This window comes from Salipiger marinus, from assembly GCF_035481585.1.
In the GTDB taxonomy this organism is placed as follows: Bacteria; Pseudomonadota; Alphaproteobacteria; order Rhodobacterales; family Rhodobacteraceae; genus Salipiger; species Salipiger marinus.
On record NZ_JAYKSL010000004.1, the window covers coordinates 172,667 to 227,349 of the forward strand.

The following is a 54,683-nucleotide window of genomic DNA, read 5'->3' on the forward strand; positions in this document are numbered from 1 at the left end:
GGGTGCGGGGGCAGCGCCCCCGCGCGATGTCTCAGGCGAAAGGCTCCTCATGTCCGTCCACTACCCCACACTGGCGCAGACCATCGCCGCGCTGACCGAAGGCGAAACCGACAGCGTCGCGCTGATGGCGACGCTCGCCTGCGAAATCCATCACGCCGATGACCGCTTCGACTGGACCGGCTTCTACCGCGTCACCGAACCCGGCCTGCTGAAGATCGGCCCCTATCAGGGCGGGCATGGCTGTCTGGTCATCCCGTTCGAGCGTGGCGTCTGCGGCGCCTGCGCGCGCAGCGGCACGGCGCAGCTGGTGCCCGATGTCGACGCCTTTCCCGGCCATATCGCCTGCGCCAGCTCGACCCGGTCCGAACTGGTGCTGCCGGTGCGCGATGCCACGGGCGCGCTGATCGCGGTGCTGGATCTGGACAGCGACCAGCCAGACGCCTTCACCGAAGACGACGCGCGCGCGCTGCAGGCGATCCTCGACGCCACCTTCGCGCGCTGACGGAAGGGCAGCGCAGATGGCCCGACCACCTTGCACCGCCGCGCGCCCGATGGCAGGGACGGCGCCATGAGCGCCGCCTATTCCCCGCCTTCGGGCGACATCCCCATCCTGCATGCCGATCATGAAATCCTCGTGGTCGACAAACCTGCGGGCCTGCTGTCGGTGCCGGGCAAGGGCCCGGATCTGGCCGACTGCCTGATCGCGCGGCTCCGCACCGCCTTTCCCACCGTGCTGCTGGTGCACCGGCTGGACCGCGACACCTCGGGCGTGATGGTCTTTGCCCTGACCCCGCATGCGCAGCGCCATCTGGGGCTGCAGTTCGAACACCGCCGCACCAAGAAGACCTATCTCGCCCGCGTCGCCGGACGGCTGGAGCCCAAGACCGGGCAGGTCGATCTGCCGCTGATCGTGGACTGGCCCAACCGCCCGCTGCAGAAGGTCGATCACGAGACGGGCCGCCCCGCCCAGACCGACTGGCGGGTCATCAAGGCCAGCGATGCCGAAACCCGCGTGCATCTGATGCCGCTGACCGGGCGCAGCCACCAGCTTCGCGTGCATATGCTGGCGCTGGGGCATCCGATCCTTGGCGATCCGTTCTACGCCCCCGACACCGCCGCCGAGCATCCACGCCTGATGCTGCATGCCGAAGAGCTGCGCCTGCGTCATCCCGATGGCGGGCTTGGCCACAAATTCCGCGCCGCAGCGCCGTTCTGACCGCCGCACGGCGCCTCTTGCGCAGCATCTTCCCTGCGCGTAAACCGCGCGCGGACTCTGACGACCCCCGGGGAAAGACCCATGCCCGTTCTCGTGATGAAATTCGGCGGCACTTCTGTCGCCACGCTGGACCGTATCCGCCGGGCTGCCAAGCGCGTCGGCGTCGAAGTGGCCAAGGGCTATGACGTGATCGTCATCGTCTCTGCCATGTCGGGCGAGACCAACAAGCTGGTGGGCTATGTCGAGGAAACCTCGCCGCTGTTCGACGCCCGCGAATATGACGCCGTGGTCAGCTCCGGCGAAAACGTCACCGCCGGTCTGATGGCGCTGACCCTGCAGGAAATGGACATCCCCGCCCGCAGCTGGCAGGGCTGGCAGGTGCCGGTGAAGACCACCTCCGCCCACAGCTCCGCGCGGATCGAGGAAATTCCCTCCGACAACATCCTGCGCAAGTTCGCCGAAGGCATGAAAGTGGCCGTGGTCGCGGGCTTTCAGGGCGTCAGCCCCGAGGGCCGCATCACCACGCTGGGCCGGGGCGGGTCGGACACCACCGCCGTGGCCTTTGCCGCCGCCTTCGACGCCGAACGCTGCGACATCTATACCGATGTGGACGGCGTCTACACGACCGATCCGCGGATCTGCGAAAAGGCCCGCAAGCTGGACCGAATCAGCTTCGAAGAGATGCTGGAACTGGCCTCGCTCGGGGCCAAGGTGCTGCAGACGCGGTCGGTGGAACTGGCAATGCGCTACAAGGTGAAGCTGCGCGTGCTGTCGAGCTTCGAGGAAATGTCCGACGAGGGCGGAACGCTCGTCTGCGACGAGGAGGATATCATGGAATCCAAGGTTGTGGCCGGTGTGGCCTTTTCGCGCGACGAGGCCAAGATGACCCTCGTCACCATCGAGGACCGCCCCGGCATCGCCGCGGCGATCTTCGGCACGCTGGCCGATGCGGGCGTGAATGTCGACATGATCGTGCAGAACGTGTCGGAACTGAACTACAAGGGCCATGTGGGCGGGGTGACCGACATGACTTTCTCCTGCCCGGTCAATCAGGTGGCCCGCGCCGAAAAGGCGCTGGACGATGCCAAGGCGGCGGGGATCCTGAACTTCGACAAGCTCGAATCCGAACGCGACGTGGCCAAGGTGTCGGTGGTGGGCATCGGCATGCGCTCTGCCGCCGGGGTCGCCGCGAAGATGTTCAAGGTGCTCTCGGACGAGAACATCAACATTCAGGTCATCACCACGTCCGAGATCAAGATCTCTGTCCTGATCGAACGGAAATACATGGAACTGGCCGTGCAGGCGCTGCACGATGCCTTCGATCTGGACAAGGCCGCCTGAGGCCGGACGCAAACAGGCGGTATCCGCCCCCGGATGCCGCCTGCCGGGGTCACAAGGCCTTTCCCTCCCCAGTCCCGCTCGCCTATAGCTGGTAGCTGGAGCAAGAAGGAGCGAGGGCGCCATGGCCGACGGTCTCGAGAGTGAAAGCCGCAAGCTGCTGGGGCGGCTGCGCGACACCATGGCCGAGGATGCCGCCGGGCAGGCGCGCCTCGACAAGATCACCCATCTGACCGCCGATTCCATGGGCACCGAGGTCTGCTCCATCTATCTCTTCCGCGACGAGGAGACGCTGGAGCTTTGCGCGACCGAGGGTCTCAAGAAAGAGGCCGTGCACCAGACCCGGATGCGGCTTGGTGAAGGGCTGGTGGGCCGGGTGGCCCGCACCGGCAAGGTGGTGAACACCGCCGATGCCCCCTCCGCCCGCGGCTTCCGCTACATGCCCGAGACCGGCGAAGAGATTTATTCCTCCTTCCTTGGCGTGCCGATCCAGCGGCTTGGCGAAAAGCTGGGCGTGCTGGTGGTGCAGACCAAGGTGAAGCGCGAATTCACCTCTGACGAGGTCTATGCGCTGGAAGTGGTCGCCATGGTGCTGGCCGAAATGACCGAACTGGGCGCCTTTGTCGGCGAGGGTGCGGCGCTGACCGCGCGCCACACCCAGCCCGCCATGCTGCGCGGCGGCACCGGTCAGGAAGGCACCGCCGAGGGCCATATCTGGCTGCACGAGCCGCGCGTGGTGGTCACCAACCTTGTGGCCGATGATCCGGTGCGCGAACTCGAACGGCTGGGCGCCGCCATCGAACGGCTGCGGGTCGGCGTCGACGAAATGCTGGCCGGGGCCAGCGCCGATGCCGAACAGCTGGAGGTGCTGGAAGCCTACCGCATGTTCGCCAATTCCAAGGGCTGGCGGCGGCGCATGGAAGAGGACATCGCGCGTGGCCTGTCCGCCGAGGCGGCGGTGGAAAAGGAACAGTCGCAGGCCCGCGCCCGCATGGCGCAGGTGTCGGACAATTACCTGCGCGAGCGACTGCACGATCTTGATGACCTGTCGAACCGGCTGCTGCGCATCCTGACCGGGCAAGGCTCTGAAACCGGCGCCACCCTGCCCGCCGATCCCATCCTTGTGGCGCGCAACATCGGCCCCGGCGAATTGCTGGATTACGGGCGGCAGCTGCGCGGCATCATTCTGGAGGAAGGCTCGGTCGGCAGCCATGCCGCCATCGTCGCCCGCGCGCTGGCCATTCCGCTGGTCATCAACGTGGCCCGCATCACCACCGAGGCGCTGAACGGCGACCATGTCATTGTGGATGGCGATCAGGGCGTGGTGCATCTGCGCCCCGATGACACCATCGTGTCGGCCTTCCGCGACAAGATCGCGATGCAGGCGCAGGCGCAGGAACGCTATGCCTCGATCCGGGGCAAGCCCGCCATCACCACCTGCGGCAAGCGGGTGGAGCTGCACATGAACGCGGGCCTGCTGGCCGACCTGCCCTCGCTGACCAATTCCGGCGCCGAGGGCGTGGGCCTGTTCCGCACCGAGCTGCAGTTCCTTGTCCGCAACAAGATGCCGCGCCGCACCGAACTGGTCGCGGTCTACAAGCGGGTGCTGGCGGCGGCGGGCGAGCGCCCGGTGGTGTTCCGCACGCTGGACATCGGATCGGACAAGGTGCTGCCCTATATGAAGCCCACCGACGAGCCCAACCCGGCGCTTGGCTGGCGGGCGATCCGGGTGGGGCTGGACCGTCCGGGCGTGATGCGGATGCAGCTACAGGCGCTGCTGCGCGCCACCGAAGGCCGCCCGCTGACGCTGATGTTCCCCTTTGTCGCGCAGTATGACGAATTCCGCGCCGCCCGCGCCGAGGTCGACAAGGCCGTGGCGATCGAACGCAAGCTGGGCCATGTGGTGCCGGAAAAGATCACCGTGGGCACCATGCTGGAAACCCCCAGCCTTGCCTATGCCTCGAAGAAGTTCTTCGAGGATGTGGAGTTCATCTCCATCGGCGGCAATGACCTGAAGCAGTTCTTCTTTGCCGCCGACCGCGAAAACGAACGGGTGCGGCGGCGCTATGACACGCTGAATGTCAGCTTCCTGACCTTCCTTGAAGAGATCGTGAAACGCTGCGAATCGACCGGCACGCCGCTGTCCTTCTGTGGCGAGGATGCGGGCCGCCCGATCGAGGCGGTCTGTCTGGCCGCCATCGGGCTGCGGCGGCTGTCGATGCGCCCGGCCTCCATCGGGCCGGTGAAAAGCCTGCTGATGCGCACCAATCTGGATGCGCTTTATCAGGTGATCTGCGACGCGCGCGAACGGGGCGACCAGTCGGTGCGCGAACATGTGATGGAGTTCATGCGCTGGCAGGGCTGAGCCCTGCCGCGCCTGCTGTCCTAAAATCGCCCGGCCCGCCAGAGCCCCCCGGCAGCACCGGGCGAAGAGTTTCTTATGCGTGCCCCGGCCTTCTGGCGCGTGACACTGCCTGCACGTTTTGCGCAGGGCTGTCGGCCTTGTTCCCCCTGACCCAGACGCGTGGCGCGATGTCTCGCACGGCGCTGGCGGGACCGGACCGCTGCGGCAGGCTTTTGCCCCTCCGCCGCCCCTGTCTAGGGCGTTAACCCAAAGATCCGGTTAACGCTGCAGCAGCCGCTGACGCAGCTGCGCCACCAGTTCCTCGCGCGGGCGACCGCTGTCCTGCGACAGGCGGCGCAGGCCGAACTGCACATGCGCCATCTGCTGGTAATAGCTGGTATAGGCGTAATTGGTCGCGGCCCCCGCCGCCGCCCCCAGCAGGGGGATGGTCTGCGCCGCCAGCTTCTGGCCCAGCGTCGTGGCCAGCTTCGGCGCCACCTTGCCGATCACCCCGTGCACGGTGGCCCCGGTCAGCGTGACCCGCGCCGACAGGAAGCCCAGATCGGATCCGTCATCCCCCGACAGTGGCCCCGCCGAGGCGAAGACCGCCAGACAGTCGCGCCGCACCTCCGGATCGTCGGGATCAAAGCCGTATTCCACCGCGATGCCCTGAATCGTGCGCAGCAGCACCGTCACGGTGACCGGCAGTTCGGCCAGCGCCGTGGGCAGGCCGCCCGCACCGCCCGCCGCCCCCATGGCGGTGGCGAGCGCGGTGTTCAGCCAGCCCTTCTGGTCCGGCACCCAGCCGCGCGACCCCGCCGCCGCGTTCATCGCCGTATCCAGCGCGCGCGAGGTCGCGGTTTCCAGCCGCTCCTTCACCTTGTCGGGCAGCCGTTCCAGCAGGTTTTCCGCCTGCCCGCCCAGAATGTTGAGCAGCTGCATCCCGACTCCACCCGCAGCCCGGTGCCGCCGGGCCAGCGCCGAAAGCTCGGCGTCGATGCTGAGGGGAACCAGATCCGTTCCGGTCATGGGCGATCCTCCTTGGTGCCTCATAGGAAGATCGTCGCGCGGGCGGCGATTTCAAGCGTGCCGCGTCACCTGCCCCGCAACACCCGCCCATGCATTGGGCCGCAGCGCCAGCCCCAGAACCCGCTCGGGATTGGTGGGGGGCGGCATCTCCACCCCGGTCAGCCGCGAAAAGCCGAATCGCGAATAATAGGGCTCGTCGCCCACCAGCATGACCCGGCCCCATTCCAGCAGGCGCGCGCGTTCCAGCGTGTCGCGGATCAGCGCCGCCCCCAGCCCTTCGCCCTGCGCGGTAGGATGCACCGCGACCGGCCCCAGCAGCAGCGCCTGCGCCCGCCCGATGCGCACCGGCCAGTAGCGGATGGCGCCGCCCAGAAAGCCACCCTCGTCGCGCGCCACGCGGCACAACTCTGCCACCGGCGCCACGCCATCGCGCAGCCGGTAGGAGGACAGCAGCGTGCGGCCCGGAGCAAAGCTCAGGTCATACAGATTCTCGACCTCGGGCCTGTCGGCCCTGCCTTCCTGATGAAGCGTGAACAGCGGCGGATCTCCCCGTGCATTCTGGCGGGGATGCCCCTATCACGGGGGCCACATCCGCGCAAACAGCTGAGAGGGCACAGATGTTCTATCGTCCCGCCGAAGGCCATGGCCTGCCGCATAACCCGTTCAACGCCATCGTGACCCCCCGCCCCATCGGCTGGATTTCCACGCGCGGCACGCTCGGCGACAATCTTGCGCCCTATTCCTTCTTCAACGCGGTGGCCTATGTGCCGCCGCAGGTGATGTTCGCCTCCACCTCCGCCAAGCCCGACCGCGACGGCACCAAGGATTCGGTGGCGCAGCTGCGCGAGGCGGGGGTGTTCTGCGTCAACATCGTCGAACATGCGGCGCGCGACGCGATGAACCGCAGCGCCGCCACCCTGCCCGCCGGCGAGGATGAATTTCTGGCCGCCGGTGTGGAAAAGGCGGAATGCCTGACCATCGACTGCCCGCGCGTGACCTCGGCCCCCGCCGCGCTCGAATGCCGGGTGACGCAGATCGTGCAGCTGCCGGGAGAGGCGAATTTTGTCACCTTCGGCGAGGTGACCGGCGTGCATCTGCGTGACGACTGCCTGAGCGACGGCATGTTCGACGTGACCCGGTTTCAGCCGCTGGCCCGGCTCGGCTATCGCGATTACGCCGTGGTGCGCGAGGTCTTCTCCCTCAAACGTCCCGGCGAATAACCGCGTTCAGCGGCGGCGATACCGGAAGACCCCGGTGCCCTTGGCCACCACCTCGCCGGTCTCGTCGCTGATCTGGGCTTCGGCAAAAAACGTGCTCTTGCCGCCACCGGTCTTCGTGCCTTCGGCAATCAGCCGCTGGCCGCGCGGGCGCGACAGATACTGCACGTTCAACGACAGGGTCAGCGCCATCTGCCGGACCTCCGGATCGCCGGTCCAGCAGCCCGAATAGCCCATGACCGTGTCCAGCAGGGTTGCATGCACGCCGCCATGCAGGTTGTCATGGCGGTTCATGTGTTCGGGCCGCAGCGCCAGTTCGAACCGGGCATAGCCCTCGCGCCAGTCCACCATTTCCATGCCCATATGCGCCGAAAAGGCGTAAGGGGGCTCAAAGAACCGCTCGTCCATGGGTCACCTCTCTTCCTGACCCCGCCTTGTCCGGTTTCTGCGACGCAGCGTCAAGGCTCAGGCGGCATCTCCGTCCGGCGTCATGGCCAGTTCCAGCGGCGCGGGCGCACCCCCCAGATCATCGACGCGCAGCGGTCCGCTGGGCTTTGACAGCCGGTTGCGCACCACCCAGTAAAGCCGGTCCGAGGCGCGGGTGATCGCCACATAGGCCAGACGTTTCCACAGCGGCTGCCCGGCCTCCACCCGCCCCATGCGCGCGGCGGCGTAAAGGTCGGGGGCAAAGACCTGCACCTGCTCCCACTGGCTGCCCTGCGCCTTGTGGATGGTCACCGCCGCCCCGTGCAGAAAGGTGGCGCCCATACGCGCGGCGAAGGGGATGAAGGGCTCTTCCTCGTCCGGCTTCTCGATCTTCACGATCGAGGCGGCAGACAGCTGCGGCTCCGGCGCGCCCATCACATGCAGCCGCGAAAAGCCCGGCTTGCGCCCCGGCCCCAGATAGACCACCTGCGCGCCCTTGATCAGGCCCCGCGCCTCCAGATCCAGCCGTTTCTTGCGATGCTTGAGCGGCAGCTCGATCCCGTCGCAGACCAGCGGCTCGCCCGCCAGCAATTCGGTCTCCGGCGCGCCATGCACGGCGCGGAACGCCGCGATCAGCCGGATCCGCGTGGCATTGCGCCAGACCAGCACCGGCGAGCGCGCCATCAGATCGACCTCCACCCGCTCGGCCCAGACCACCCGGTCATCCCGCGCCGCCGCCTCCTCCACCAGACGCTCGAACCGGGCAAAATCCACCTCCGGATCAGCCAGCGCATGGGCCAGATCCAGAATGGGGCTCGACGCCTCCTGCCGGTGGATGCGGCTCAGCTCCATTCTCTGCGCCTCGGGGACGGACTCGAACACCATCTTGCCCGACTGGTTCACCGGCGCCAGCTGGGCCGGATCGCCGAACAGCACCAGATTGGGAAAAATCTCGCGCAGATCCTCGAACTGCCGCTCGTCCAGCATCGAGGCCTCGTCGACAAAGCCGATATCCAGCGGCTCCTCGCGGCGCTTCCAGCCGGTGATGAAATCCGACCCGCGCAGGCCAGCGGCGGCCAGTGCCGCGGGCACGGATTTATGGCCCTGATACGCGGCAAAGGCACGGTCCAGCGCCTCGTCGCCCAGCCCCGCGACGGTGGGCCGCTCGCCATTGCCCATCAGCCATTCGGCGATGCGCTCATATTCGGGATCATAGACCGGCGTATAAAGAATGCGGTGAATGGTCGTGGCGGGCACGCCGCGCATCCGCAGCACCGAGGCCGCCTTGTTGGTGGGCGCGAGCACGGCGAGCCGCCGCGTCTCGCGCCGCCGCCGCGCCTCGTAATCGCCGGAAACGATCTCGCAGCCCGCCGCCTCCAGCGCCTTGCACAGTTCCGACAACAGCAGCGTCTTGCCCGACCCGGCCTTGCCCATTAGTGCCATCACCTGCGACCGGCCTTCCTGCGCGGGCTGGGTGGTGCCCTCGTCGGGGTCCACCCCGGCCTCGCGCAGCATCGCGGCCACACGGTCCCAGGCTTCGGCCTGATCTTCGGAAAAGCGGAGGGCGGCTGCGGTCTCGGTCATGCCGCGACCCTACAACCCCCGCACCGCCAGCACCAGAGAGTGCGGCACGGCCCTTTCATCTTGCCCCTAAACTCCGGGGGTGAATTGGCGCAGCCAAGAGGGGGCAGAGCCCCCTCCCCTGTTTCCGTCCAGCGGCCCCCTCAGGCCGCGCGCACCGCCGCCGCGGGGGCCACGGGGGCCGCTCCGAAGGCCGCCTCGAACCAGCGGCGCGACTGCGCGGGCTCGATCCCGGCGCTTGCGGCCACCCGCGCCTGCGCCTCGGGGGAATAGCCCCAGAGCCCGACGCTGATCCGCCCCCGCCCCTCGCCCTGATGCCCCAGCACCTCGGGCGAGGCGCCGATGCGGCCATAGATCCGCACCATGCGCGCATCAAAGACCCCGACAAAATGCTCCACCCCCAGCCCGCGCATCACCTCGCCCCCGGCCAGCATCAGCGCAGCCGCCACGCCCGGCCCCGCATCGCGGGCAAGGCAGAACCGGGTGCATTCCCAGATCAGCGGGCTGGCGATCCGCACGCCCTCGGTCAGGTGCAGGAAATGCTCGTTGACCATGGTCCGCCCGGTGGTGGGCAGGAACCGCATCGACCCGCCATGACGCCCGCAGGGCTTCTGCCAGAGGACGTAAAGCGGGTTAAGCGCGTCATACTGGTCGCGCTCGAACCCCTGCGCATCCACCGTCACCTCCCAGCCCAGCCTCGTGTGGAACTGGTCGGCGCGGTCGCGGAACATGCTGTCCGCCAGCAGGGGCTGCGTGGCAAGCTGGTCGCCGTAAAGATACCGGATCATGGCTGTCTCCCATCAAGATGATGAAAGACAGCCTGCAAACCTCCGGTGAACGAGATCTGAGCGGAGCGCGCGCCCGTCTCACCGCAATCCTGCCGCAGCGTGCGCCCGTCTTACCGGAAGGTTAACGCAAAGGGGGCGGCTCAGACCACGATCAGCCCGCGCGACAGGGCGCGAGCCACCGCATGGACCGTGTTCATCGCCCCCAGCTTGAACCGCGCGCTTTCCACATAGACCCGCAGCGTGTGTTCGGAGATGGCGAGCGTCTCGGCCACTTGCGCGCGGGAATAGCCCACCGCCAGCAGGGTCAGCGCCTCGATCTCGCGCGGGGACAGCGGCTGCGCCGCTTCGGGCCTGCGCCCCGGCTCCAGATCCAGCGCCTTTTCGTTGAAGGTATGCGCCATCAGGATCATGTCCCGGCGGTGCAGCGCGGTGAACTGCGCCCAGTCCTCGTCCGGGCAGCTGTGACTGACCGTGAACAGCGCGAACTGCCCGTTCGGGCCGCGGATCGGGATGGAAAAGCCCTGATTGCCGACGCCATGCGCAATCGCGTCCTTCTGAAAGGCCCGCGCCGCCTTGGAGGACCAGTCGAGCCGCTTCCAGTCCACCGGGTGGAAGCGCTGGAAACAGCCCTGCACCACCGGATCGATGCGCAGATAGCCCTTTTCGATGTAGCGCTGCACCCAGTCCGGGCTGTAGGTGCCGCAGCCATACTGTTCGCCGCTGGCGCTGACCCAGTGATAGACAAGGTGATCGACGCCGTAATGCGCCCTCAGCCCTTCGCTGACCGCCTGCAGATCCTCCAGAGAGCGTGCCGCCTCAAGCTGCTCCAGGAACCCGCCCGCTGCGGGAAGTTGCGCCGCAAAGCCCAATCGCGCCCCTCGTCGATGTCGACGCGATTTCGACCTGCGCCACCAGCCGGGTATCGTCCAGCTGCCCCGCCAGCGCCTCCAGATTGTTGGCGCGGGCGAAGGTCTGCAAGTCCGTCAGAACGTCGATGATCCAGTCATGTCTCATGACGAGTCTCGCTTTCAAGTGGTTAACAATGCCTTAACACAACCCTACCATGTCGGGGCTTTTGCCACCATTCACGCATTTTACCTCCCCAGAAATGGCGGGGGTGCCGCGGGGCAAGCGCTTGATCCGCCACGGCACCGCCTGGGGCCTGACCGCGGACCGCCCGCGATTCGACATTGCGGATCGCGGGCGGCAGGGGATGGCGCGCAGGCGGCTCAGCTTCTGGCGTCCAGCGCCTCCTCGAAGGTGCGCAGCCCGGTGCGCGGCGCCTGCACCAGCACCGACATGTTGCCGGGCTTGTGCAGGTTGCGCCGCATCTTCACATGCGCCGCCGGGATCTGGTCCCACGGGAACACCTCTGACATGCAGGGATCCAGCCTGCGGTCCACCATCAGCCGGTTGGCGGCGGCAGCCTGTTTCAGATGGGCAAAATGCGAGCCCTGCAGCCGCTTCTGGTGCATCCACATGTAGCGCACGTCAAAGGTGCAGTTGAACCCGGAGGTGCCCGCGCAGATCACCACCATGCCGCCCTTCTTGCAGACCAGCGCCGAGACGGGAAAGGTCGCCTCGCCCGGATGTTCGAACACCATGTCGACGCTGACGCCCTTGCCGGTGATTTCCCAGATCGCCTTGCCGAACTTGCGCGCCTCGGCGAGCCAAGTGGTGTATTCGGGCGTGTTGACGGTGGGCAGCTGCCCCCAGCACTTGAAGTCGTTGCGGTTGATGACGCCCTTGGCGCCCATGGACATGACAAACTCGCGCTTGCTCTCGTCAGAGATCACCCCGATCGCATTGGCCCCTGCCGTGTTGATGAGCTGGATCGCATAGGATCCCAAGCCGCCCGAGGCGCCCCAGACCAGCACGTTCTGCCCCGGCTTCAGGTCATGCGGCTCATGCCCGAACAGCATCCGGTAGGCGGTGGCCAGCGTCAGCGTGTAGCAGGCGCTTTCCTCCCATGTCAGATGCTTGGGCCGTGGCATCAGCTGCTGCGCCTGCACCCGGGTGAACTGTGCGAAGCTGCCGTCATGGGTCTCGTAGCCCCAGATGCGCTGGCTCGGGCTGAACATCGGGTCGCCGCCGTTGCATTCCTCGTCGTCGCCATCGTCCTGATTGCAGTGGATCACCACCTCGTCGCCGACTTTCCAGCGCTTCACCTTGTCCCCCACCGCCCAGACGATGCCGGAGGCGTCGGATCCCGCGATGTGATAGGGCTGCTTGTGGCCGTCAAACGGGCTGATCGGCACGCCAAGCCCGGCCCAGACCCCGTTGTAATTGACCCCCGCCGCCATCACCAGAACCAGCACCTCGTGACTGTCGATGGACCATGTATCGACCACCTCCTGCTGGAAGGAGACGTCGGGTTCGCCATGACGCTCGCGCCGGATCGCCCAAGCATACATCTTTTTCGGCACGAACCCGAGCGGCGGCATCTCGCCAATCTCGTAAAGGTCTTTCTCCGGCGCGTCATAGGGCGCGATCTCGGTCTTGGTATCCAGAGCCATCGGGAACCTCCTTCCTGCAAACGTCCTGCAACCAGCTTCCTCGGCGCCGCAGTGCAGAATCGCCGATCCTGAACCCCGGAGATAAACTTGGTCGCGCAATATTGCAATCTTCAACGTAGCTATTTTGTAATTTTATGACCGAGCGGATGCAGAAACTCCCCGCCGAAGCCTTGTTTTTATGCCTCCACCCCCTCCGCGCAGGACGCTGCAGCGCGGCGAATTGACGGGACATTTTGTTTCTTCTATCAATCCACAAACGCAACAAGATTAGCTTCACGATTCACGCCGCGCGGGAGACCCCCATGACCGACGCTTCGAAAGACAAATCCTGGCTGATCCGCACCTATGCCGGACACTCCACCGCCCAAGCCTCGAACGCGCTTTACCGCAGCAATCTGGCGCGCGGTCAGACCGGGCTGTCGGTGGCCTTCGACCTGCCGACCCAGACCGGCTATGACAGCGATCACATCCTTGCCCGTGGCGAGGTGGGCAAGGTCGGCGTGCCGGTCTGCCATCTGGGCGACATGCGCACGCTGTTCGACCAGATCCCGCTGGAGCAGATGAACACCTCGATGACCATCAATGCCACGGCGCCATGGCTGCTTGCGCTCTATATCGCGGTGGCCGAAGAACAGGGCGCCGATGTCGCGCAGCTTCAGGGCACGGTGCAGAACGATCTGATCAAGGAATACCTGTCGCGCGGCACCTATATCTGCCCGCCGAAGCCTTCGCTGAAAATGATCGGGGACGTGGCCGAATACTGCTACAGCCATGTGCCGAAATGGAACCCGATGAACGTCTGCTCCTACCACCTGCAGGAGGCGGGGGCGACGCCGGAACAGGAACTGGCCTTTGCGCTGGCCACCGCCTGCGCCGTGCTGGACGATCTGCGCCCGCGCGTGGCCCCCGGGGATTTCCCCGCGCTCTGCGGGCGCATCAGCTTTTTCGTCAATGCGGGCATCCGCTTTGTCACCGAGATGTGCAAGATGCGCGCCTTTGTCGATCTGTGGGACGAGATCCTGCGCGACCGCTACGGGGTGGCCGACGCGCGGCACCGGCGGTTCCGCTATGGCGTTCAGGTCAACAGCCTTGGCCTGACCGAACAGCAGCCGGAAAACAACGTCTACCGCATCCTGATCGAGATGCTGGCCGTGACCCTGTCCAAACGCGCCCGCGCCCGCGCGGTGCAGCTGCCCGCATGGAACGAGGCGCTTGGCCTGCCCCGCCCGTGGGACCAGCAATGGTCGATGCGGATGCAGCAGATCCTCGCCTATGAATCCGACCTGCTGGAATATGACGACCTGTTCGATGGCAACCCGGCGGTCGACCGCAAGGTGCAGGCGCTGAAAGAAGAGGCCCGCGCCGAACTTGCCAATATCGACAGCATGGGCGGCGCCATCGGCGCGATCGACTACATGAAGGCGCGGCTGGTGGACAGCAATGCCGACCGTCTGAACCGGATCGAACGCAATCAGACCGTGGTGGTGGGCGTCAACCGCTGGACCGAAGGCGAGCCCTCGCCGCTGATGGGCGAGGATGGCGGCATCATGGTGGTGGATCCGGCGGTGGAGCAGGAGCAGATCAGCCGCCTGCAGGCATGGCGACAGACGCGCGACGCGCAGGCGGTCACGGCGGCGCTCGCCGATCTGCGCGCCGCCGCCGCCGAAGGGCGCAACATCATGCCCGCCTCCATCCTCTGCGCCAGAGCGGGCGTCACCACCGGCGAATGGGCGGCGCAGATGCGCGCGGTGCATGGCGAATATCGCGGCCCCACCGGCGTGTCGAAATCCGTCAGCAACAAGACCGAAGGGCTGGACGACATCCGTGCCGCCGTCGATGCGGTGTCAGACCGGCTGGGGCGGCGGCTGCGGTTTCTGGTGGGCAAGCCGGGCCTTGACGGGCATTCCAACGGCGCCGAACAGATCGCCTTCCGCGCCCGCGACTGCGGCATGGAGATCGATTACGAAGGCATCCGCCTGACCCCGGAACAGATCGTCACGGCGGCGCAGGAGGGCGCGCATGTGGTCGGCCTGTCGATCCTGTCGGGCAGCCATATTCCTCTGGTCGAGGATCTGATGGACCGGATGCGCGTGGCCGGATTAGGACATATTCCGGTGATTGTCGGCGGCATCATTCCCGAAGAGGATGCCCGCCGTCTCAAATCCATGGGCGTGGCGAAGGTTTATACTCCCAAGGATTTCGAGCTGAATGCCATCATGGCGGATATCGTGACGCTCGCCGACCCGGCAGATCTTGCCGCTGCATAGCGTCAGAACGCCTAAATCCTGAAAAAATTGCCGCCCGCTCTCCAAATGCGAGAGCGGGTTATCATTTTTTTAACCATTTTCTTTAAACTGACACAGACAGTGGCCTTGCAAAAAGCGCCAGTTTCGCAAAAGGCTATAAAAAAAGGAGTAGACCATGAACGCAGATCTTGACTCTCTTTCGAAGGACGAGCTGATCCAGCTGAGAACCGACGTGGAAAAGGCCCTGAAAACCATCGACGCGCGCCGCAAGGCGGATGCAAAACGCGCCGCAGAGAAGGCCGCAAAAGAATACGGGTTTTCGCTGGATGAAATCCTTGGCGCCGCCACCGGCAAAACCACCAAGGGTGCTGCAAAATACGCAAATCCCGCCAATCCGGAACAGACCTGGACCGGGCGCGGGCGCAAGCCGAACTGGGTGATCGAAGCGCTGGATAACGGCAAGTCGATCGAGGATCTGGCGATCTGATGACGATCCATATCGGGGCTGACCCGGGCGATGTGGCGGAAACCGTCCTCATGCCCGGCGATCCGCTGCGCGCGGAATGGGTGGCGCAGACCTTCCTCACCGAAGTGCGCTGCATCAACCGCCTGCGGGGCATGCTGGGCTTCACCGGGCTGTGGCAGGGCCACCGCGTTACGGTGCATGGCTCCGGCATGGGGATGGCCAGCCTGTCGATCTATGCCAATGAACTGATCCGCGATTACGGCGCAAAAACCCTGATCCGGATCGGCTCCTGCGGCGCGATGCAGCCTGATGTGCAATTGCGAGATGTCATTCTTGCAATGACCGCCACCACGCTGTCCACGCCCTCTTCCGGGATCTTCCGGGAATTGAACTTTGCCCCCTGCGCCAATTATCCGCTGCTGCGTGCGGCGGCGGATGCGGCCATGGCGCGCGGAACGCGCTGCCATGTCGGGGGCATCTATTCCTCGGATGTATTTTACGACGAACGCCCCGACCTGAACGAGATCATGACCCGTCATGGAATATTGGGCGTCGAAATGGAAGCGGCGGAACTTTACAATCTAGGCGCGCGCCATGGGGTCCGCACTCTCGCTGTTCTGACCGTGTCGGATCATCTGCTCACCCATGAGGCGCTGCCCGCAGCCGACCGTCAAAGCTCTTTTGCCGATATGGTGGAAATAGCGCTAACTGCCGCCTTTTCCTGAAATCCGGAGTCCCGGCAAAATCGAACAATTTTCTGGCATTGCCCTGTGATCCCGGTCACGGGGCAATGCTTTTGCGCCCCGTCAGCCGTGACTCCGGTCATAGCCATTGACCGGCGGCGGCGCCCAGCCTGCCAGCAGATCCGCAGGTGCTGCAAGGATCTCCACCTCCAGCGGATAGCAGGCGGCGGCGTCCGAACTGTGCTCGCTGGAACAGTCCCCGCCCGGACAGGCGCTCAGCGCGCCCAGCAGATCAATCTCGGCAAAGAAGGTCAGCGTGTCGCCGGGCCGCACCGGGCTTGCCTTCATGAAATACTGCCCCGTGTCGCGGGTAAAGCCGGTGCACATGAAGACGTTGAGCACATCCTGCACATATCCCTCCGCCGCCGCACGGCTCTGCCCCGTGGCCTCGGCCAGCGCGCGGGTCAGGTTGGAATGGCAGCAGTGGTGATAGGCCTGTCCGCTCAGCAGATGGTGGGTATAGGGATCGCAGCGGGTGCCGATCACGTCATGCACCGCCCCGCCGAACGCGTCGATGCCATACCAGTCCAGACTGTCCTGCACGAGCGTCGCCATGGGCCGCAGCGTCGGAAAGCCGGACCACATCCGGTCCCCCACCCCCAGATGCGAGCCATGCAGCGCCCGCGTCTTGCCGGAATAGAACCGTTCCGACAGATCGGCAGCGTTCCACAGGTTCAGATCGCCGACCTGCGGACCCTCCGTGCAGCGGATGCGGAAAAACCCGCCCGCAGGCACCCGAAAGGCGCAGGCCTCGCGCGGGGCGGCCACGACCTTGTCCACCACCTCCGCCGCCGCCAGCGCCTTGGCGTAAAGCGCCAGATCGGGCGCGGGCAGGGTTTCGACCGGATAACAGATCACCGGCGCCACGGCGCGGCGGGCTTCGGCATCAGCGGGGTCAGGACACATGGCTCGCTCCTTTTTGCGCAGCAAAGCCCGGCGCGCCCGCCCGTGCAAGCCCGTCGCGTCTTCTGACCCCAAATATCCCGGGGGAGCCGCGCGGCACGCGCGGCGGGGGCAGCGCCCCCGTCACGGATCGGGCCGGAAACAGGTCTCGGGGGTCTTGCCGCGCGGGCCCGTGGTCTTTGCGCCGCAATAAATGCAGCGCCACTGGCTGTCGCCCTCGCGCCGCGTCTCCCGCCAGCGGCAGAGGCGGGTCTTGCGGTTGGTGAAGATCAGCAGCAGCACAAAGGCGATGACGAGGCCAAGGGCAACAATCACCCTGCGCCTCGTCGGGAACGATGTTTATTCATGACGCGCAAGATGGCCCGAAGGCCCCTCGGGTCAAGCCGCCCGGTAATAATCCGGGGCGCCCAGATCCTCGCGCGGCTCGGCCTCCGCTGCGGGCACAAGCCGGGGCTCAGGCTGGTAATAGCCATAGGCCTGCTCCAGCGCGGCGCGGGCTTCGGCGGGAGTGACGGTCTTGGTCATCGGAGTCATCCTTTTCTGCGATCCAGCAAGCTCCCCCTCGCCCCGTCACATAAGGCGCCGCGCCGGGCCGTGCACCGGTTGATGCTGCAACTGCGAAATGCACCCAGCGCAACCGTGCCCCAGCGTCATGCCCGATCCAAAGAAAAGGCGCCGCACCCGGACGGGTACGGCGCCATGTCAGAACGGCAAAGCCCGCAGATCAGACGTGCCGGTTCAGCATCATCTTCTTGATCTCGGAAATCGCCTTAGCCGGGTTCAGCCCCTTGGGGCAGGTCTTGGCGCAGTTCATGATGGTGTGGCAGCGATAAAGCTTGAACGGATCCTCAAGATCGTTCAGCCGCTCGCCGGTCGCCTCGTCACGGCTGTCGATGATCCAGCGATAGGCGTGCAGCAGCGCGGCCGGGCCCAGATAGCGGTCGGAATTCCACCAGTAGCTCGGGCAGGCGGTCGAGCAGGAGGCGCACATCACGCATTCATAAAGCCCGTCCAGCTTCTTGCGGTCCTCGATGGACTGGCGCCATTCCTTCTGCGGACGATTGGTCTTGGTTTCCAGCCACGGCATGATCGAGGCATGCTGCGCATAGAAATGCGTCAGGTCGGGGATCAGATCCTTGACCACCGGCATATGCGGCAGCGGATAGATCTTCACCTCGCCCTTGATCTCGTCGAGACCATAGATGCAGGCCAGCGTGTTGATCCCGTCGATGTTCATGGCGCAGGATCCGCAGATCCCCTCGCGGCAGGACCGGCGGAAGGTCAGGGTGGGATCGACCTCGTTCTTGATCTTGATGAGCGCGTCCAGAACCATCGGGCCGCACTTGTCCATATCAAGGAAATAGGTGTCGACCCGCGGGTTCTCGCCGTCATCGGGCGACCAGCGGTAGATCTTGAAGGCCCGGACATTGGTCGCGCCCTCGGGCTTCGGCCAGGTCTTTCCGGTCCGGATCTTGGAATTCTTGGGAAGCGTCAGTTGCACCATGGCTCAGGACTCCTTGGCTGAAAGAGTGGCGTTCGCGCGGGGACGGCGGGCATAACGCGCCTGCCGCCGGAGATAGTTGATACGTCGGCGCAGGCGAAGCAGATGATGCGAAAGGCGCAGGCGCGTGCCGTCAAGCCACACATCCTCCGCCAGCGTCGGCACCTTGCGGGTGCGCATCTGGCGCGCCGCCTTGGCCTCGTAGTCATCGAGGCAGTCGAAGTATCGCTGGTCCACCACGGCCTCGCCCTGATGTTCCACATGAAAGTCGATCACATGCGCGGTCAGACCGCGCGCCTGCGCCTGCTGCACCAGATCCAGCCCGTAAAGGTGAAACCCGGTCAGATCGCAGGAGGGCGCCACCAGCCGGTCGCGACGCAGCAGGATGAAATTCTCATCCACCACATCCACCTCTGCCGGAAAGGGGCCGCGCGCCTGATTTAGCCGCCAGCGGTCACTGATGCGGATGACATACCGCCCGTCCCGGCGTCCGGCATTGGCCGCGATGGCCCAGCGGGGTGCTGCGGCGTCCAGCTCGGCCAGTCGCGCCTCCAGCACGCGGCGGTCGTCCTGCAGGGCCAGGACATCCTGATGCAGGCAGATCAGGTAGCTGCCGCGCGCCTCCTGCAGCAGCCGGTTCAGGCCGGAATAGGCATCAAACTGATTGCCGTCGCGGTTGTCGACATACAGGAATTCCGCAACATCCGGGGTAAAGCCGCGCGCCACGAAGCTGGACACCATGGCCGCATACTGATCGGGGCGGGTGACAAGGCTGAGAAACGAAAACCGCAGCGGCGCCTCGGGAGCGGCACCGCTGACCGCGCGTGCGGGCAGCCCGGCAAGGGGGCAGCCGCTGCTCATGCCGTGACCCCGAAACAGCCGCACCGCCGGCCAGTCGACCGGGTCAAGGCAGCAATGTCACGGAACATCAGGCCAGCCATGTCAGAACCCGGCCAGCAGCGCGGGCACCGCCTGCTGCCCGAAGCAGCGCAGCGTTTCGGGTTTCTGCGCGATCTCGGTCACGATCTGCACCGAGCTTGCGGTGGGCCCGGTGACCGCTTCGCTGGCCAGCGCATAGATCTGCGTGGCATTGGCGTTGTTGATCAGGCAGTCGATGGCGGGCTGCACCGGCACGCCGGGAAACCGCTCTGCCACCACTTTTGCGGTGGTGGACCGGGCGGCCTGACGGGCGATCTGGTCCTGCGTCTGGGCCGAACAGGCGGCCAGCAGCGGCAGGAGGGCAGCAAGGATCAGAGTCCGACGCAATAGGTGGTTCCTCCATAAAGCACGGATGCCCCCGGCGGGCAGTGAGCGCCGCGCGCCGGGCTGGCCGCGGGCGTAGGGCTGCGCAGGCCTGCGCTCCGCGAGGGCGGGGTGCCATAGGTATAGGTCCGGACCGTGGCGCCGTCATTCTGGCGAAGGTCCACCCGGTGGTCGCCCGCCACAGGCCCGGTTTCGGGTGTCGCGGGAAGCGCGCCTGTGGTGCGCGCCCGCACGCAGGCGTTGAGCGCATCGGCGCCCTCCTGCGTGCCGTCCGGGCCCGGCGTCGCCACCGGAACCGGCTGCCCCGCCGGGTAGCTGTAGCTGCCCGGCAGGGAGATCTGAAGCATGCAGCCCACCATCGGATCGCGGGACGCGCCAGTGGCGCAGGCGGGAAGCCCGGCCAGCGCGACCAGTCCGATGAGGCGCGGACCGATCAAAATGTCCGGGCCTTAGGTGCGATCTTGGCAAGGCTGATGCCGCCCTCGGCTTCGCTGGTCAGCGGATCCAGCACCACCGGACGCTGGCTCAGCGTCACCTTGACCCCATCCACATGCGCGATGGTGTGCACACGCCAGTTGTCGTCGTCGCGCGTCGGGTAATCCTCGTGGGCATGCGCCCCGCGGCTTTCCTTGCGCGCCTCGGCGCCAACGATGGTGGCCAGCGCATTCGGCATCAGGTTGGTCAGTTCGAGGCTTTCCATCAGGTCGCTGTTCCAGACAAGGCTGCGGTCGGTGACCTTGATGTCGGCCATCTTGCCCGCCACGGCGGTCATCTTGTCGACCCCGTCTTTCAGCGTCTTGTCGGTGCGGAACACCGCCGCGTCGGCCTGCATGGTCTTCTGCATCTCCAGCCGCAGTTCGGCGGTGGGGATGGCGCCATCGGCGTGGCGCAGCGTGTCGAAGCGGTCAAAGGCCTTGTCCACCGACGGCTTGTCAAAGGCCGCCACCGATGCGGCGCGGTCCACGACCTGCCCCGCCCGGATCGCTGCGGCCCGGCCGAACACCACAAGGTCGATCAGCGAGTTCGAGCCCAGCCGGTTCGCCCCATGCACAGACGCGCAGCCCGCCTCGCCCACGGCCATCAGGCCCGGCACGATGGCATTGGGATTGTCGGCGGTGGGGTTCAGCACCTCGCCCCAGTAGTTGGTCGGGATGCCGCCCATGTTGTAATGCACGGTGGGCAGGACCGGGATCGGTTCCTTGGTCACGTCGACGCCCGCAAAGATCTTGGCGCTTTCCGAAATGCCGGGCAGGCGTTCGGCCAGCGCTTCCTTGGGCAGGTGCGACAGGTTCAGGTGGATATGATCGCCATGCTCGCCCACGCCGCGGCCTTCGCGGATTTCCATGGTCATGCAGCGCGAGACATAGTCGCGCGGCGCCAGATCCTTGTAGTTGGGGGCGTAGCGTTCCATGAACCGCTCGCCTTCCTTGTTGGTGAGGTAGCCGCCCTCGCCCCGCGCGCCTTCGGTGATCAGGCAGCCCGAGCCATAGATGCCGGTCGGGTGGAACTGCACGAATTCCATGTCCTGCAGCGCCAGACCCGCGCGCGCCACCATGCCGCCGCCATCGCCGGTGCAGGTATGCGCCGAGGTGGCGGAGAAATAGGCCCGGCCATAGCCGCCGGTCGCCAGCACCACCATCTTGGCGTTGAAGACATGCATGGTGCCGTCGTCAAGCTTCCAGCAGACCACGCCCTGACACACGCCGTCGGGCGACATGATCAGGTCGATGGCGAAATATTCGATGTAGAATTCCGCGTTGTTCTTCAGCGACTGGCCATAAAGCGTGTGCAGGATGGCGTGGCCGGTGCGGTCGGCGGCGGCGCAGGTGCGCTGCACCGGCGGGCCTTCGCCAAATTCGGTGGTGTGGCCGCCAAAGGGGCGCTGGTAGATCTTGCCCTCTTCGGTGCGCGAGAAGGGCACGCCGTAATGTTCCAGCTCATAGACCGCGGCGGGGGCGGAACGGGCGAGGTATTCCATCGCATCGGTATCGCCCAGCCAGTCGGACCCCTTCACGGTGTCATACATGTGCCACTGCCAGTTGTCCGGGCCCATGTTGGCAAGGCTCGCGGCGATGCCGCCCTGTGCCGCGACGGTGTGCGACCGGGTCGGGAACACCTTGGTCACGCAGGCCGTGCGCAGCCCCTGCTCGGCCATGCCAAGGGTCGCACGCAGGCCGGCACCGCCTGCCCCCACGACCACGACGTCATAGTCATGCGTCTCGTATTCGTATGCAGCCATCTTTGCGGTCTTTCTCTCAGAGAGCGATCTTGGCGAGCGCGAAGAGCCCGGCGGCGGTCAGAGCGTAGCTGAGCCCGATCACCAGCATGATCAGCAGCTTGCGGGTGCTGCCTTGGGTGTAATCCTCGATCATCACCCGGGCGCCCTTGTGGAAATGCTGCAGGCCCACCACCAGCACCAGCCCGGTCAGGATCGCCGGAAACGGCCGCTGGAAGGTCGCCAGCGCGGCGTCATAGCCGGATCCCAGCGCATTGCCGAAGATGTAGAGGAAGGTAGGAACCATGAAGGCCAGAGCAACGGAGCTGACGATCATATACCAGTGATGTTCGGCCCCGCTATGGGCGGAGCCCTTGCCCACGGCGCGCTTGCGGTCGGTCAGGTAACGCATCGGTTGCTCCCTCAGATCCAGAACAGCAGGACGGTCAGCACGGTCAGCACCACCGAGCCATAGATGCAGGCCCAGCCGAGCTTTTCGGCGGTGGGAATGTCCAGCGCCTTGCCCGCGTCGAACGCGAGATGCCGCAGCCCGGCAAGGTAGTGATACCACATGCCCCAGAGCGACAGCAGCATCACCAGATTGCCCACCCAGCTGGTGATCCACCATTCGGCGGTGGCAAAGGCCTCGGGCCCGGCGGCCAGCGCCAGCAACCACCACACCATCGCAAAGGTGGCGACGATCAGCGCGTTGCCAGTGATGCGGGTGAGAATGGAGCTCATGGAGGTGAGCTGAGGTCGGTAATAGGGCCCGATCATGAAAGGGGAGAGCGGGCGTTGGATCCGGTTCTCGTCGGCCATGGCTTGTCCTTTGTGTTCCCTTGTGGCCGGTTTCTACCGGCTTTTCCCCTGCCCTGTCACGTCGCTGCACATGCATTGATCGCATTTTTTGCCGTGATAGCGAAAAAATGAGGGGCTAATGTGATCACAGCCTGAAAACCGTGATCACATTTGCGGCGCTAACGGATTCCCTAGCGGAATGATCGCCTTTTCCAGAAGGTTGCGCCCCACGGCGGGCGGGACGCGGCAGCGACTCAGGCCGCTGCGGCTAAAGCGGCATCAGCGCCCAGTAGTCCAGATCCAGCAGGACATGCGGCAGATAGCGGCCATCCTCACCCCTCAGCTCGAAGGGGGCTCCGCCGCTTGTGGCCACCAGCCGCAGCCGGATCGCGCCGACCCCGGGGGCCTTGGTTTCCGCCTTGTCCAGCACCTCGGACCACGCCCGGACCGTGGTCCCGGCGAAACAGGGATTGGCATGGGCGCCGCCGTTCAGCCCCACGATCATCTGCGCATTGGCCAGCCCGTTGAAGCTGAGCGCGCGGGCCAGCGACATCACATGCCCGCCATAGATCAGCCGCCGCCCGTCCTCGCGGAAGGTGGCGTCGAAATGCACCTTGGCGGTGTTCTGCCACAGGCGCGTGGCGAGCATATGCTCTGCCTCCTCGATGGTGACGCCGTCGACATGGTCGATGGTCTCGCCCACGGCATAATCGCCCCAGCGATGCGGCTCGCCCGCCTGCGCAAAATCATAAGCGCTGAAATCCAGCCCCTGCGGGATGACCAGATCCGCCGCCTGCAGCGCCGGCTTCAGATCGGGCACCACCGGATCCGGGGCGGGCAGGCCTTGGTCCTGCTTGCGCACCAGCACCCAGCGCACATAGTCCAGCACCAGATCGTCACGCTGGTTGCGCCCTTCGGTGCGGACATAGACCACCCCCGACCCGCCGCTGGAGGTCTGTTTCAGCCCGATCACCGTCGAGCGCGCCCGCAGCGTGTCGCCCGGCATCACCGGATGGTGCCAGCGGCCCTCGGCATAGCCCAGATTGGCCACCGCGTTCAGCGACACATCCGGCACGGTCTTGCCGAAGACCAGATGGAACGCCGCCAGATCGTCCAGCGGCGCGGCGGGCAGCCCGCAGGCGCGGGCAAACTCGTCCGAGGAATAAAGCGCATGCCGCGCGGGATAAAGCGCGTGATACAGCGCCCGTTCGCCGCCGCTGACCGTGCGCGGCACGGCATGCTCGATCACCTGACCCAGCCGGTAATGCTCGAAAAAGCGGCCCGGATTGGTCTTGGCCATCACTGCGCCCCCAGCTTCGTCTCGGGGGTGTAGATGCCCGGCGCCTCCTTCACCACGGCCTGCCCGCAGCGCATGACGCCATTCGCGGCGTCAAAGGCATAGGTCGGGCTGCCGTGAAGCTCCCAGCCCTTGTTCAGGGCGTCGGTGACCTTGTGGCAGAAGGCCGACGTGTCGTCAGCACTCAGAAAACGATAGAGTTTCATGAACTTATCCGAAGGTTGGGTAGCCAAGAAGATAATGCACGGCGACAATCGCCCCATAGACGATCACGGTGCCGACCAGCGCCATGATTTCCTTGCGCGCCGGGAAGGGGCCGGTGGGCCGGGTCCACGGGGTCTGGCGGTTGATGAGGATCACCTCCACCACCGCCCAGGCCAGCAGGCCGCCGAACAGCACGAAGGAGGGCACGTCGCCATTCACCAGCAGATGCGCTACCGCCCAAGCCTTGACCGCCGTCAGCTGCGGATGGCGGATGCGGGCGGTGATCGCGGTCTTCATGCCCGAGGCGGCAAAAAGATAGACGGCAAACAGCGTCAGCAGGTTGTTGAGGCCTACGGTCGCCGGGTGCCGCCCCCAGACAAACGCGCCATCGGCCATGCGGTAGCCAAGGATCATGAGGACAAGCCCCGCCAGAATGCCTGCGGTGGCAAGCCCGCGCCCCTTGGGGCCGATGGCTGCGCGCTGCGCCGGGGCCAGCCGTTTCCACAGATGGGCGCCGGACCAGAGGAGCAGACCTAGGATGAGGATCAGCATGGGGAACTCCTGTTCAATCTGCGCCCACCCTCGCCTTATTGTGCCAGCGCGGCAATGGCTTCGGCACGGGCCAGCAGCGATTTCGCCGTGGCCACATGCAGGTTCTCGACGATGCGGCCATCGACCACGGCAACCCCCTGCCCCTCGGCGGCGGCGGCCTCATAAGCCGCGATCTGCCGACGTGCGAGGTCGATCTCCGCCTCGGTGGGGGCAAAGGCGGCATTGGCGATCTCCACCTGCGCGGGATGGATCAGGGTCTTGCCGTCAAAGCCCATGTCGCGGCCCTGATCGCATTCGGCGCGCAGCCCGGAATCGTCCTTGAAGGCGTTATAGACCCCGTCGACGATGATCCGGCCATGGGCTTTGGCGGCCAGCAGGCACAGCTGCAGCGCGGTCAGCATCGGCAGGCGGTCGGCGCGGAAGCGGGAATTCAGCTCCTTGGCCAGATCATTGGTGCCCATCACCATGCCCGCCAGCCGGGGATGCGCGGCGATGGCGGCGGCGTTCAGCATGCCGCGCGGCGTTTCCATCATGGCCCAGAGCGGTTTGCCGGTCAGGGCGGCCAGCGCGTCAAGCTGCGCGGGGCTTTCCACCTTGGGCAGCAGCACCGCGTCGCAGTCCATGCTGGCGGCGGCGCGGGCATCCGCCTCGCCCCATTCGGTGTCGAGCCCGTTGATCCGCACGATCCGCGTGCGCGCGCCATAGCCGCCCATGGCCAGCGCCGCGGTCAGCGTCGCACGCGCGGCGGTTTTTTCGGCGGGGGCGACCGCGTCTTCCAGATCGAAGATGACCGCATCCACGGCAAGGCTGCGCGCCTTGTCGAGCGCGCGGTCCTTGGAGCCGGGAATATACAGCACCGAGCGGTAGGGGCGAAGCGCGAGGTCCATGGTTTCCTCCCTTGAGAAACAAAGTTGCGTGATAGGGGCCATTATTTGCCGAAAAATGCAAGCACCCTGTCGCTGCAATGCAGAGAAAGGCGCAGCGCGCGCTCCGGTTAACCTCTCCTTCGGGTTTTGGGAGGAGAGTGAGGGCAGAGACAAAAGCACGGCGGGAAGCGGGCAAGGATCTGGTCAGGGGACATGGGGGCAGGACCGCGGCAGCGGATCCGTCCAAGCCGAAAGGGTGACACGATGAGCTGGAAAATGGCACTCGGGGGGCTGGGACTGGCGATCTGCGCCGCACCCGCCCTTGCACAGACCCCTGCCTGTGCGCCCCGCGATCAGGTGGTGGACCAGCTGGCCCGCCGCTATGGCGAGGTGCCGCAATCCATCGGGCTGGGCAGCGACAATGCGGTGATGGAGGTCTTCGCCTCGGCAGAGACCGGCACATGGACCATCACCGTGACCACGCCCGCGGGCCTGACCTGTCTGCTGGCCAGCGGACAGGCTTTCGAGGTGGCGGCGGCGCTGCTGACCCCGCCGGGCAGCGATGCCTGAGGTCTGGCGCGCTGGGGGCTCTGCCCCCGTCCGCGCCTGCGCGCGGCCTCCCCCGGAGTTTGCCGGGCAAGATGAAGGCGCGCAGATTCGAGGCGGGACAGGCCCGGACGCGGCGGCGGGTGATGCCGGGCCGGGCAGACCGGCGCAGGGGGCATGCCCGCCCCGCAGGCGAGGTCGGCGAGTAAGGCGTTGGAATGGCGATGTTTAGCGCAAACAATGTCCGGCTCATCCTCTGCCGCTTCCGAAACGCCGCTGTGCAGCGCCCTTGCACGCAGGGCCGCAAGCCCTTACGCAAGCGGCGGACTTCACAATGGAGCGGAGAACAGATCCATGGCCAGACCCAAGATCGCCCTCATCGGCGCGGGACAGATCGGTGGCACGCTTGCCCACCTGGCAGCCCTGAAGGAGCTGGGCGACATCGTGCTTTTCGACATCGCCGAGGGTACGCCCGAAGGCAAGTCGCTCGATATCGCGGAATCCGGCCCCTCCGAAGGGTTTGACGCCAAGCTCAAGGGCACTCAGGACTACGCGGATATCGCGGGGGCCGATGTCTGCATCGTCACCGCCGGTGTGCCGCGCAAACCCGGCATGAGCCGGGACGACCTGCTGGGCATCAACCTCAAGGTCATGAAATCCGTGGGCGAAGGCATCCGCGACAACGCGCCGGACGCTTTCGTGATCTGCATCACCAACCCGCTCGACGCCATGGTCTGGGCGCTGCAGCAGTTTTCGGGCCTGCCCGCGAACAAGGTCTGCGGCATGGCCGGCGTGCTCGATTCCGCACGCTTCCGCCACTTCCTCAGCCTTGAATTCGACGTGTCCATGAAGGACGTGACCGCCTTCGTTCTGGGCGGGCATGGCGACACGATGGTGCCGCTGGTGCGCTATTCCACCGTGGCGGGCATCCCCCTGCCCGATCTGGTGGACATGGGCTGGACCACCAAGGACAAGCTGGACGCGATCGTGCAGCGCACCCGCGACGGCGGCGCCGAAATCGTGGGCCTGCTGAAGACCGGGTCGGCTTTCTACGCCCCCGCCACCAGCGCCATCGAAATGGCCGAAGCCTATCTGAAAGACCAGAAGCGCCTGCTGCCCTGCGCGGCATGGTGTGACGGCGAATTCGGCCTGAACGGCATGTATGTGGGCGTGCCCACCATCATCGGCGCCGGTGGCATCGAGAAGATCGTCGACATCAAGATGACCAAGGACGAACAGGCGATGTTCGACAGCTCGGTCAGCGCGGTGAAGGGTCTTGTGGAGGCCTGCAAGGGCATCGACTCCTCGCTCGCCTGAGCCAGAACGCACCCCGACGGAGGGCTCCGGCTGCGGAAACGCGCCGGGGCCCTTTTTCTATTCTGCACGCTCCGGTTGCGATACGGATGATTCTGAAGGCTGACGGCGCTAACGGATTCCACGGGGGCGGAACTATGTGATCACACCCCGGAAACCTGTGATCACATTGACCGGAATTTTTCCGCCAATCTTCGCTTTGTGCAAGATTTCCCTTCGCAGGCAGGGGGAAGGCGGCTTATACCACCCCCGAAATCGCAGCAAGACGGGAAGAGTCTTCCATGAACATTCATGAATATCAGGCGAAAGCGCTTCTGCGCGACTATGGCTGCCCGGTTTCGGACGGCCGCATCGTGCTTTCCGCCAATGAAGCCAAGACCGCTGCCGGCGCGCTGGACGGTCCGCTCTGGGTGGTGAAAGCGCAGATTCACGCGGGCGGCCGGGGCAAGGGCAAGTTCAAGGAAGCCGAGGCTGGTGAAAAAGGCGGCGTCCGTCTTGCCAAATCGGTGGAAGAAGCCGCCGAGGAAGCCAAGAAGATGCTGGGCAAGACGCTGGTGACCCACCAGACCGGTCCGGCGGGCAAGCAGGTCAACCGCGTCTATATCGAAGACGGTTCGGACATCGAGCGCGAGCTGTATCTGGCGCTGCTGGTGGACCGCGTGACCAGCCGCATCTCTTTCGTCTGCTCCACCGAAGGCGGCATGGACATCGAGGAAGTGGCGGCCTCCACCCCGGAGAAGATCCTGTCCTTCTCGGTCGATCCGGCCACCGGCTACCAGCCCTATCACGGCCGCCGCGTCGCCTTCACGCTGGGTCTTGAAGGCCCGGCCATGAAGCAGTGCGTCAAGCTGATGGGTCAGCTCTACAAGGCCTTCGTCGAGAAGGACATGGAGATGCTGGAGATCAACCCGCTGATCCTCATGCCCGGCGGCAACCTCAAGGTTCTGGACGCCAAGCTCGGCTTTGACGGCAATGCGATGTATCGCCAGCCCGACATCGCCAACCTGCGCGACGAGACCGAGGAGGATTCCAAGGAACTCGAAGCCTCCAAGTATGACCTGAACTACATCGCGCTTGATGGTGAGATCGGCTGCATGGTGAACGGCGCGGGTCTGGCCATGGCGACCATGGACATCATCAAGCTCTACGGGGCCGAGCCTGCCAACTTCCTCGACGTGGGCGGCGGCGCCACCAAGGAGAAGGTGACCGAGGCGTTCAAGATCATCACCTCCGACAAGAACGTGAAGGGCATCCTCGTCAACATCTTCGGCGGCATCATGCGCTGCGACGTGATCGCCGAGGGCGTGATCGCCGCGGTCAAGGAAGTTGGCCTGCAGGTGCCGCTGGTGGTGCGTCTTGAAGGCACCAACGTGGAACTGGGCAAAGAGATCATTGCCAATTCCGGCATGAACGTGATCGCCGCGGACAACCTCAGCGACGGTGCCGAGAAGATCGTGAAGGCTGTGAAGGGCTGAACGGCATGGCGCTGATCGCAAGAATCGACCCTCCGCTGGACGTTGACGCGGACGGGGTCGCGCAGATCCACGCGCGGCCCTACGGCGCGGCAGATGCCATGACCGGAGAGGAGATCTTTGTCTGGACCTCCGAACGGTCCGGCGGGCACGGGCTGGCCGCGCGCGGCACGGTCCTCGAGGCCCGGATCGACAGCTTCGCCAACACGGCGGGCGACGGCACGCACAAGGAGCTTGTGCTGGCCGTCCGGATCACCCACGGCGCGCCGCTGCGCCCGCTGGATCTGGATCAGGTCGCCCCGCCTGCCGATGGCGATGCCGCAAGGCCCATCTACGCGCATGCACTCAACAAAATCACCTCGCTGGAGCCCGATGTTGCAGGCTTCGTGAGGTCGCATTTCGAGGAAGAATGAAATGGCAGTTCTCGTAAACGAACACACCAAGGTCATCTGTCAGGGCATCACCGGCTCGCAGGGGACTTTCCACTCCGAACAGGCCATCGCCTATGGCACCAAGATGGTCGGCGGCGTGACCCCCGGCAAGGGCGGCACCGACCATCTGGGTCTGCCGGTCTTCAACTCGGTCCACGAGGCGAAGCACGTGACCGAAGCCAATGCCTCGGTGATCTATGTGCCCCCGCCCTTCGCGGCCGATTCCATCCTCGAGGCGATCGACGCCGAGATGGAGCTGATCGTCTGCATCACCGAAGGCATTCCGGTGCTGGACATGATGAAGGTCAAGCGCGCGCTGCTGAACAGCAAGTCGCGGCTGATCGGGCCGAACTGCCCGGGCGTCATCACCCCCGATGCCTGCAAGATCGGCATCATGCCCGGCCACATCCACCGTCGCGGCTCGGTCGGCGTCGTGTCGCGTTCGGGCACGCTGACCTACGAGGCGGTCAAGCAGACCACCGATCTGGGTCTGGGCCAGTCCTCTGCCGTGGGCATCGGCGGCGACCCCATCAAGGGCACCGAACATATCGATGTGCTCGACATGTTCCTTGATGACCCGGAAACTCAGGCCATCATCATGATCGGCGAAATCGGCGGCTCCGCCGAGGAAGAGGCTGCGGCCTTCATCGCCGAGCAGAAGAAAAAAGGCCGCTGGAAGCCGATCGCGGGCTTCATCGCGGGCCGCACCGCCCCTCCGGGACGCCGCATGGGCCATGCCGGCGCCATCGTCGCCGGTGGCAAGGGCGACGCGGAATCGAAGATCGAGGCGATGAAATCCGCCGGAATCGTGGTGGCAGACAGCCCGGCAACGCTGGGTGAGGCTGTCATGAAGGCGATCAACGCCTAAGTTATGTCTGAGGGGCGGCTCCGGCCGCCCCTGAGCCCCTGTCCGAAGCCGCCCGGTCGGGCCCCGTTGCGGGGGGTCGCCCAGGCTGCTTCACCGATCGGTCGAAAAGGAATACGCGCAATGACGGATCAAAGCTCAAACGACCAGTTTCACGCCCTCAGCTTCATGCAGGGCGCGAACGCGGAATATCTCGAACAGATGTATGCCCGCTACGCCACCGACCCCAAGGCGGTGGACGAGGCCTGGGCCGAGTTCTTCCGCGCGCTTGGCGATGACGAGACCAGCGTGAAGAAAGAGGCGCAGGGCGCCTCGTGGCAGCGCGCCGACTGGCCGCCGGTGCCCAATGACGACCTGACCGCCGCGCTGACCGGCGAATGGCCGATGGCCGCCCCCGCCGAAGCCAAGGGCGCGGGCCGCAAGATTGCCGAGAAGGCCGCCGAAAAGGGCGTCAACCTGAGCGACGATCAGGTGAAGCGTGCCGTGCTGGATTCCATCCGCGCGCTGATGATCATCCGCGCCTACCGCATCCGCGGCCATTTCGCCGCCGATCTGGATCCGCTGGGCCTGCATGGCCGCGACCCGCATCCCGAGCTTGACCCCAAGGCCTATGGCTTTGCCGAGGCCGACATGGACCGGCCCATCTTCATCGACAACGTGCTGGGGCTGCAGGTGGCCTCCATGCGCGAGATCATGGGGGTGCTGAAGCGGACCTATTGCGGCACCTTCGCGCTGCAATACATGCATATTTCCGATCCCGAACAGTCGGCATGGCTGAAGGAGCGGATCGAGGGCTACGGCAAGGAAGTCAAGTTCACCGGCGAGGGCCGCAAGGCGATCCTCAACAAGATGGTCGAGGCCGAAGGCTTCGAAAAGTTCCTGCATGTCAAATACATGGGGACCAAGCGCTTTGGTCTTGATGGCGGCGAAAGCCTGATCCCGGCGATGGAGCAGATCATCAAGCGCGGCGGCGCGCTGGGGATCAAGGAAGTGATCTTCGGCATGCCGCACCGGGGCCGTCTGTCGGTGCTGGCCAACGTGCTGCAGAAACCCTACCGCGCGATCTTCAACGAATTTCAGGGCGGCAGCTTCAAGCCCGAGGATGTGGACGGGTCGGGCGACGTGAAATACCACCTCGGCGCCTCCTCGGACCGCGAGTTCGACGGCAACAAGGTGCACCTGTCACTGACCGCCAACCCCTCGCACCTCGAGGCGGTGAACCCCGTCGTGTTGGGCAAGGTCCGCGCCAAGCAGGACCAGCTGGGCGATGGCGACCGCAAGCAGGTGCTGCCCGTGCTGCTGCATGGTGACGCGGCCTTTGCGGGTCAGGGCGTTGTCGCGGAATGTTTTGCGCTCTCGGGCCTGCGCGGGCACCGCACCGGCGGCACCATCCATATCGTGGTGAACAACCAGATCGGCTTTACCACGGCGCCGCATTTCTCGCGTTCCTCGCCCTACCCCACCGACAACGCGCTGGTGGTCGAGGCGCCGATCTTCCACGTCAATGGCGACGATCCCGAGGCGGTGGTGCATGCCGCCAAGGTCGCGATCGAGTTCCGCCAGAAATTCGGCAAGGACGTGGTCATCGACATGTTCTGCTACCGTCGCTTCGGACATAACGAAGGCGACGAGCCCATGTTCACCAACCCGATCATGTACAAGCAGATCAAGGGTCACAAGACCACGCTGACGCTCTACACCGAACGGCTGGTCAAGGACGGTCTTATCCCCGAGGGCGAGATCGAGGACATGAAGGCCGCGTTTCAGGCCAAGCTCAACGAGGAATTCGAGGCGGGCAAGACCTACAAGCCCAACAAGGCCGACTGGCTGGACGGGCGCTGGTCGCATCTGGATGCCCAGAAGGAAGGCAATTACCAGCGCGGCGAGACCGCCATCAAGGAAGAGACCCTTGCAGAGATCGGCAAGGGCCTGACCACCGTGCCGGAGGGCTTCCCGCTCCACAAGACGGTGGGCCGCTTCCTTGAAGCGCGGGCGCAGATGTTCGAAAGCGGGCACGGCTTCGACTGGGCCACGGCAGAGGCCATGGCCTTTGGCGCGCTGCTCACCGAAGGCTATCCGGTGCGTCTGGCCGGTCAGGACAGCACGCGCGGCACCTTCTCGCAGCGCCATTCCGGCCTGATCAATCAGGACACCGAAGAGCGGTACTACCCGCTCAACCACATCCGCGAGGGTCAGGCCCGCTACGAGGTGATCGACAGCGCGCTGTCCGAATACGCGGTGGCCGGGTTCGAATACGGCTATTCGCTGGCGGAACCCAATGCGCTGACCCTGTGGGAAGCGCAGTTCGGCGATTTCGCCAACGGCGCGCAGATCATGTTCGACCAGTTCATCAGCTCGGGCGAATCCAAGTGGCTGCGCATGTCCGGCCTCGTCTGCCTGCTGCCGCATGGTTACGAGGGTCAGGGGCCGGAGCACAGCTCGGCGCGTCTGGAACGCTTCCTGCAGATGTGCGGGCAGGACAACTGGATCGTCGCGAACGTCTCGACCCCGGCGAACTACTTCCACATCCTGCGCCGCCAGCTGCACCGCAGCTACCGCAAGCCGCTGATCCTGATGACGCCGAAATCCCTGCTGCGCCACAAGCTGGCCGTGTCGGATGCCGCCGATTTCTCCACCGGGTCGAGCTTCCACCGCGTGCTCTGGGACGATGCCGAAAAGGGCCATTCGGAAGCCAAGCTGGTGGCGGATGACAAGATCCGCCGCGTGGTGATGTGCGCGGGCAAGGTCTATTACGACCTGCTGGAAGAACGCGACGCCCGTGGCATCGACGATGTCTATCTGCTGCGGATCGAACAGTTCTACCCCTTCCCGGCGCTGAGCCTCGTCAAGGAGCTGGAGCGGTTCAAGGGCGCGCAGATGATCTGGTGTCAGGAAGAGCCGAAGAACCAGGGCGCCTGGACCTTCATCGAGCCGAATATCGAATGGGTGCTGGGCCGCATCGACGCGACCCACAAGCGGCCTGTCTATGTGGGCCGCGCCACCTCGGCCTCGCCCGCGACGGGTCTGGCCAGCCAGCACAAAGCACAGCAAGAGGCGCTCGTGAACGAGGCGCTGACGATCGAAGGGAACTGAAACGATGACGACCGAAGTGCGCGTCCCCGCGCTGGGCGAATCCGTGACCGAGGCGACCGTGGCCACCTGGTTCAAGAAACCGGGTGACAGCGTCGCCGTCGACGAGATGCTCTGCGAGCTTGAAACCGACAAGGTCACCGTCGAAGTGCCCTCGCCGGTGTCCGGCAAGCTTGCGGACATCGTGGCGCAGGAAGGCGACACCGTCGGCGTCGATGCCCTGCTGGCCAATATCGCCCCTGCAGGCGAAGCCGGGTCCGAGACCGTCGAGGAACGGCCCTCCGCCAAGAAGGCCGATGACAAGGCCGCTGCCGCCGCCGCCGCCTCCGGCACCGAGGTCAAGGTGATGGTGCCCACGCTGGGTGAATCCGTCTCCGAAGCCACCGTCGCCACATGGTTCAAGAAGGTGGGCGACAGCGTCGCGCAGGACGAGATGCTGTGCGAACTGGAAACCGACAAGGTGTCGGTGGAAGTGCCCTCGCCCGCCGCAGGCGTGCTGGGCCAGATCCTTGCCGAAGAAGGCAGCACCGTGCAGGCCGGTGGCCAGCTGGCCGTGCTGACCTCGGGCGATGGCGCGGTGAAACCCGCCGCCGAAGTGCCGGGCGACACCCAGTATGACACGCCCCCCGCTGGCAATGCCGGGCCCAAGGGCGATATCGAAGATGCGCCCTCCGCCAAGAAGGCCATGGCAGAGGCCGGTCTGTCGCGCGATCAGGTCAGCGGTTCGGGCCGGGATGGCCGGGTGATGAAATCGGACGTGTCCGCCGCCGTCTCCGCCGCCAAATCGGCACCGGCCCCCGCTGCCGCCCCCGCCAGCGCGCAGCGCGCCCCCAGCCCCGCCGAGGATGCGGCGCGCGAAGAACGGGTGAAGATGACCCGCCTGCGCCAGACCATCGCCAAGCGGCTCAAGGACGCGCAGAACACCGCCGCCATGCTCACCACCTATAACGAGGTGGACATGACCGAGGTGATGTCGCTGCGCAACACCTACAAGGACCAGTTCGAGAAGAAGCACGGCGTGCGTCTTGGCTTCATGTCCTTCTTCACCAAGGCCTGCGTGCATGCCCTGAAAGAAGTGCCCGAGGTCAACGCCGAAATCGACGGCACCGATGTGGTCTACAAGAACTTCGTCCACATGGGCATCGCCGCGGGCACCCCGCAGGGGCTCGTGGTGCCGGTGATCCGCGACGTCGACCAGAAAAGCTTCGCCGAGATCGAGAAAGAGATCGGCGAAAAGGGCAAGCGCGCCCGCGACGGCAAGCTCAGCATGGCGGAAATGCAGGGCGGCACCTTCACCATCTCCAATGGCGGCGTCTATGGCTCGCTGATGTCCTCGCCCATCCTGAACCCCCCGCAGTCGGGCATCCTCGGCATGCACAAGATTCAGGACCGGCCCATGGTCATCAACGGCAAGATCGAGATCCGCCCGATGATGTATCTGGCGCTCAGCTACGATCACCGCGTCGTCGACGGCAAGGGCGCCGTGACCTTCCTCGTCCGCGTCAAGGACGCGCTCGAGGATCCGCGCCGCCTGCTGATGGATCTGTGATCCGATGACCTTCGCGCCCCGCCCGATCCGGCGGGGCGCGCCCCCGACCGGCGAAAGGACAGCCCCATGAGCCAGCAGCTTCTGCTTCGCTTTGACGCCTTCGACCAGACCCGGTTCGATGACGATGCCGAAACCCGTGCCGCTGCGGGCCTGACGCTGCTGCAGCTCTGGACCGCCGAGGGCGCCACCCGCTGGGCGCTGTTCTCGGTCAATGACGCCGCCAAGGCGCGGAACTGGCTGTCAGAGACCGGCGCGCTTGGCCATGGCCCCGCCGAGTCGCATTTCCTGAGGACGGCATGACCCCGGAACTGGCCGCCCTTGCCGCCAGCGTGCTGGTGCATCTGGCCGCCGTGATGTGGTCGCAGCAGGCGCTGAACGGCGATATCGGCAAAGACGGCAATGTCGGCACCCGCGAAAACCTCGAGGCGCGGATCTCGCCGCGCACCGCCCGCCTGCGCCGCGCGCTCGCCAACCATGTGGAAAACACCGGGCTCTTCATCATCGCCGTGGTGCTGGTGCAGATGACCGGCAGCAGCAGCTGGCTCACCGCCACCGCCGCTTGGGTCTATGTGGCCGCCCGCGCGCTCTATCTGCCCGCCTATGCCTTCGGCTGGGTGCCATGGCGGTCGCTTATCTTCACCGCAGGACTGCTCGCCACCCTCCTGATGATCGTCGCGAGCCTGATCTGAGCCATGACGCCCGAACTGACCGCCCTCACCCTCGCCGCCCTGCTTCAGGGCCTGCAGTTCCTGCTGTTCTCGATCCTCGCCCAGCGTCAGGTCGGCCCGAAATACGCGGCCTCCCCCCGCGATCAGAAACGCGAGCTGACCGGCTATGCGGGCCGCGCGCAGCGGGCGCTGCAGAACCATTTCGAAGGGCTGATCCTGTTCGGCATCGCCGCCGGGGTGGTGACCTTCGCCGATCAGGGCAACGCGCTCACCGGGGCCTGCGCGCTGGTCTATCTGGGCGCCCGGGTGCTCTATGTGCCCGCCTATCTCTTCGGCTGGACGCCGTGGCGCTCGCTGATCTGGGCCATGGGCTTTGCCGCCACCATGATCCTGCTGATCGCGGCGCTGACATGACCCTTCTTCTGACCGCAAATATCCCGGGGGGAGTCGCGTCAGCGACGGGGGGCAGCGCCCCCCTTTCCCCCGCCCCACACCGCGCGAGGCTGCGGCACCGCCCGCCCCACGCCCCCGTTTGACCCGATAGGAGACTCCCATGGCACAATATGACGTCATCGTGATCGGCGCAGGCCCCGGCGGCTATGTCGCCGCCATCCGCTGCGCCCAGCTGGGCCTGAAAACCGCCTGCGTCGAAGGCCGCGACACGCTTGGCGGCACCTGCCTCAACGTGGGCTGCATCCCCTCCAAAGCGCTGCTGCACGCCTCCCACCAGCTGCACGAGGCCGAGCACAACTTCGCCAAGATGGGCCTCAGTGCGGGCAAGGTGAAGGTCGACTGGAAACAGATGCTCTCCTACAAGGATGACGTGATCGGCCAGAACACCAAGGGCATCGAATTCCTGTTCAAGAAGAACAAGATCGACTGGATCAAGGGCTGGGGCACCATCCCCGAGGCGGGCCGCGTCAAGGTCGGCGACGAGACCCATGAGGCCAAGGCGATCATCATCGCGTCGGGCTCCGAACCCGCCCCCGTGCCCGGCGCCAAGGTCGAGGTGGACGAAAAGATCGTGGTCACCTCCACCGGCGCGCTGGAACTGGGCAAGATCCCGAAAAAGCTGGTGGTGATCGGCGCAGGCGTCATCGGGCTGGAAATGGGCTCGGTCTATGCCCGGCTTGGATCCGAGGTGCAGGTGATCGAATATCTCGACCACATCACCCCCGGCATGGATCCGGAAGTGCAGCGCGCCTTCCAGAAGCTGCTGCAGAAGCAGGGCATGGAGTTCACCCTCGGCGCCGCCGTGTCGGGTGTGGAGACCAAGGGCGGCAAGGCCACGGTCACTTACAAGCTGCGCAAGGATGACAGCGACCACACGGTCGAGGCCGATGTGGTGCTTTGCGCCACGGGCCGCAAGCCGGTGACCAAGGGGCTGGGCCTTGACGCGCTGGGGGTCAAGCTGACCTCGCGCGGGCAGATCGAGACGGATGCGCAGTGGCAGACCTCGATCAAGGGCATCTATGCCATCGGCGACGCCATCGAGGGCCCGATGCTGGCCCACAAGGCCGAGGACGAGGGCATGGCCTGCGCCGAGGTGATCGCGGGCAAGCATGGCCACGTGAATTACGACGTGATCCCCAGCGTCATCTACACATGGCCCGAGGTCGCCGCCGTCGGCAAGACCGAGGCCCAGCTGAAGGAAGAAGGCCGCGCCTACAAGGTCGGCAAGTTCTCCTTCATGGGCAATGGCCGCGCCAAGGCGGTGTTTGCGGGCGACGGCTTCGTGAAGATCCTCGCCGACAAGGAAACCGACCGCGTGCTGGGCTGCCACATCATCGGCCCGTCGGCAGGCGACCTGATCCACGAGATCTGCGTGGCGATGGAATTCGGCGCCTCCGCCGAGGATGTGGCGCTGACCTGCCACGCGCATCCCACCTTCTCGGAAGCGGTGCGCGAGGCGGCGCTGGCCTGCGGCGACGGCGCCATCCATTCCTGATCCGATCTGCGGACGGACAAACGGCCCCCTCTTCGCGGAGGGGGCCGTTTTTATGTAGCGCAGGACCTGTCGCCGAAAATTTTCCTGCGAAAAATTTTCTGGCGCCCTTACCAGAGCGTGGCTTTGGCCCGGGCGGGGTAGTCCCGGTCCCACGCGCCGGCCTCGATCCCGCCGCGGGTCATTTCCGCAAGGATTTCACCAAGGCTCGGCACCAGCGCGCCATCGTCGCGGCCCCAGAGCCCCGAGCGCAGCAGCGCCTTGGGGCATTGGGCATAGACCTCGACGATCTCAACCACGATCACCGTGGCAGGCTCGCGCCCGTCCCGGGTGAAGCGCGCGCGCAGGTCTGCGTCATCGGTCAGCCATGCCCGGCCATTTACCCGCACCACGGCATTGTCGCCCGGCACCATGAACATCAGCGCGATGCGCCCGTCGCGCAGGATGTTGCGCAGGCTGTCGAGCCGGTTGTTGCCGCGCCAGTCGGGCAGCGCCAGCGTGCCCGCGTCCAGTTCCAGCACCACCGGGCCATCATCGCCGCGCGGGCTGGCATCCATGCCTTCGGGGCCGCAGGTGGCCATGACGCAGAACCGCGACGCGGCGATCCAGCGCCGGTAGGCGGGTGTCAGCCGTCCCGCGACCTTGTCGAGCGCCGCACCGGAGGCCTGCCCGTAAAGCGCCTCCAGCTCGGGCAGCGTGTCAATCCTGCGCATAAAATCCCGCCTCTGCCATGAGCCGGTCCGAGGCCGGCTCGATCTCCTGTTCGAGCCGCGACAGGAATTCGCTCTTGCTGAGCCCGGGCGCGAGCGGCGGCAGGAATTCCACCACCGCCAGCCCCGGCTTGCGCAGGATGCCCCGGCGCGGCCAGAACAGCCCCACATTGGTGGCTGCAGGCACGCAGGTCTGTCCGGTCTGGCCATAAAGCAGCGCGGCCCCCACGCGATAGGGCAGCTTGACCCCCGGCGCGACCCGCGTGCCCTGCGGATAGATGATCAGCTGGCCGGGCCGCACCAGCCCCTTTTTCACCTGCGTCAGCATCTGGCCAATGGCGGCGCCGCGCTTGCTGCGGTCCACCGCCACGCAGCCGATGCGCATGGCATATTGCCCCAGCACCGGCGTCCAGAGCAGTTCGCGTTTCATGATGAACTTGGCCGCGGGCACCGCCGAGAAGATCATGATGATGTCGAAAAAGCTCTGATGCTTGGCGGCGATGATGACCTCGCCCTTGGGGGGCGTGCCGCGCACCTCGCTGCGCAGGCCGACCATCCATGCCGCCGACCAGCGCACCCAGCGGCACCAGCTGATGCAGGCAAAGCGGGCACCCCGGCGCGAGACCAGCGCCCATGGGAAACAGCCAAGGCCGATCACGGCCATCATCAGATACATCTGGACGATGAACAGCACCGACCGGACCCATTGCAGCGCATCGCGCATCAGCTCAGACCTCCTAGAACACGGCGTGCCGCTGCCGCCGTGGCGGCAAAGGCCACCGCCGCCGCAAGCGGCGGCACCAGCAGCGGGAAGATCCAGTGCCAGCCGACAAAGGTCAGCCCGGTCAGGAACCCCGCCGTGGATCCGGCGCCGGGCATCAGCAGCACCGCCACCACCCCCAGCGCCACCCCTGCCGCAGCCCCCGTCAGCGCGCGCAGGGTGAAGCGGCGCACGAAGGCGCGGGCGATATAGGCATCGGTGGCGCCCACCAGCCGCAGCACGGCGATCACCTGCGCGTTGGCGGCCAGCGCCGCATTGGCGGCCAGCGTCACCATCGCGCCCACCGTGCCCGCGATCAGCAGGATCGACACCCAGCCCAGCAGGCGCAGCCCGCTTGCCGCCGCCACCAGCGGACGGCGCCAGCGGGTATGGTCATCCAGCACCGCCCCCGGCACCTCTGCCTGCAGGCGCAGCCGCAGCCCCGCCGCGTCATAACCTGTCGCATCCTCGACGATCTCGATCAGCTGCGGCACCGGCAGATTGGCCAGCGGCAGATCCGGGCCGAACCACGGCTCCAGCAGCGCCTGCTGTTCCGCCTCGGTCAGGGCGCGGGCGCGGGCGACACCGGGCGTCTGCTCCAGCAGGCGCAGGGCGGCGGCGGTCTGCGCCGCCTGCTCGCCCGAGGGCGCCGAGATGCGCAGCGTCGAGGAGCGCGCCAGCTCGTCGCCCCAGCTGCTGGCCAGCCGTCCCGCCGCCAGCGACAGCGCCAGCGCGAAGACCGCCAGAAAACACATGGCGGCAGAGGCGAACAGCGTCAGCCGCGCGGTAAAGCCGGTGGGGGGCACCACCCGGTCCGCCGCCGCATCCCCGCGCGCCAGCGCCCGCAGCGATCCAAGGGACACCCTCACAGATCCGCCCCCGCCATCTGCAGCCGCCGGTTGGAGATGCGCAGCACCCGCGCCGAAACCTGCGCCTTGGCGGCGCGGATCAGGGCCAGATCATGGGTGGCGATCAGGATGGTCTTGCCCATGCGGTTCAGTTCGACCAGCAGGCGCAGCAGGCGCTGCGACATCTCCCAGTCGACATTGCCGGTGGGCTCGTCGGCCAGCACCACCTCGGGCGACATGATGACGGCGCGGGCCAGCGCCGCGCGCTGCCGTTCGCCGCCCGACAGTTCCGGCGGCAGCGCCGTGGCGCGCCCGGTCAGCCCGACCCAAGCGAGAAGCTCGTTGAGGTTGCCCATCTGCCCGCTGCTCCAGCCGCCCGAGACGCTGAGCGGCAGCGCCACGTTCTCCGCCAGCGGCAGATGGTCCAGAAACTGGCAGTCCTGATGCACCACGCCCACCCGGCGCCGCGCCAGCGCGATGGCGTCGCGGTCCATGCTGCGCACGTCCTGTCCGAACAGCCGCACCTGCCCCGCCGTGGGGATCAGCGCGCCGTAGCAGAGTTTCAGCAGCGTGGTCTTGCCCGCGCCCGAAGGGCCGGTCAGGAAGTGGAATGACCCTGCGGCAAGCTGCAGCGTCAGGTCGGTCAGAAGCTCTCCGCCGCCATAGCTGTAGCCCACCTGGTCAAGTTCAATCACACCATCACCCGTATTGCCGAGGGTCGGTCTGTTGTGCCCGAGCCTCGCTGCAGTTGCAATCCGCGCGGAGGCGGGAAAACGGGCTTTTCCTTGGCCTGCGGGCAACCTATTGTCCGCAAAGGCGGGACGCCGCCGACGGAGCAGCGGGTGGTGACGAGATGCGGCTGATTTGCCCCAAGTGTGGCGCACAATACGAGGTGCCCCGGGACGCGATCCCGCAGGAGGGCCGCGACGTGCAGTGCTCCGGCTGCGGCCATACATGGTTCCAGTCACAGGCCGATGACAGCGCGCCCGCCCCGGCGCCGGTCCAGCCCCCCGAACCGCCCCGCGCCCCGGATCCCGAACCAGAGCCCGTTGTCGTGGCCGAGCCTGCCCCGAAGCCCGATCTGCAGCCCGAAGAGCCGCCCGCCCCGGTGCGCCCGACCCGGGGCCGCGCGCTGGATCCGTCGGTGGCCGAGGTGCTGCGCGAGGAAGCCGAGCGTGAGAAGCGCCGCCGCTCCTCCGAAGGCGCAGGGCTGGAAACCCAGCCCGAACTGGGGCTGAGCGGGTCTGCCGATGACGAGGCCGCGCGCCGTGCGCGCGCCACGCGCGACCCCATGGGGCATGTGGGCGGCAGCGCGCCGAAACCCGATCCCATCGGCCCGACCGGCGGGGCGGCCACCGCCACCGCCGCCTCCCGGCGCGACCTGCTGCCCGATATCGAGGAAATCAACCAGACGCTGCGCGCCACCAGCGAACGCCGCGCGGTGGAAACGCTGCAGGGCCGCGCCGCACTGGAAGAAGAGGCGGCAGAGGGCAATGGCGGCTTTGGCCGGGGCTTTCTTGTGGCGGTGCTGCTGGGGCTGGTGGCGGCGGGGATCTACCTGATGGCCCCGCGCCTGAGCGAGATGCTGCCCGCCGCCGCCCCCGCGCTGGAAAGCTATACGCAGGCGGTGAACGGCGCGCGGCTGTGGCTGGACGGTCAGGTGGCGGCGCTGCGCGCGCAATGGGGCGCCTGATCCGGCATCAGCCCCGGCCCTTCCACGGCACCAGCACACGTTCTGCCCAGCGCATCAGCACGTCGATGGCAAACCCGATGCCCCCGATCAGGATGATGCCCATCAGCACGATGTCGGTCAGCTGGAATTTCGACGCGACCATGATCATCATGCCCGCGCCCTTTTCCGCCGCGACCAGTTCGGCGGCGACCACCGTGCCCCAGCACACGCCCATGGCCACCCGCGCCCCGGTGAAGATGTCGGGCAGCGAGTTGGGGATGATGACATGGCGCAGGATCTGCGCCTTGCTGGCGCCCAGCGCATAGGCGGCATGAACCTTGGAGATTTTCACCCCCGACACGCCCGAACGTGCCGCGATGCACATGATCCAGAGTGCGGCCAGAAACAGCAGGATGATCTTGCCCGCCTCGCCGATGCCCGCCCACAGGATCACCAGCGGGATCAGCGCCAGCGGCGGCACCGGGCGCATGAATTCCACGATCGGGTCGAACCAGCCCCGGAACCAGCCCGACAGGCCCATGGCATAGCCCAGCGGAATCCCCACCAGCGCCCCCAGCACGAAGCCCGCCACCACGCGCCACAGCGACCAGCCCAGATGCTCCCACAGGGTGCTGTCGCGATAGCCGTTCTGCGCGATCTCGACCAGCCGCGCCACCACCGCTTCGGGGGCGGGCAGCCAGATCGGCTCCATCTGCCAGCCCTTCGCGGGCTCGAAAGTCAGCGTGCCCTTGGGCGACATGCCGACCCGGCCATAGGGGGTCTGCACCGCGCCGCCGGGGCTGATGGGTTCGCCATTGACCGCCACCACGCGATGGCCCGCATCGCGCCCCGCCGCATCATTCTCGTCCACCCGGATCAGGCCGGACCGCCATGCGGTGACACTGGCCGCGTCATCCTTGGCCCAGCCCTCGCCTTCGGGCACCTGAGGCGCCGCCGCCTCCTCTCCCAGCGGGGCCACGGCAACCGTCACCGTGGCGTCATCGGGCGGCAGGCCATCGGCCTCGGCGGTATAGGTGAACCGCGCCTCGCCCACGAAGGGCCCCGGCGCGTGCAGGAATCCCGGCACCCAGTGCGAGCCGGTGAACGCCCCCCAGAGCAGGAAGATCGTCAGCACCGACAGCACCGAGGCGACGCGGTCGGGGCGCACCGCGCTTTCATCACCAAAGGTCACGGTCTTGCGCGCCGCCATGCCCGACAGGCTGCGGTGCACCAGCAGCCGCACCAGCGCAAACGACGCCGCGAACACCACCAGATAGATCAGCAGAACGGTCATGTGGCGGCCTCGGTGCGGCCCATGATTTCCTCTTCCATGTCCCAGATCATGCTCAGGATTTCCTCGCGCCGCAGCGCAAATTCGGGATGTTTCTTGACGCGGCGCAGATCCTCCGCCGCTCCCAGATCGGCAAAGGGCAGCCGATACTCGCGGTGGATGCGGCCCGGGCGCGGCGCCATGACGATCAGCCGTTCGCCCAGAAGCAGCGCCTCTTCGACGGAATGGGTGATGAGGATGATGGTCTTGCCGGTTTCCTTCCAGAGCTTCAGCACGAGGCTCTGCATCTTCTCGCGCGTCAGCGCATCCAGCGCCCCCAAGGGTTCGTCCATCAGGATCACGTCCGGGTCATTGGCCAGACAGCGCGCCAGCGCCACGCGCTGCTGCATGCCGCCCGACAGTTCATAGACCGCCTTGTCCTTGAAGGCGTGCAGGCCCACCACCTCCAGCAGGTGATCCACCTGCGCGCCCCAGTCGCGTTCGCGTCGGCCGGCCATGCGCGGGCCAAAGCTGACATTCTCGCGCACGTTCATCCATTCGAACAGCGCACCCTGCTGGAACACCATGCCGCGTTCGGCGGCGGGGCCGCGCACCTCGTGGCCGTTGAGCCGCACCACGCCTTCGGTGGGGGCCAGAAACCCCGCCACGATGTTCAGAAGCGTGGTCTTGCCACAGCCAGACGGCCCCAGCACCGACAGCAGTTCACCCCGCGCCAGCGTCAGCGACACATCGTTCAGCGCCTGAACCGTGCCGCCGCCCGGCAGGTCGAACCGCATCGACAGGTTTTCAAGGGAAAGCCCGGTCATCATCACCCCGCCTTTCAGGAAACGAAAGGCGCGGCACCCAAAGGGCCGCCGCGCCGTCACAGGCCAGAGGCCCGGGTTACATGGCCGAGGCGGATTGCAGCGGCCCGGTGTTCACATGATCGGCGTAGCTGTCGAGCGCGCCATCAATGGATCCGGCTTCGACAAACACGTCGGCCACGCCCTTCATGAACTCCTGCGCGCCGCCGCCCAGCCATTTCGCCGTCATCTGCTCCTCGACGGTGGGAAAGACGAAGGTGGCCAGCGTTTCGGCGGTGGCGGCCTCGTCCATGCCCGCATCCTTGGCGATCACCGGCAGCATCTCGGCATGGTTGGCCTCATCCGCCCACATGGCATTCGCCTCGGCGGTCACGGCCAGAAACTTTGCCACCAGATCGGAGTTTTCCGCCACCCATGCAGCAGGGCCGGAGGTCACGTCGAAGACGAGGATGCCCAGATCCTCCTTCTCGGCGCCGGTCAGCAGCACGTTGCCGTGCTCTGTCATCCGGCGCAGCGCCCCGCCCCAGCCGCAGGCCATGTCCACCGCCCCCTGCGCGATGGCGGCGGCGCCATCGGGCGGCGCCATGTCCACGATCTCCAGACTGGCGAGGTCGACGCCAAAATGGTTCATCTGCTTGAGAAAGCCGTAATGCGCGGCGGTGCCCAGCGGCACGGCCACCTTCTTGCCCGCCAGTTCGCCCGCGCTGTCCTTGTCGATCTCCAGTTCGCTGCGCACCACGCAGTTGTCATTGTCGGCATAGCTTACCGCCACGTCGAGGATCTGCAGATCCTGCCCGGCAGAGGCCGCGACCACGAAGGGCGGCACGCCTTGGCTTACCGACATATGCACATCGCCCGAGGCCATGGCGGCGGACATGGCGGTGCCGGTGTCGAAGCTGACCCAGTTCACCGGGACGCCCAGCGCCTCGTCATAGAGGCCCTTGGCCTTGGCATATTCGAAGGGCATCGGCCATTCGAGGAAATAGCCCACCGTCACCGACTGCGCCTGAGCAGCCCCCGCCATCAGCGCCAGAGCGGCGACCGCCCCCGTCAGCACCCGTGTCCGTGTCATCCGCATCTCCCTGTGTGGCGCCCCGCATCGTTGCGGCGGGGCTTGGCCCGATCCGACCGGGAATCCCTGCGCCGTTCAATGGCCAACCCCGGATCCGGCGGTCCCGACACCTGCGCGCCGGGGGCATCTGCCCGGAAATGCGGCACTCCGCCGCCCGGTTTTGCGGCAGCACACAGGGCGCAGGCCAAGGGATCCGGGGGATCAGGAAATCTGGCCTTACCCTTGCACCGGATCTGGCCCTAAGACATCCGTGCGTTTCCGGATCATGTGCTATGATCCCGAATGACCCCGGCCCGCCGTGGACCGCCCCGTGCCGGCCCGGCCCAGAGACAAGGAGACCCGAAATGGACGGCTCGCTTTCCCAGAACGACCTTTCCCATGTGATCGAGGCCGACAAGGCCCATGTCTGGCATCACCTGACCCAGCACAAGCAGTTCGAAACCGGCGATCCCCGCATCATCGTCGAAGGCAAGGGCCTGCGCGTCTGGGACCAGACCGGGCGCGAACATCTGGACGCCGTGTCGGGCGCGGTCTGGACGGTGAATGTGGGCTATGGCCGCAAATCCATCGTGGATGCGATCTCCGAACAGCTGATGAAGCTCAACTATTTCGCGGGCGCCGCAGGCTCGATCCCCGGCGCGCTTTACGCCGAAAAGCTGATCGAAAAGATGCCGGGCCTGTCCCGCGTCTATTACTGCAACTCCGGATCCGAGGCCAACGAGAAGGCCTTCAAGATGGTGCGCCAGATCGCGCACAAGCGTTATGGCGGCAAGAAGCACAAGATCCTGTATCGTGAACGCGACTATCACGGCACCACCATCGCCTGCCTGTCGGGCGGTGGCCAGCAGGAGCGCAACGCACAATATGGCCCCTTTGCCCCCGGCTTCGTCGAGGTGCCGCATTGCCTTGAATACCGCGCGCAATGGGATCTGAGCGGCGAGGCCTATGGCCAGCGCGCCGCCGATGCCATCGAGGAGGTGATCCTGCGCGAAGGCCCCGACACGGTGGGCGCGCTGTGTCTGGAGCCGGTGACCGCAGGCGGCGGCGTGATCGTGCCGCCCCCCGGCTACTGGGAGCGCGTGCAGGAAATCTGCCGCAAGTATGACATCCTGCTGCATATCGACGAGGTGGTCTGTGGCGTGGGCCGCACCGGCACTTGGTTCGGCTACCAGCATTACGGGGTGGAGCCGGATTTTGTGACCATGGCCAAGGGCGTGGCCTCGGGCTATGCCGCCATCGCCTGCTGCGTCACCTCGGAACGGGTGTTCGACCTGTTCAAGGACGATGCCAGCGATCCGATGAACTATTTCCGCGACATTTCCACCTTTGGCGGCTGCACCGCCGGTCCCGCCGCCGCGCTGGAAAACATGCGCATCATCGAAGACGAGGATCTGCTGGGCAACTGCACCCGCATGGGCGACTACATGCTGGGCCGTCTGGGCGAGCTGAAGGACAAGCACGCCGTGGTGGGCGACGTGCGCGGCAAGGGGCTATTCCTTGGCGCCGAACTGGTGGCCGACCGCGAGACCCGCGCGCCGCTGCATGAAAAACAGGTGGCCGCCGTGGTGGCGGATGTGAACCGGCAGGGGGTCATCATCGGCATGACCAACCGCTCCATCCCCGGGCTGAACAACACGCTGTGCTTTGCCCCGCCGCTGATCGTGACCAAGGATGATGTCGACGAGATCATCACGGCGGTGGACAATGCCCTGAGCCGCGTCGCCGTCTGAGATGACCGTGGCGCAGCAGAACCACCTCGGGCAGCCCGTGGGGCTGCCCGTCCCCGATCCCCGCCCGCGCCCCCGGCCCGACCCCGTCATGCTGACCGGGCGCTGGGTCACGCTGGTGCCGCTGCAGGCAGATCATGCCGAGCCGCTGCTTGCCGCCTTTGACGCGGATGCGGAGGGGCGCGGCTGGACCTATCTGCCCTACGGGCCTTTCACCAGCCGCGCCGAAGGCCGCGACTGGATCGCGCGCTGCGCCGAAAGCCGCGATCCGCTGTTCTTTACCCTCTGCGCTCCGGACGGGACACCGCAGGGCATGGCAAGCTACCTGCGCATCGATCCCGCCAATGGCAGCATCGAGGTCGGGCATATCCACTACGCCCCCGCGCTGCAGCGCCGCCCCGCCGCGACCGAGGCCATGGCCCTGCTGATGCGCCACGCCTTCGAGGATCTGGGCTACCGGCGCTATGAATGGAAATGCGACGCGCTGAATGCGCCCTCGCGCCGGGCTGCCGAACGGCTGGGCTTCACCTATGAGGGCACCTTCCGGCAGGCCGCCATCGTAAAGGGCCGCAACCGCGACACCGCATGGTATGCCATCACCGATCAGGACTGGCCCGCGCTGCGCAGCCGGCTTGACCGCTGGCTTGCGCCCGAAAATTTCGACGCACAGGGCCAGCAGATCACCCGGCTGTCGCAGGGCTAGGCGCCGCTTCGCCCCCGCCACGGATTTCGCAACAAAAAAAGGGTCGCCAGCGGCGACCCTTCAACTGCAGCGGATGGTCCGCGGATCAGCCGTTGACGCTGTCTTTCAGCGCCTTGGCGATCGTCATCTTGACCACCTTGTCGGCCTCTTTCTTGAACTGCTCGCCGGTGGCGGGGTTGCGCACCATGCGTTCGGGGCGCTCGCGGCAGTAGATCTTGCCCACGCCGGGCAGAGTCACGGAACCGCCATCGGCGACTTCCTTGGTGATGATGCCGGTCAGGGCGTCCAGCGCGGTGGATGCGGTTTTCTTGTCCGACCCCATCTCTTCCGCCAGAGCGGCAACGAGTTGGGTTTTGGTCATCGGCTTGGCCATTTCATGGTCTCCTTGAACTGCCCGATCTTCAGGGCCCAATTGCGGGTATCTAACAGATGGTCGCGCTCAAACACAACGATTGCAGGGCTTTTGCAAGGGCAAAAGCAAGCGCTTTGGCCGATATCCGCGCGTCAGAGGAAGGCCGTTTCATCAAAACTGCGCAGCTTGCGGCTGTGAATCCGCTCCAGCGGCATGGAGCGCAGATGCTCCATGGCCCGGATGCCGACCATCAGATGCCGCGCCACCTGAGTCTTGTAAAAGTCCGAGGCCATGCCCGGCAGCTTCAGCTCGCCATGCAGCGGCTTGTCGCTGACGCAGAGCAGCGTGCCGTAAGGCACCCGGAAGCGGAAGCCGTTGGCGGCGATGGTGGCGCTTTCCATATCCAGCGCCACGGCGCGGCACTGGCTCAGCCGCTGCACCGGGCCGCGCTGGTCGCGCAGCTCCCAGTTGCGGTTGTCGACGCTGGCCACGGTGCCGGTGCGCATCACCCGCTTCAGGTCATAGCCCGACAGCTGGGTTTCCTCTTCCACCGCATCTTCCAGCGCCACCTGAATCTCGGCCAGCGCCGGGATAGGCACCCAGACCGGCAGATCGTCATCCAGCACCTTGTCCTCGCGCAGATAGGCATGGGCCAGCACAAAATCCCCCAGCGACTGCGAATTGCGCAGCCCGGCGCAATGGCCGACCATGATCCACGCATGCGGGCGCAGCACCGCGATATGGTCGGTGGCGGTCTTGGCGTTGGAGGGCCCCACCCCGATATTCACCAGCGTGATCCCCGACCCGTCGGCGCGCTTGAGGTGATAGGTCGGCATCTGCGGCATCTTGGGGCTTTGCGGGATCACCTCGTCGGATCTGGTGATCTGCACATTGCCGGTGGAGACAAAAGCGGTATAGCCGCTGTCCGGATCGGCCAGCTTCAGCCGGGCATAGGCCTCGAATTCGCTGACATAGAACTGGTAGTTGGTGAACAGCACGTGGTTCTGGAAATGCTCGGGGTCGGTGGCGGTGTAATGCGCAAGCCGGGCCAGCGAATAATCCACCCGCTGCGCGGTGAAAGGCGCCAGCGGCTCCGCCCCGTCCGGCGCGGGACGGGCCACGCCATTGACGATGTCATCATTGGTGGTCGACAGATCGGGCACATCGAACACGTCGCGCAGGATGAAGGCGCCCGCGCCTTCCTGCGGCACGGTCAGTTCGGGGTAATTGGCCACGGCAAAATGCACCGGCATCGGGGTGGTGGACAGGCCCACCTGCACCGGCACGCCATGATTGGCGATCAGAAGCCCGATCTGCTGCGTCAGGTAATGCCGGAACAGATCCGGCCGCGTGACCGAGGTGGCATGGGTGCCGGGCTGCGACACATGGCCAAAGCTCAGGCGGCTGTCGACCTTGGCAAAGCTGGTCGTGGTGATGCGCAGTTCGGGATAAAACGCGCGGTAGCGCACGCCCGGATGCCCGGTGGCCATGGCCTGCAGGAAATTGTCCCGCAGGAATTCGGCGGCCTGCGCATAAAGCGCGCAAAGCCGGTCCACGGCGGCGGCGGCATTGTCGAACAGCTCCGGCCCCGGCGTGTCGGGCGTGACGATGTCCAGCTGTCCGGGTGTGTCCTGCATGATCGGCCTCCGTTTTGCGGCGTTATTGCAGGGCAACGTGACAGGAAGGTGTGAGGCATTCAAGCGCAAGCACCTGCCACGGAACCTGTGCTGCGGGCCGCGCGTTCCGCGCTCATGTCCCGTGCCCCCAACCTTGTCTATTTCCCCGACACCCGCCCCGGCATCCGGCGCCGCCGCTGCGGGCGCGGCTTCAGCTACACCGCGCCCGATGGCACGCGGATCGACGACCGCGCCGAACGCGCCCGGATCGCGGCGCTGGCGGTGCCCCCCGCCTATGAGGAGGTCTGGATCTGTCCGCGCGCCAATGGCCATCTGCAGGCCACCGGACGCGACGCGCGGGCGCGCAAGCAGTATCGCTATCACCCGGACTGGACCGCCTTCCGGGCCGAGCGCAAGTTCGCGCATCTGGCCGAATTCGGCGCCGCCCTGCCCGCCCTGCGCCGCCGCATCCTTGCCGACCTGCGCAGCCATGATCCGGGGGAGCGCAGCTTCGCGCTGGCGGCGGTGCTGGCGCTGCTGGACCGGGCCGGGCTGCGGGTCGGCAATGCGGGCTATGCCAAGGAAAACCGCACCTTTGGCGCCACCACTCTGCGCGGCGCCCATATGCAGCTTGACGGCGGCGCGCTGCATCTGCGCTTTCCCGGCAAGGGCGGCAAGCCGGTGGATCAGGTCCTGCGCGACCACACGCTGAACCGCGCGCTGACGCGGCTCGACGATCTGCCCGGGCAGGACCTTCTGGGCTGGCTGGACGAGACGGGCGCGCCGCATGGCATCCGGTCGGAGGAGGTGAATGCCTTTCTGGCGGACCGCACCGGCAATGACCGCCTGACTGCCAAGACCTTCCGCACATGGACCGGCACCGTCGCGGCGCTGGACGCGGCGCTGCGCCCCGGGCCTGCCAGCATCAAGGCCATGGCCGAGGCGGCGGCGGAGCGGCTGCACAACACCCCCGCCATCGCCCGCAAGTCCTATATCCACCCCGAGGTGATCGCGCTTGCCGATCTGGACGAGGCCGCGCGGCAGGAGAGCACCGCCGATGCCCGGGACATCCCCGGCCTGCGCCGCACAGAGGTGCGGCTGCTGCATCTGCTCGGCGGCTGATCAGCCCGCCGAACGCAGCCCGGTCTGCACCAGCATGCCGCGGCGCTTGGCCTCGTAATAATAGCCGCGCGCATACCAGCCGATGGCGGTGTCATGGCTGCCATCCGCCAGAAGCCACGCGCCGCGCAGGTATTTGACGCCATATTGCAGGTTGGTGTCCGCCTTCAGCAGATCGGTCGCCTCGCCGCGAAACCCCATGGTCCGCGCCGTCTGCGGCAGGATCTGCAGAAGCCCCATATAGGGCCCGTTGCGCGCCCCCGGATTGTGGCTGCTTTCGCGGATCGCGAGCCTGTGCACCAGCGACCGGGGCACCTCGTAGTGATCCGACCATTTGTTGATGAGAAAGCGCAGCTGCGGCGTCTCGTTGGGATGCAGCGGCGGATCGTAGGTTTCAGGCTCTTCCTGTGACATGCGCGGACCGGAGGCACAGGCGGCCAAAGGCAGGAGCAGCAGCGACAGGCAGGCACGGCGGGAATACGCGGTCATCCAGACACCCCTTCTGAGGACAGAAATCCGGTAGCGAAACCGGGCGGGCCTGCCTATCCCCTTTGGTCGCGATCGGCGAAACCCTGCCAAGCGCGCAGCCCCCTTGCCAAGACAGGCGGCAAAATCCACTCTGCCGCCATGACACAGACGCTCCTGACCCTCGGCCATGGCTATTGCGCCCGGGCCCTTGCCGCCCGGCTGCTGCCGCAGGGCTGGCAGGTGCTGGCCACCCATCGCGACCCCGACCGTGCCGCCGATCTGGCGGCGACGGGTGTCACCCCCGTGCTCTGGACGCGCGAGGCGGTCGCTGCGGCGCTGGCGCAGGCCAGCCATGTGCTGGTGAGCGCCGGCCCCGATGGCGAGGGCGATCCCGCGCTGCGGCTTGCGGGCGACCTGCTGGCGGCGCGGGGCGCGGATCTGGACTGGCTGGGCTATCTGTCCACCACCGGCGTCTATGGCGACCAGAACGGCGGCTGGGTCGACGAGGACACGCCCCCCGCGCCGTCAACCGCGCGCGGCAAGGCGCGGCTTGCGGCGGAACGGGCGTGGTCGGCGCTGCCCGGCCTGCCGCTGCACATCTTCCGGCTGGCGGGGATCTACGGCCCCGGGCGCGGTCCGTTCGAAAAGGTCCGGCAGGGCAGCGCGCGGCGCATCGTGAAACCGGGGCAGGTGTTCAGCCGCATTCATGTCGAAGACATCGCGCAGGCGCTGGAGGCCTCGATCCGCCAGCCCCGGCCCGGCGCGGTCTACAATCTCTGTGACGACGACCCCGCCCCGCCGCAGGAGGTCATCGCCCATGCCGCCCGCCTGCTGGACCTGCCGCCGCCGCCGGAAGTGCCCTTCGCCGAGGCGGATCTGACCCCCATGGCGCGCAGCTTCTATGCCGAAAACAAGCGGGTGCGGAACGACCTTGTGAAGCGCGAGCTTGGGCTGCGCCTGATCCATCCCGATTACCGCTCCGGCCTCGCCACCCTGCTGGCGGAGACGGGGTAAGGGGGGCGCTGCCCCCCTCCTGGCCTGCGGCCAGTTCACCCCCCGGAGTTTAGGGGCAAGATGAAGGCGAAAGAGCGGGCTTTCATCTTGCCCCTAAACTCCCGCCGGAGGCAGGCCGTGACGGCTGTCAGGCGCGCTTGCTGAGGAGGTCGATACCCAGCGTCACCAGAACCTTTTCCTCGATCCGCGCGGCGTCGAGCCCGGCGCTGGCATACATGTCGGCGGGGCTCGCGTGGTCGATGAAGGTGTCGGGCAGCACCATGGAGCGGAATTTCAGCCCGTGGTCGAAGACGCCTTCCTCGGCCAGAAGCTGCGCCACATGGCTGCCGAAGCCGCCGATGGCGCCTTCCTCGATGGTCAGCAGCGCCTCGTGATCGCGGGCGAGGCGCAGGATCAGGTCGCGGTCGAGCGGCTTGGCGAAGCGGGCATCAGCGACCGTTGGCGACAGGCCGCGCGCCTCCAGCTTTTCGCAGGCGGCCATGACCTCGGACAGCCGCGTGCCGAAGCTGAGGATGGCCACGCGCGAGCCTTCGCGGATCATGCGGCCGCGCCCGATCGGCAGCGGGATGCCGCGTTCCGGCATCTCGACCCCCACGCCCTCGCCGCGCGGATAACGGAAGGCGATGGGGCCCTCGTCATGGGCGGCGGCAGTGGCGACCATATGCACCAGTTCCGCCTCGTCGGCGGCGGCCATCACCACCATGCCCGGCAGGTTGGCGAGAAAGGCCACGTCAAAGGCCCCGGCATGGGTGGCGCCATCGGCCCCCACCAGCCCGGCGCGGTCGATGGCGAAGCGCACCGGCAGGCGCTGGATCGCCACGTCATGCACGATCTGGTCATAGCCGCGCTGCAGGAAGGTGGAATACATCGCGCAGAACGGTTTCATGCCCCCCGCCGCCAGCCCGGCGGAGAAGGTCACGCCATGCTGTTCGGCGATGCCCACATCGAAGACGCGGGACGGAAAGCGTTCGGCCATCAGGTCAAGCCCGGTGCCATCGGGCATGGCGGCGGTCACCGCGCAGATGCGCGGATCCTCGGCGGCAAGCTGGGTCAGGGTCCGGGCAAAGACCTTGGTATAGGCGGGCGCGTTGGAGGGTGCCTTTTTCTGCTCTCCCGTCGCCACGTCGAACTTGCCCCGGGCATGGCCCCGGTCGGCGGCATGTTCGGCGGGGGCATAGCCCTTGCCCTTGCGGGTCAGCACATGGATCAGGATTGGCCCCGTCGCCCGCGCCTTGACCATGCGCAGGACCGGCAGCAGCTGGTGCAGGTCATGACCATCAAGCGGGCCGAGATAGCTGAAGCCCAGTTCCTCGAAGAGCGTGCCGCCCACGGTCAGGCCCTTGAGGATGTCGCGGGCGCGCTTGGCGCCTTCGCGGAAGGGCGGCGGCAGCAGGTTCACCGCGCCCTTGGCGGCGGCTTTCAGGTCGTGAAAGGGCTGTTCGGCGTAAAGCCGGCTGAGATAGGCGGACATGGCCCCGGTGGGCGGCGCGATCGACATCTCGTTGTCGTTCAGCACCACGATCAGCCGCTTGCCCAGATGGCCCGCATTGTTCATCGCCTCATAGGCCATGCCCGCCGACATCGACCCGTCGCCGATCACCGCGATGGCATCGCCCAGCCCGGTATCGCAGACCCCGCCCAGTTCCCGCGCCATGGCAAAACCAAGTGCGGCGCTGATCGAGGTGGAGCTATGCCCCGCGCCAAAGCAGTCATAGGGGGATTCCGACCGTTTGGCGAAGCCCGACAGCCCGTCCTTCATGCGCAGGGTGCGGATGCGGTCGCGGCGGCCAGTCAGGATCTTGTGCGGATAGCACTGGTGCGACACGTCCCAGACCAGCTTGTCGCGCGGCGTGTCGAAGACCGCGTGCAGCGCCACGGTCAGTTCCACCACGCCCAGACCCGCGCCCAGATGGCCGCCGGTTTCCGACACGGCGGAAATCGTCTCGGCCCGCAGTTCATGGGACAGCCGGACCAGTTCATCATCCGAAAGCCGCTTGAGATCGGCGGGCGCGGTGACGCGGTCCAGAAGGGGCGTTTGGGGGCGGGAGGACATGAGAGGCTCCTGACGTCAGGTCTTGCGCGAGATAACGAACCGCGCCGCATCCCGCAAGTTCCGGGCGGCATCGCCATAGGGGGCAAGCGCCGTGCAGGCCTCGTCCACCAGCGCGCGGGCGCGGGCGCGGGCCGGCTCCAGCCCCAGCAGCGACACGAAGGTGGCCTTGCCGCGTCCGGCATCCTTGCCGGTGGCCTTGCCCAGCGTCGCGGCGTCGCCTTCGACATCAAGGATGTCATCGGCGATCTGGAAGGCAAGGCCCAGACAGTCGCCATAGCGGCAGAGCGGCGCGGGATCCGCCCCCGCCATCCGCGCGCCAGCGGCGGCGGACCATGTGATCAGCGCGCCGGTCTTCAGCGCCTGCAGCGCCTCGATCTGCGGCAGGGTCAGCGGGTCGGCGGCGGTTTCGGCGGCGATGTCCAGCAGCTGCCCGCCCACCATGCCGCGCACCCCCGAGGCCGCCGCCAGCGTGGCGATCAGGTGCAGCCGGGCTTCCGGCGGGCAGGTCGCGCGGGTCAGCAGCTCGAAGGCGAGGCCCTGCAGCGCGTCCCCGGCCAGCACTGCCGTCGCCTCCGACCAGCGGCGGTGCACGGTGGGCTTGCCGCGGCGCAGGTCGTCATCATCCATGCAGGGCAGATCGTCATGCACCAGCGAATAGCCGTGCAGCGCCTCGATGGCGGCGGCGGCGGGGGCGGCGGCCTCGGGGCTCAGCCCGTGCAGCCGCGCGCCTTCCAGCACCAGAAAGGCGCGCAGGCCCTTGCCGCCCTCGACCGCATAGACCATCGCCTCGGCCACGTCGCCGCCCTGCCCGGCCAGTGCCGCGCGGATCTGGTCAAAGGCCAGATCCCGCGCCCGGCCCATGGCCTGCGCCAGATCCGGGGCCAGATCGCGCACCGGTGCCGACATCAGAGCCCCTCGACCGGAGTCACCCCCGACGGTTCGCCCTTGGCGTCCAGCGTGATGGCGGCGACCTTTTCCTCGGCCTCCTTCAGCTTGTCCTCGCAGCGTTTGCGCAGATCGCTGCCGCGCTGATAAAGGCGGATGGATTCGTCCAGCGGCACCTCGCCGCGTTCCAGCTGGGTCACC

Annotated in this window: 59 protein-coding genes (1 of these 59 cut by a window edge); 24 read left to right on the forward strand and 35 right to left on the reverse strand. The window is 66.5% G+C overall.

Features of this window, described 5'->3' with window-relative positions; all coding sequences use genetic code 11:
* The first annotated feature begins 49 nt into the window (after window positions 1-49).
* The 4 genes from VK682_RS07310 to ptsP all read left to right on the forward strand — a co-directional run bounded on the left by VK682_RS07310 (window position 50) and on the right by ptsP (window position 4,919).
* Window positions 50-502 carry a free L-methionine (R)-S-oxide reductase MsrC gene (locus VK682_RS07310; RefSeq protein WP_230795422.1) on the forward strand — a complete coding sequence of 151 codons (453 nt, stop codon included), beginning with the start codon at window positions 50-52 and terminating at the stop codon, window positions 500-502.
* 66 nt (window positions 503-568) lie between these two features.
* Window positions 569-1,216 carry a pseudouridine synthase gene (locus tag VK682_RS07315; protein ID WP_089845826.1) on the forward strand — a complete coding sequence of 216 codons (648 nt, stop codon included), beginning with the start codon at window positions 569-571 and terminating at the stop codon, window positions 1,214-1,216.
* 81 nt (window positions 1,217-1,297) lie between these two features.
* Window positions 1,298-2,557: an aspartate kinase gene (locus tag VK682_RS07320; RefSeq protein ID WP_089845827.1), complete on the forward strand. Its 1,260-nt coding sequence runs from the start codon at window positions 1,298-1,300 to the stop codon at window positions 2,555-2,557.
* Between the two features lie 121 nt (window positions 2,558-2,678).
* Complete coding sequence (gene ptsP / locus VK682_RS07325; protein ID WP_324781612.1) at window positions 2,679-4,919, forward strand: phosphoenolpyruvate--protein phosphotransferase; 2,241 nt, start codon at window positions 2,679-2,681, stop codon at window positions 4,917-4,919.
* A 258-nt stretch (window positions 4,920-5,177) separates the two neighbouring features.
* Here ptsP and VK682_RS07330 read toward each other — a convergent pair whose 3' ends face one another.
* Both VK682_RS07330 and VK682_RS07335 read right to left on the reverse strand, forming a co-directional pair.
* Window positions 5,178-5,927, reverse strand: a complete 750-nt coding sequence (locus VK682_RS07330) for an EcsC family protein (protein ID WP_089845829.1) — start codon at window positions 5,925-5,927, stop codon at window positions 5,178-5,180.
* 51 nt (window positions 5,928-5,978) lie between these two features.
* A complete protein-coding gene (locus VK682_RS07335) occupies window positions 5,979-6,464 on the reverse strand; it encodes a GNAT family N-acetyltransferase (protein WP_089845830.1) in 486 nt (161 codons plus the stop codon).
* 80 nt (window positions 6,465-6,544) lie between these two features.
* Between VK682_RS07335 and VK682_RS07340 the strand changes: the two genes are divergently transcribed.
* Entirely contained in the window at window positions 6,545-7,147 is a 603-nt protein-coding gene (locus tag VK682_RS07340; RefSeq protein WP_230797324.1) for a flavin reductase family protein, read from the forward strand.
* 6 nt (window positions 7,148-7,153) lie between these two features.
* On the opposite strand, the gene VK682_RS07345 is transcribed toward VK682_RS07340, so the two are convergent.
* From VK682_RS07345 to ccrA, 6 genes are all read right to left on the reverse strand, one after another.
* On the reverse strand, window positions 7,154-7,552 hold the full coding sequence (locus tag VK682_RS07345; RefSeq protein WP_230797325.1) for a PaaI family thioesterase: 399 nt from the start codon (window positions 7,550-7,552) through the stop codon (window positions 7,154-7,156).
* 57 nt (window positions 7,553-7,609) lie between these two features.
* Entirely contained in the window at window positions 7,610-9,154 is a 1,545-nt protein-coding gene (locus VK682_RS07350; protein ID WP_230797326.1) for an ATP-dependent DNA helicase, read from the reverse strand.
* A gap of 140 nt (window positions 9,155-9,294) precedes the next feature.
* Window positions 9,295-9,939 (reverse strand): acyl-homoserine-lactone synthase, encoded by a 645-nt coding sequence (locus tag VK682_RS07355; RefSeq protein WP_230797327.1) that lies wholly within the window; start codon window positions 9,937-9,939, stop codon window positions 9,295-9,297.
* Between the two features lie 140 nt (window positions 9,940-10,079).
* Window positions 10,080-10,808 (reverse strand): helix-turn-helix transcriptional regulator, encoded by a 729-nt coding sequence (locus VK682_RS07360; RefSeq protein ID WP_230797328.1) that lies wholly within the window; start codon window positions 10,806-10,808, stop codon window positions 10,080-10,082.
* Window positions 10,756-10,953: a hypothetical protein gene (locus tag VK682_RS07365; protein WP_089845836.1), complete on the reverse strand. Its 198-nt coding sequence runs from the start codon at window positions 10,951-10,953 to the stop codon at window positions 10,756-10,758. Before VK682_RS07365 ends, VK682_RS07360 begins: the two co-directional genes overlap by 53 nt.
* Before the next feature lie 215 nt (window positions 10,954-11,168).
* The gene (ccrA, locus tag VK682_RS07370; RefSeq protein ID WP_089845837.1) at window positions 11,169-12,455 is read right to left on the reverse strand and encodes a crotonyl-CoA carboxylase/reductase; all 1,287 of its coding nucleotides are present in this window, start codon (window positions 12,453-12,455) and stop codon (window positions 11,169-11,171) included.
* Between the two features lie 302 nt (window positions 12,456-12,757).
* On the opposite strand from ccrA, the gene VK682_RS07375 reads away from it, so the two are divergent.
* From VK682_RS07375 to deoD, 3 genes are all read left to right on the forward strand, one after another.
* On the forward strand, window positions 12,758-14,722 hold the full coding sequence (locus VK682_RS07375) for an ethylmalonyl-CoA mutase (protein WP_230797329.1): 1,965 nt from the start codon (window positions 12,758-12,760) through the stop codon (window positions 14,720-14,722).
* Window positions 14,723-14,876: 154 nt separating this feature from the next.
* Window positions 14,877-15,188, forward strand: a complete 312-nt coding sequence (locus VK682_RS07380) for an H-NS histone family protein (protein ID WP_089845839.1) — start codon at window positions 14,877-14,879, stop codon at window positions 15,186-15,188.
* The gene (deoD, locus tag VK682_RS07385) at window positions 15,188-15,892 is read left to right on the forward strand and encodes a purine-nucleoside phosphorylase (protein WP_230797331.1); all 705 of its coding nucleotides are present in this window, start codon (window positions 15,188-15,190) and stop codon (window positions 15,890-15,892) included. Before VK682_RS07380 ends, deoD begins: the two co-directional genes overlap by 1 nt.
* Window positions 15,893-15,973: 81 nt before the next feature.
* Here the strand turns inward: deoD and VK682_RS07390 are convergent, their stop codons facing one another.
* The 14 genes from VK682_RS07390 to VK682_RS07455 all read right to left on the reverse strand — a co-directional run bounded on the left by VK682_RS07390 (window position 15,974) and on the right by VK682_RS07455 (window position 25,530).
* Complete coding sequence (locus VK682_RS07390; protein WP_230797332.1) at window positions 15,974-16,816, reverse strand: urea carboxylase-associated family protein; 843 nt, start codon at window positions 16,814-16,816, stop codon at window positions 15,974-15,976.
* Between the two features lie 120 nt (window positions 16,817-16,936).
* Window positions 16,937-17,128, reverse strand: a complete 192-nt coding sequence (locus VK682_RS07395; protein WP_230797334.1) for a hypothetical protein — start codon at window positions 17,126-17,128, stop codon at window positions 16,937-16,939.
* Between the two features lie 63 nt (window positions 17,129-17,191).
* Window positions 17,192-17,338, reverse strand: coding sequence for a hypothetical protein (locus VK682_RS07400; protein ID WP_230797335.1), 147 nt, complete (start codon window positions 17,336-17,338; stop codon window positions 17,192-17,194).
* A 199-nt stretch (window positions 17,339-17,537) separates the two neighbouring features.
* On the reverse strand, window positions 17,538-18,317 hold the full coding sequence (locus VK682_RS07405) for a succinate dehydrogenase iron-sulfur subunit (protein WP_089845843.1): 780 nt from the start codon (window positions 18,315-18,317) through the stop codon (window positions 17,538-17,540).
* Window positions 18,318-18,320: 3 nt separating this feature from the next.
* The gene (locus tag VK682_RS07410; protein WP_230797336.1) at window positions 18,321-19,175 is read right to left on the reverse strand and encodes a hypothetical protein; all 855 of its coding nucleotides are present in this window, start codon (window positions 19,173-19,175) and stop codon (window positions 18,321-18,323) included.
* Window positions 19,176-19,256: 81 nt separating this feature from the next.
* Window positions 19,257-19,580: a hypothetical protein gene (locus tag VK682_RS07415; protein ID WP_230797337.1), complete on the reverse strand. Its 324-nt coding sequence runs from the start codon at window positions 19,578-19,580 to the stop codon at window positions 19,257-19,259.
* Window positions 19,565-19,924 (reverse strand): hypothetical protein, encoded by a 360-nt coding sequence (locus VK682_RS07420; RefSeq protein WP_230797338.1) that lies wholly within the window; start codon window positions 19,922-19,924, stop codon window positions 19,565-19,567. The genes VK682_RS07415 and VK682_RS07420 overlap by 16 nt, the downstream gene beginning before the upstream one ends.
* Before the next feature lie 86 nt (window positions 19,925-20,010).
* On the reverse strand, window positions 20,011-21,816 hold the full coding sequence (gene sdhA, locus VK682_RS07425) for a succinate dehydrogenase flavoprotein subunit (protein WP_089845846.1): 1,806 nt from the start codon (window positions 21,814-21,816) through the stop codon (window positions 20,011-20,013).
* 16 nt (window positions 21,817-21,832) lie between these two features.
* Window positions 21,833-22,204, reverse strand: coding sequence for a succinate dehydrogenase, hydrophobic membrane anchor protein (gene sdhD, locus VK682_RS07430; RefSeq protein WP_089845847.1), 372 nt, complete (start codon window positions 22,202-22,204; stop codon window positions 21,833-21,835).
* Window positions 22,205-22,215: 11 nt separating this feature from the next.
* Window positions 22,216-22,611, reverse strand: a complete 396-nt coding sequence (gene sdhC, locus VK682_RS07435; protein ID WP_089845848.1) for a succinate dehydrogenase, cytochrome b556 subunit — start codon at window positions 22,609-22,611, stop codon at window positions 22,216-22,218.
* Between the two features lie 247 nt (window positions 22,612-22,858).
* The gene (locus VK682_RS07440; protein WP_089845849.1) at window positions 22,859-23,890 is read right to left on the reverse strand and encodes a MaoC family dehydratase; all 1,032 of its coding nucleotides are present in this window, start codon (window positions 23,888-23,890) and stop codon (window positions 22,859-22,861) included.
* Window positions 23,890-24,093, reverse strand: coding sequence for a DUF1737 domain-containing protein (locus VK682_RS07445; protein WP_089845850.1), 204 nt, complete (start codon window positions 24,091-24,093; stop codon window positions 23,890-23,892). The genes VK682_RS07440 and VK682_RS07445 overlap by 1 nt, the downstream gene beginning before the upstream one ends.
* A 4-nt stretch (window positions 24,094-24,097) precedes the next feature.
* Window positions 24,098-24,643: an NnrU family protein gene (locus VK682_RS07450; RefSeq protein ID WP_230797340.1), complete on the reverse strand. Its 546-nt coding sequence runs from the start codon at window positions 24,641-24,643 to the stop codon at window positions 24,098-24,100.
* Window positions 24,644-24,678: 35 nt separating this feature from the next.
* Window positions 24,679-25,530: an HpcH/HpaI aldolase/citrate lyase family protein gene (locus VK682_RS07455; protein ID WP_230797341.1), complete on the reverse strand. Its 852-nt coding sequence runs from the start codon at window positions 25,528-25,530 to the stop codon at window positions 24,679-24,681.
* Between the two features lie 243 nt (window positions 25,531-25,773).
* Between VK682_RS07455 and VK682_RS07460 the strand changes: the two genes are divergently transcribed.
* The 11 genes from VK682_RS07460 (at window position 25,774) to lpdA (ending at window position 37,392) form a co-directional block, all read left to right on the forward strand.
* Window positions 25,774-26,079 carry a hypothetical protein gene (locus VK682_RS07460; RefSeq protein ID WP_324781613.1) on the forward strand — a complete coding sequence of 102 codons (306 nt, stop codon included), beginning with the start codon at window positions 25,774-25,776 and terminating at the stop codon, window positions 26,077-26,079.
* Window positions 26,080-26,409: 330 nt separating this feature from the next.
* Window positions 26,410-27,372, forward strand: coding sequence for a malate dehydrogenase (mdh, locus tag VK682_RS07465; protein WP_089845854.1), 963 nt, complete (start codon window positions 26,410-26,412; stop codon window positions 27,370-27,372).
* A gap of 278 nt (window positions 27,373-27,650) precedes the next feature.
* Window positions 27,651-28,844 carry an ADP-forming succinate--CoA ligase subunit beta gene (gene sucC / locus VK682_RS07470; RefSeq protein ID WP_089845855.1) on the forward strand — a complete coding sequence of 398 codons (1,194 nt, stop codon included), beginning with the start codon at window positions 27,651-27,653 and terminating at the stop codon, window positions 28,842-28,844.
* Window positions 28,845-28,849: 5 nt separating this feature from the next.
* Window positions 28,850-29,254 carry a hypothetical protein gene (locus VK682_RS07475; RefSeq protein ID WP_230797348.1) on the forward strand — a complete coding sequence of 135 codons (405 nt, stop codon included), beginning with the start codon at window positions 28,850-28,852 and terminating at the stop codon, window positions 29,252-29,254.
* 1 nt (window position 29,255) lies between these two features.
* Window positions 29,256-30,140: a succinate--CoA ligase subunit alpha gene (sucD, locus tag VK682_RS07480; RefSeq protein WP_089845857.1), complete on the forward strand. Its 885-nt coding sequence runs from the start codon at window positions 29,256-29,258 to the stop codon at window positions 30,138-30,140.
* Between the two features lie 120 nt (window positions 30,141-30,260).
* Entirely contained in the window at window positions 30,261-33,230 is a 2,970-nt protein-coding gene (locus VK682_RS07485) for a 2-oxoglutarate dehydrogenase E1 component (protein ID WP_324781614.1), read from the forward strand.
* A gap of 4 nt (window positions 33,231-33,234) precedes the next feature.
* Complete coding sequence (odhB, locus tag VK682_RS07490) at window positions 33,235-34,776, forward strand: 2-oxoglutarate dehydrogenase complex dihydrolipoyllysine-residue succinyltransferase (RefSeq protein ID WP_324781615.1); 1,542 nt, start codon at window positions 33,235-33,237, stop codon at window positions 34,774-34,776.
* 66 nt (window positions 34,777-34,842) lie between these two features.
* Window positions 34,843-35,076 carry a hypothetical protein gene (locus tag VK682_RS07495; protein WP_324781616.1) on the forward strand — a complete coding sequence of 78 codons (234 nt, stop codon included), beginning with the start codon at window positions 34,843-34,845 and terminating at the stop codon, window positions 35,074-35,076.
* Window positions 35,073-35,465, forward strand: a complete 393-nt coding sequence (locus VK682_RS07500) for an MAPEG family protein (protein ID WP_089845861.1) — start codon at window positions 35,073-35,075, stop codon at window positions 35,463-35,465. The genes VK682_RS07495 and VK682_RS07500 overlap by 4 nt, the downstream gene beginning before the upstream one ends.
* 3 nt (window positions 35,466-35,468) lie before the next feature.
* A complete protein-coding gene (locus VK682_RS07505) occupies window positions 35,469-35,858 on the forward strand; it encodes an MAPEG family protein (protein WP_230797352.1) in 390 nt (129 codons plus the stop codon).
* 139 nt (window positions 35,859-35,997) lie between these two features.
* Window positions 35,998-37,392 (forward strand): dihydrolipoyl dehydrogenase, encoded by a 1,395-nt coding sequence (gene lpdA, locus VK682_RS07510; RefSeq protein ID WP_324781617.1) that lies wholly within the window; start codon window positions 35,998-36,000, stop codon window positions 37,390-37,392.
* Window positions 37,393-37,499: 107 nt separating this feature from the next.
* Here the strand turns inward: lpdA and VK682_RS07515 are convergent, their stop codons facing one another.
* The 4 genes from VK682_RS07515 to VK682_RS07530 are packed head-to-tail and all read right to left on the reverse strand — an operon-like array spanning window position 37,500 to window position 40,402.
* The gene (locus VK682_RS07515; RefSeq protein WP_324781618.1) at window positions 37,500-38,102 is read right to left on the reverse strand and encodes an MSMEG_1061 family FMN-dependent PPOX-type flavoprotein; all 603 of its coding nucleotides are present in this window, start codon (window positions 38,100-38,102) and stop codon (window positions 37,500-37,502) included.
* A complete protein-coding gene (locus tag VK682_RS07520; protein WP_324781619.1) occupies window positions 38,089-38,823 on the reverse strand; it encodes a lysophospholipid acyltransferase family protein in 735 nt (244 codons plus the stop codon). The genes VK682_RS07515 and VK682_RS07520 overlap by 14 nt, the downstream gene beginning before the upstream one ends.
* On the reverse strand, window positions 38,823-39,722 hold the full coding sequence (locus VK682_RS07525; RefSeq protein WP_375342682.1) for a cell division protein FtsX: 900 nt from the start codon (window positions 39,720-39,722) through the stop codon (window positions 38,823-38,825). Before VK682_RS07525 ends, VK682_RS07520 begins: the two co-directional genes overlap by 1 nt.
* A gap of 2 nt (window positions 39,723-39,724) precedes the next feature.
* Window positions 39,725-40,402 carry a cell division ATP-binding protein FtsE gene (locus VK682_RS07530; RefSeq protein ID WP_089845867.1) on the reverse strand — a complete coding sequence of 226 codons (678 nt, stop codon included), beginning with the start codon at window positions 40,400-40,402 and terminating at the stop codon, window positions 39,725-39,727.
* A gap of 158 nt (window positions 40,403-40,560) precedes the next feature.
* Between VK682_RS07530 and VK682_RS07535 the strand changes: the two genes are divergently transcribed.
* Window positions 40,561-41,400 carry a zinc-ribbon domain-containing protein gene (locus tag VK682_RS07535; protein ID WP_324781620.1) on the forward strand — a complete coding sequence of 280 codons (840 nt, stop codon included), beginning with the start codon at window positions 40,561-40,563 and terminating at the stop codon, window positions 41,398-41,400.
* 7 nt (window positions 41,401-41,407) lie between these two features.
* On the opposite strand, the gene VK682_RS07540 is transcribed toward VK682_RS07535, so the two are convergent.
* The 3 genes from VK682_RS07540 to VK682_RS07550 form a co-directional block, all read right to left on the reverse strand.
* Window positions 41,408-42,673 (reverse strand): ABC transporter permease, encoded by a 1,266-nt coding sequence (locus VK682_RS07540; protein ID WP_324781621.1) that lies wholly within the window; start codon window positions 42,671-42,673, stop codon window positions 41,408-41,410.
* Window positions 42,670-43,476 (reverse strand): ATP-binding cassette domain-containing protein, encoded by an 807-nt coding sequence (locus VK682_RS07545; protein ID WP_324781622.1) that lies wholly within the window; start codon window positions 43,474-43,476, stop codon window positions 42,670-42,672. The genes VK682_RS07540 and VK682_RS07545 overlap by 4 nt, the downstream gene beginning before the upstream one ends.
* Before the next feature lie 76 nt (window positions 43,477-43,552).
* Window positions 43,553-44,545, reverse strand: coding sequence for a taurine ABC transporter substrate-binding protein (locus VK682_RS07550; protein ID WP_089845871.1), 993 nt, complete (start codon window positions 44,543-44,545; stop codon window positions 43,553-43,555).
* A gap of 344 nt (window positions 44,546-44,889) precedes the next feature.
* Between VK682_RS07550 and VK682_RS07555 the strand changes: the two genes are divergently transcribed.
* Both VK682_RS07555 and VK682_RS07560 read left to right on the forward strand, forming a co-directional pair.
* On the forward strand, window positions 44,890-46,275 hold the full coding sequence (locus tag VK682_RS07555) for an aminotransferase family protein (RefSeq protein ID WP_230797360.1): 1,386 nt from the start codon (window positions 44,890-44,892) through the stop codon (window positions 46,273-46,275).
* Window position 46,276: 1 nt separating this feature from the next.
* Window positions 46,277-46,975 (forward strand): GNAT family N-acetyltransferase, encoded by a 699-nt coding sequence (locus VK682_RS07560; RefSeq protein WP_324781623.1) that lies wholly within the window; start codon window positions 46,277-46,279, stop codon window positions 46,973-46,975.
* 85 nt (window positions 46,976-47,060) lie between these two features.
* Here the strand turns inward: VK682_RS07560 and VK682_RS07565 are convergent, their stop codons facing one another.
* Both VK682_RS07565 and VK682_RS07570 read right to left on the reverse strand, forming a co-directional pair.
* Entirely contained in the window at window positions 47,061-47,348 is a 288-nt protein-coding gene (locus VK682_RS07565; protein ID WP_089845874.1) for an HU family DNA-binding protein, read from the reverse strand.
* Window positions 47,349-47,479: 131 nt separating this feature from the next.
* Window positions 47,480-48,964: an AMP nucleosidase gene (locus VK682_RS07570; protein ID WP_089845875.1), complete on the reverse strand. Its 1,485-nt coding sequence runs from the start codon at window positions 48,962-48,964 to the stop codon at window positions 47,480-47,482.
* 114 nt (window positions 48,965-49,078) lie between these two features.
* Between VK682_RS07570 and VK682_RS07575 the strand changes: the two genes are divergently transcribed.
* Window positions 49,079-50,065, forward strand: a complete 987-nt coding sequence (locus VK682_RS07575) for a DNA topoisomerase IB (protein ID WP_324781624.1) — start codon at window positions 49,079-49,081, stop codon at window positions 50,063-50,065.
* Here VK682_RS07575 and VK682_RS07580 read toward each other — a convergent pair whose 3' ends face one another.
* Entirely contained in the window at window positions 50,066-50,551 is a 486-nt protein-coding gene (locus VK682_RS07580; protein ID WP_230797363.1) for a transglycosylase SLT domain-containing protein, read from the reverse strand.
* A gap of 138 nt (window positions 50,552-50,689) precedes the next feature.
* Between VK682_RS07580 and VK682_RS07585 the strand changes: the two genes are divergently transcribed.
* Window positions 50,690-51,544, forward strand: coding sequence for an SDR family oxidoreductase (locus tag VK682_RS07585; RefSeq protein WP_230797365.1), 855 nt, complete (start codon window positions 50,690-50,692; stop codon window positions 51,542-51,544).
* 127 nt (window positions 51,545-51,671) lie between these two features.
* On the opposite strand, the gene dxs is transcribed toward VK682_RS07585, so the two are convergent.
* The 3 genes in view from dxs to VK682_RS07600 are tightly spaced (at most 15 nt apart) and all read right to left on the reverse strand, a layout consistent with a single transcriptional unit that may run on beyond the window.
* Window positions 51,672-53,597, reverse strand: coding sequence for a 1-deoxy-D-xylulose-5-phosphate synthase (gene dxs, locus VK682_RS07590; RefSeq protein WP_230797368.1), 1,926 nt, complete (start codon window positions 53,595-53,597; stop codon window positions 51,672-51,674).
* A gap of 15 nt (window positions 53,598-53,612) precedes the next feature.
* Window positions 53,613-54,503 carry a polyprenyl synthetase family protein gene (locus VK682_RS07595; RefSeq protein WP_380716046.1) on the reverse strand — a complete coding sequence of 297 codons (891 nt, stop codon included), beginning with the start codon at window positions 54,501-54,503 and terminating at the stop codon, window positions 53,613-53,615.
* Window positions 54,503-54,683: the 3' portion of an exodeoxyribonuclease VII small subunit gene (locus VK682_RS07600; RefSeq protein ID WP_089845879.1), read on the reverse strand. It continues 62 nt past the right edge of the window; the window shows 181 of its 243 coding nt (coding positions 63-243); the start codon falls outside the window, past its right edge; its stop codon occupies window positions 54,503-54,505. The genes VK682_RS07595 and VK682_RS07600 overlap by 1 nt, the downstream gene beginning before the upstream one ends.

Excerpts from the sequence above, each read along its gene's own strand:
- VK682_RS07505 (WP_230797352.1), top strand. The coding sequence starts at position 35,469 with ATGACGCCCGAACTGACCGCCCTCACCCTCGCCGCCCTGCTTCAGGGC.
- VK682_RS07315 (WP_089845826.1), top strand. The coding sequence starts at position 569 with ATGAGCGCCGCCTATTCCCCGCCTTCGGGCGACATCCCCATCCTGCAT.
- VK682_RS07565 (WP_089845874.1), bottom strand. The coding sequence starts at position 47,348 with ATGGCCAAGCCGATGACCAAAACCCAACTCGTTGCCGCTCTGGCGGAA.
- VK682_RS07570 (WP_089845875.1), bottom strand. The coding sequence starts at position 48,964 with ATGCAGGACACACCCGGACAGCTGGACATCGTCACGCCCGACACGCCG.
- sdhC (WP_089845848.1), bottom strand. The coding sequence starts at position 22,611 with ATGGCCGACGAGAACCGGATCCAACGCCCGCTCTCCCCTTTCATGATC.
- odhB (WP_324781615.1), top strand. The coding sequence starts at position 33,235 with ATGACGACCGAAGTGCGCGTCCCCGCGCTGGGCGAATCCGTGACCGAG.
- VK682_RS07445 (WP_089845850.1), bottom strand. The coding sequence starts at position 24,093 with ATGAAACTCTATCGTTTTCTGAGTGCTGACGACACGTCGGCCTTCTGC.
- deoD (WP_230797331.1), top strand. The coding sequence starts at position 15,188 with ATGACGATCCATATCGGGGCTGACCCGGGCGATGTGGCGGAAACCGTC.
- VK682_RS07555 (WP_230797360.1), top strand. The coding sequence starts at position 44,890 with ATGGACGGCTCGCTTTCCCAGAACGACCTTTCCCATGTGATCGAGGCC.
- VK682_RS07575 (WP_324781624.1), top strand. The coding sequence starts at position 49,079 with ATGTCCCGTGCCCCCAACCTTGTCTATTTCCCCGACACCCGCCCCGGC.
- VK682_RS07500 (WP_089845861.1), top strand. The coding sequence starts at position 35,073 with ATGACCCCGGAACTGGCCGCCCTTGCCGCCAGCGTGCTGGTGCATCTG.
- VK682_RS07390 (WP_230797332.1), bottom strand. The coding sequence starts at position 16,816 with ATGTGTCCTGACCCCGCTGATGCCGAAGCCCGCCGCGCCGTGGCGCCG.
- sucD (WP_089845857.1), top strand. The coding sequence starts at position 29,256 with ATGGCAGTTCTCGTAAACGAACACACCAAGGTCATCTGTCAGGGCATC.
- VK682_RS07580 (WP_230797363.1), bottom strand. The coding sequence starts at position 50,551 with ATGACCGCGTATTCCCGCCGTGCCTGCCTGTCGCTGCTGCTCCTGCCT.
- ccrA (WP_089845837.1), bottom strand. The coding sequence starts at position 12,455 with ATGGCTCTGGATACCAAGACCGAGATCGCGCCCTATGACGCGCCGGAG.
- VK682_RS07455 (WP_230797341.1), bottom strand. The coding sequence starts at position 25,530 with ATGGACCTCGCGCTTCGCCCCTACCGCTCGGTGCTGTATATTCCCGGC.
- VK682_RS07545 (WP_324781622.1), bottom strand. The coding sequence starts at position 43,476 with ATGACCGGGCTTTCCCTTGAAAACCTGTCGATGCGGTTCGACCTGCCG.
- lpdA (WP_324781617.1), top strand. The coding sequence starts at position 35,998 with ATGGCACAATATGACGTCATCGTGATCGGCGCAGGCCCCGGCGGCTAT.
- VK682_RS07550 (WP_089845871.1), bottom strand. The coding sequence starts at position 44,545 with ATGACACGGACACGGGTGCTGACGGGGGCGGTCGCCGCTCTGGCGCTG.
- VK682_RS07405 (WP_089845843.1), bottom strand. The coding sequence starts at position 18,317 with ATGGTGCAACTGACGCTTCCCAAGAATTCCAAGATCCGGACCGGAAAG.
- VK682_RS07450 (WP_230797340.1), bottom strand. The coding sequence starts at position 24,643 with ATGCTGATCCTCATCCTAGGTCTGCTCCTCTGGTCCGGCGCCCATCTG.
- VK682_RS07380 (WP_089845839.1), top strand. The coding sequence starts at position 14,877 with ATGAACGCAGATCTTGACTCTCTTTCGAAGGACGAGCTGATCCAGCTG.
- VK682_RS07330 (WP_089845829.1), bottom strand. The coding sequence starts at position 5,927 with ATGACCGGAACGGATCTGGTTCCCCTCAGCATCGACGCCGAGCTTTCG.
- VK682_RS07460 (WP_324781613.1), top strand. The coding sequence starts at position 25,774 with ATGAGCTGGAAAATGGCACTCGGGGGGCTGGGACTGGCGATCTGCGCC.
- VK682_RS07340 (WP_230797324.1), top strand. The coding sequence starts at position 6,545 with ATGTTCTATCGTCCCGCCGAAGGCCATGGCCTGCCGCATAACCCGTTC.
- VK682_RS07410 (WP_230797336.1), bottom strand. The coding sequence starts at position 19,175 with ATGAGCAGCGGCTGCCCCCTTGCCGGGCTGCCCGCACGCGCGGTCAGC.
- VK682_RS07375 (WP_230797329.1), top strand. The coding sequence starts at position 12,758 with ATGACCGACGCTTCGAAAGACAAATCCTGGCTGATCCGCACCTATGCC.
- VK682_RS07515 (WP_324781618.1), bottom strand. The coding sequence starts at position 38,102 with ATGCGCAGGATTGACACGCTGCCCGAGCTGGAGGCGCTTTACGGGCAG.
- ptsP (WP_324781612.1), top strand. The coding sequence starts at position 2,679 with ATGGCCGACGGTCTCGAGAGTGAAAGCCGCAAGCTGCTGGGGCGGCTG.
- sucC (WP_089845855.1), top strand. The coding sequence starts at position 27,651 with ATGAACATTCATGAATATCAGGCGAAAGCGCTTCTGCGCGACTATGGC.
- VK682_RS07420 (WP_230797338.1), bottom strand. The coding sequence starts at position 19,924 with ATGCTTCAGATCTCCCTGCCGGGCAGCTACAGCTACCCGGCGGGGCAG.
- VK682_RS07350 (WP_230797326.1), bottom strand. The coding sequence starts at position 9,154 with ATGACCGAGACCGCAGCCGCCCTCCGCTTTTCCGAAGATCAGGCCGAA.
- VK682_RS07365 (WP_089845836.1), bottom strand. The coding sequence starts at position 10,953 with ATGAGACATGACTGGATCATCGACGTTCTGACGGACTTGCAGACCTTC.
- VK682_RS07440 (WP_089845849.1), bottom strand. The coding sequence starts at position 23,890 with ATGGCCAAGACCAATCCGGGCCGCTTTTTCGAGCATTACCGGCTGGGT.
- VK682_RS07495 (WP_324781616.1), top strand. The coding sequence starts at position 34,843 with ATGAGCCAGCAGCTTCTGCTTCGCTTTGACGCCTTCGACCAGACCCGG.
- VK682_RS07535 (WP_324781620.1), top strand. The coding sequence starts at position 40,561 with ATGCGGCTGATTTGCCCCAAGTGTGGCGCACAATACGAGGTGCCCCGG.
- dxs (WP_230797368.1), bottom strand. The coding sequence starts at position 53,597 with ATGTCCTCCCGCCCCCAAACGCCCCTTCTGGACCGCGTCACCGCGCCC.
- mdh (WP_089845854.1), top strand. The coding sequence starts at position 26,410 with ATGGCCAGACCCAAGATCGCCCTCATCGGCGCGGGACAGATCGGTGGC.
- VK682_RS07595 (WP_380716046.1), bottom strand. The coding sequence starts at position 54,503 with ATGTCGGCACCGGTGCGCGATCTGGCCCCGGATCTGGCGCAGGCCATG.
- VK682_RS07400 (WP_230797335.1), bottom strand. The coding sequence starts at position 17,338 with ATGACCAAGACCGTCACTCCCGCCGAAGCCCGCGCCGCGCTGGAGCAG.
- sdhA (WP_089845846.1), bottom strand. The coding sequence starts at position 21,816 with ATGGCTGCATACGAATACGAGACGCATGACTATGACGTCGTGGTCGTG.
- VK682_RS07485 (WP_324781614.1), top strand. The coding sequence starts at position 30,261 with ATGACGGATCAAAGCTCAAACGACCAGTTTCACGCCCTCAGCTTCATG.
- sdhD (WP_089845847.1), bottom strand. The coding sequence starts at position 22,204 with ATGCGTTACCTGACCGACCGCAAGCGCGCCGTGGGCAAGGGCTCCGCC.
- VK682_RS07520 (WP_324781619.1), bottom strand. The coding sequence starts at position 38,823 with ATGCGCGATGCGCTGCAATGGGTCCGGTCGGTGCTGTTCATCGTCCAG.
- VK682_RS07585 (WP_230797365.1), top strand. The coding sequence starts at position 50,690 with ATGACACAGACGCTCCTGACCCTCGGCCATGGCTATTGCGCCCGGGCC.
- VK682_RS07475 (WP_230797348.1), top strand. The coding sequence starts at position 28,850 with ATGGCGCTGATCGCAAGAATCGACCCTCCGCTGGACGTTGACGCGGAC.
- VK682_RS07345 (WP_230797325.1), bottom strand. The coding sequence starts at position 7,552 with ATGGACGAGCGGTTCTTTGAGCCCCCTTACGCCTTTTCGGCGCATATG.
- VK682_RS07320 (WP_089845827.1), top strand. The coding sequence starts at position 1,298 with ATGCCCGTTCTCGTGATGAAATTCGGCGGCACTTCTGTCGCCACGCTG.
- VK682_RS07560 (WP_324781623.1), top strand. The coding sequence starts at position 46,277 with ATGACCGTGGCGCAGCAGAACCACCTCGGGCAGCCCGTGGGGCTGCCC.
- VK682_RS07310 (WP_230795422.1), top strand. The coding sequence starts at position 50 with ATGTCCGTCCACTACCCCACACTGGCGCAGACCATCGCCGCGCTGACC.
- VK682_RS07355 (WP_230797327.1), bottom strand. The coding sequence starts at position 9,939 with ATGATCCGGTATCTTTACGGCGACCAGCTTGCCACGCAGCCCCTGCTG.
- VK682_RS07540 (WP_324781621.1), bottom strand. The coding sequence starts at position 42,673 with ATGACCGTTCTGCTGATCTATCTGGTGGTGTTCGCGGCGTCGTTTGCG.